This window comes from Pseudomonas sp. FSL W5-0299 (genome assembly GCF_005930655.1).
GTDB classification, from domain to species: domain Bacteria; phylum Pseudomonadota; class Gammaproteobacteria; order Pseudomonadales; family Pseudomonadaceae; genus Aquipseudomonas; species Aquipseudomonas mandelii.
Genome location: NZ_RXHX01000023.1, coordinates 1 through 57671 on the forward strand (window position 1 = coordinate 1; position 57671 = coordinate 57671).

The window sequence follows — 57671 nt, forward strand, 5'->3', positions numbered from 1 at the left end:
GGTCGGGGTAAGGGGATTCGAACTCCTGACATCCTGCTCCCAAAGCAGGCGCGCTACCGGACTGCGCTATACCCCGGTTTGAAATTGGCTCCGTGACCAGGACTCGAACCTGGGACCCAATGATTAACAGTCATTTGCTCTACCGACTGAGCTATCACGGAACTACATATTTCAATTACAACGTTTGACGCAATGTTGCACTCTCTTCGACCCGTTCGCATCGCTGCGTTCGTGTGTCTGAGGCGCGCTATTCTACAATCTTAAGCACCTCTGTCAACCCCTTAAATTGCATTCAAGTTAATGATTTGCAACTTATTTCAGATTTCTGCTTGGGGAGCAGAAACCCTTACGGGCGACTTACTGCGGGGCGCACTTTACAAGCCTTTTCCTTTCAGTTCAACAACCTGACGAAAAAAAGGCCTCGCAATGCGAGGCCTTGTTTATTTCACCGCCGTGACGGGTCAGGCAAATACGATCTCGTCGTTCTCCACCTTGCCGACAGCCGTGTCGCCAGGCATGAATCGACCGGACAGAATCAGCTGTGCCAGCGGGTTCTCGATCCAGCGCTGAATCGCTCGTTTGAGCGGTCGTGCGCCGTACACCGGGTCGTAACCCACCGCGATCAGCTTGTCCATGGCCTCTGGACTCAGCTCCAGTTTCAACTCGCGCTCAGTCAGGCGACTGCGCAGACGACCCAACTGGATCTCGGTAATGCCCGCGATCTGATCCCGCGCCAACGGCTCGAAGATCACCACTTCGTCGACCCGGTTGATGAACTCCGGCCGGAAGTGCGTGGAAATCGCATCCATCACCGCCGCGCGTTGCGCCTCCCGATCACCGACCAGTTCCTGGATCTGCACCGAGCCCAGGTTGGAGGTCATGACGATCACGGTGTTCTTGAAATCTACCGTGCGGCCATGGCTATCGGTCAAGCGGCCATCTTCCAGCACTTGCAGCAAGATGTTGAACACATCCGGGTGGGCCTTCTCGACCTCGTCCAGGAGGATCACCGAGTAAGGCTTGCGACGCACCGCCTCAGTCAGGTAACCGCCCTCTTCATAGCCCACGTAGCCCGGTGGCGCACCGATCAGCCGGGCCACGGAATGTTTCTCCATGAACTCGGACATGTCGATCCGCACCATCGCCTCTTCCGTATCAAAGAGGAACTCGGCCAGCGCCTTGCACAGCTCGGTTTTACCGACACCGGTCGGGCCGAGGAACATGAACGAACCGCTCGGACGATTCGGGTCGGACAACCCGGCCCGGGAACGCCGCACCGCGTTGGAAACGGCGATCACCGCTTCGTCCTGACCAATCACACGCTGGTGCAACAGGCTTTCCATCTTCATCAGCTTGTCGCGCTCGCCTTCGAGCATTTTCGACACCGGAATGCCGGTCCACTTCGAGACGACTTCAGCGATTTCTTCTTCAGTCACCTTGCTGCGAAGCAACTGGTTTTCGCTTTTGCCATGCTGGTCGACCATTTGCAGGCTGCGCTCCAGGTCCGGGATCACCCCGTATTGCAGCTCGGCCATGCGGTTCAGATCACCTTTACGGCGCGCGGCTTCCAGTTCCTGACGGGACTGTTCGATTTTCTGCTGGATCTGCGCAGAACCCTGTACTTCGGCTTTTTCCGAGTTCCAGATTTCTTCGAGGTCCGAATACTCACGTTCGAGTCGAACGATTTCTTCCTGCAACTTCTCCAGACGTTTCTTCGCCGCGTCGTCGCTTTCTTTCTTCAGCGCCTGGGATTCCACCTTCAGCTGAATCAGACGGCGCTCCAGACGGTCGAGGACCTCCGGCTTGGAGTCGATCTCCATGCGGATACGGCTGGCCGCTTCGTCGATCAGGTCGATGGCCTTGTCCGGCAATTGACGGTCGGTAATGTAGCGATGGCTGAGCTTGGCCGCGGCAATGATGGCACCGTCGGTGATCGCGACTTTGTGGTGAACCTCATAACGCTCTTTGAGGCCCCGCAGAATCGCGATGGTGTCCTCTTCGCTCGGCTCGTCCACCAGGACTTTCTGGAAGCGCCGTTCGAGTGCCGCATCCTTCTCTATATATTGGCGGTACTCGTTCAGCGTGGTCGCACCAACGCAATGCAATTCGCCGCGTGCCAATGCAGGCTTGAGCATGTTGCCCGCGTCCATCGAGCCTTCGCCCTTACCGGCGCCGACCATGGTGTGCAGTTCGTCGATGAACAGAATGATCTGCCCTTCCTGCTTCGACAGCTCGTTGAGCAGCGATTTCAGGCGTTCTTCGAACTCGCCGCGGTACTTGGCACCGGCAATCAGCGACCCCATGTCCAGGGACAGCAGGCGCTTGCCCTTCAGACCATCCGGCACTTCACCGTTGATGATGCGCTGGGCCAGGCCTTCGGCAATGGCGGTTTTACCCACGCCAGGCTCACCGATCAGCACCGGGTTGTTCTTGGTGCGACGTTGCAGGACCTGGATCGTCCGGCGAATTTCGTCGTCACGGCCGATCACCGGGTCGAGCTTGCCTTCTTCGGCACGCTTGGTCAGGTCGACGGTGTATTTATCCAGCGCCTGGCGCGACTCTTCGTGATTGGCGTCATTGACCGCTTCGCCACCACGCAGGTTAGTGATCGCGTTTTCGAGGGCTTTTTTGCTGACGCCCTGACCGAGCAACAATTTGCCGAGCTTGCTGTTCTCGTCCATCGCGGCGAGCAATACCAACTCACTGGAGATGAACTGATCGCCCTTCTGCTGGGCCAGGCGATCGGCCTGGTTAAGCAGGCGCGCCAAATCCTGCGACATGTTCACGTCGCCGGTCGGGTTCTGGATTTTCGGGAGCTGGTCGAGCTCTTTGGTCAGCTCTTTACGCAAGCTGTTGACGTCAAAACCGACCTGCATCAGCAGGGGCTTGATCGAACCACCCTGCTGTTCAAGCATGGCCTGCATCAAGTGCGCCGGCTCGATGCCGGGATGGTCAAGGCCGACGGCCAGCGATTGGGCGTCGGATAGAGCTAACTGCAATTTGCTGGTTAAACGATCTATGCGCATGGGTCACCTTCCTTTTGAGCAGGCCGGACCTATAAAACATCCTGAATGAAGAAACCTGCCAGATACCTCATTAGATGTGGTCGATTCTGGGAGATTCAAGCGTCTTGGAATTGATGTAGATCAGAGAAGTCTAGCGTTCGTACCCCAGATAGGGCACTACAGCCAGATAAGAGAGGCAAACCGACCCGTGCGTGGATTGCGGCGGTAAGAAAAGAAGCGAGGATCGGTCACGGTGCAGAAACCGCCACCATAAACAGCGGTGACACCGCGCACAGCAAGGCGCAAACGCGCCAGTTCGTAGATGTCGGCCATGAACTTGCCAGCGTTTTGGCTGGGCACAAAGGCTTTGGCCGCTTCGGGCAGTTGCTGGACGAAGGTCTCGCGCACTTCCGGGCCGACTTCAAAGGCTTGCGGGCCAATGGCCGGGCCCAGCCAGACCAGCACGTCTTCTGGAGGCACCGCCAGGCTGTCGAGCGTCGCTTCGAGCACACCTGCCGCCAATCCACGCCAACCGGCATGGGCCGCCGCGACGCGAGTACCGGCACGGTCACAAAATAGCGCTGGCAGGCAATCGGCGGTCATTGCCGCGCAGGCAATGCCGGGGGTTGTCGTCCAACTGGCATCAGCGGTTGCCGTGATATTGGGGTCGGCATGGGCCACGGCAATGCCGTGAACCTGCTTTAACCAGGCCGGCTGAATAGAGAAATGATCGGTGAGGCGTCGGCGATTTTCGGCAACCGCTTCCGGGTTGTCGCCGACGTGATCGCCAAGGTTGAGGCTGTCGAACGGCGCCAGACTGACGCCGCCCGCACGGGTGGTAACGCAGGCTTTCACCCCGGCAGGCGCAGGCCAGTCGGGAATCAGCCAGTCACTCATCCGATGAACGCCTCGCGGTCTTGCTTGAGCAGCGTGAGCAACCAGACGAAATCATCCGGCAATGGCGATTCCCAGCTCATGCGTTTACCGGTGGTCGGGTGATCCAGCTCCAGGAACCGCGCATGCAGTGCCTGACGCGGGAACGCCTTCAACGATTCGACCATGGTCACACTGGCGGCCGGTGGAATGCGGAAGCGACCGCCGTAGGCAGGATCTCCGACCAACGGGTAGTTGATGTGGGCCATGTGCACGCGAATCTGGTGTGTACGACCGGTTTCCAGCTTCACCCGCACGTGCGTGTGAGAGCGGAAACGCTCAAGTACGCGGTAATGGCTGACGGCTTGCTTGCCCCCTTCCATCACGGCCATGCGCTGGCGTTGCTGGCCGTGACGACCGATCGGCGCATTGATCTTGCCGCCGGCCGTCACCACACCGATCACGATGCATTCGTAGATCCGGCTTACGCTACGGCTCTGCAATTGCGTGACAAGCTGTGTCTGCGCCTGAATGGTCTTGGCCACCACCATCAGACCGGTGGTGTCCTTGTCCAGGCGATGCACGATACCGGCGCGGGGCACATTGATAATGTCCGGCACGTGGTGCAGCAAGGCGTTGAGCAAGGTGCCATCCGCGTGACCGGCGGCAGGATGCACCACCAGGCCCGCAGGTTTGTTGATCACCAGGATGTCATCGTCTTCATAGACGATGTCCAGCTCGATGTCTTGAGCGATCCATTCGCCCTGAGCTTCCTGCTCGGCAGTCAGTTCAAGAATGGCGCCACCATGAACGATGTCTCGCGGGCGGATAACCGCCCCATCCACAGTCAGGCGGCCGTCTTTGATCCAGGCGGAAAGGCGCGAGCGCGAGTGCTCAGCGAATAATTGTGCGGCGACTTGATCGAGGCGTTGGCCGCCCAATTCGGACGGCACCTCTGCGCGAAGTTCAATTTTATCGGACATGCTCAGACTAGGCGTCGGCACAGCCTTTGGTTTCGGCTGCGCGCTTGTGGTTAAATACGGCGTCTTTTGCCCCGAGGCTATTCAACGGGGCGCTCATCATAACAGGACGGCCCCGCCCAAGACAGCGGCCGTCATAGGGACGCAAGCCGCCATGCAAGTGAAACACCTGCTGCTGATCGCCATCCTCGCATTGACCGCTGCTTGCTCATCGAAGGAAGTCGTAGACGAAAACCTTAGCGAAGTCGAGCTGTACCAGCAGGCTCAGACCGACCTGGACAACAATAGCTACACTGCCGCCACAGCCAAGCTGAAGGCACTGGAGTCGCGTTATCCGTTCGGGCGCTACGCCGATCAGGCTCAACTCGAGCTGATCTACGCCAACTACAAGAACGCCGAGCCTGAGGCTGCGAAGTCTGCTGCCGAGCGTTTCATTCGTTTGCACCCACAGCATCCGAACGTGGATTACGCGTATTACCTCAAGGGCCTGACCTCCTTCGACCAGGACGTCGGCCTGTTGTCGCGCTTCCTGCCGCTGGACATGACCAAGCGTGACCCGGGTGCGGCCCGCGACTCGTACAACGAGTTCGCCCAGCTGACCAGCCGTTTCCCGAACAGCCGCTACTCGCCGGACGCCAAGCAGCGCATGATCTACCTGCGCAACCTGCTGGCGGCCTACGAGATTCACGTTGCCGACTACTACCTGACCCGTCAGGCCTATGTCGCCGCTGCAAACCGTGGCCGTTACGTAGTGGAAAACTTCCAGGAAACCCCTTCGGTCGGTGACGGCCTGGCGGTGATGACTGAAGCCTACCAACGTCTGCACCTGGACGACCTGGCAGCCACCAGCCTTGAAACCCTGAAGCTCAACTACCCGAACCACCCAAGCCTGGTAGACGGTCAGTTCAAGCCTTCGGTCGACGAAGCCGACAACCGTTCGTGGCTGAGCAAGGCCACCTTGGGCCTGATCGAATCCCGTCCTCCTCTGCCGCCGGGCGAAACCCGCGCCAACCAGGACGTGCAGAAGCAGTTCCAGGATGCCAAGGACGCGATTCCGAACGATCTGAAGCCTAAAGATGCAGATGGCGACGTGATCGAAGAAGAGGAACACGAGTCCGAAGCCAACAGCGAAGACCGCTCGTGGTTCAGCTACATGACCTTCGGCGTGTTCGACTGACACATCGGGTTATGCAAAAAGGGAGACTCTTGAGTCTCCCTTTTTTATTGCGCTGTGCGCAGGTCAGGTCCTTGGCTAAACTGCCTGCTCATTAGCCAATAAAGCAGCTCACCATGCTTCGTTTACTGTTCTGGATCGCCCTGATTGCCGCTGCGGTATGGTTCTGGCGCAAGTTCAAGGCTTCGAATTCCACGCCCAGGTCCTCCGCCGAGCTGGATGCCGCACCGATGGTCCGCTGCGCGCATTGCGGCGTACACCTGCCCCGCGATCGCGCGCTGAGCCTTCAACAACAGTGGTATTGCAGCCAGGCTCACCTAGAGCAAGGCCCGGGCCCAAGTGGTCGCTGAGACGTCCACTCCCGGCGGCAAACAGGCACAGCGACTGCTGCGTCTTTACCATCTCTACCGTTTAAGCGTCGGCATCACCCTCGTACTGTTGATTTCCAGCAACATGGACAACCAGCTGCTGGCCTTCGCCCAGGATGACCTGCTGCGCAGTGGCAGTTGGTTGTACCTGGTGCTGAACATCCTGCTGGTGGTCTTTTGGCAGAACACCCGACGGCCGGCACAGCTTTTCAGCCTTGCATTGGTCGATGTCCTGCTGCTGTGCGGCCTGTTCTATGCCGCGGGCGGTGTGGCCAGCGCCATCGGCAACCTGCTCATTGTCTCGGTGGCCATCAGCAACACCCTGTTGCGCGGACGTATCGGCTTGTTGATCGCGGCGGTCGCCGCCCTTGGCATCGTCGGCCTTGGCTTCCTCCTGAGTTTCAGTCACCCGATCAGTCCCGGCGAGTACCTGCAAGTCGGCACTCTCGGCGCGCTGTGTTTTGCCGCGGCGTTGCTCGTGCAAGGTCTGATCAGGCGACTGGAAGTCAGCGAAAACCTCGCCGAACAGCGAGCCAGTGAAGTGCTTGGCCTGGAAGCGCTCAATGCGCTGATCCTGCACCGCATGCGCACGGGCATTCTGGTGCTGGACGACCAGCGGCGGGTGCGACTGGCCAATCAAAGCGCCTTGACCTTACTGGGGCAGAACGACCTCGATGGTCAGCTGATCGACGACTATTCGCCGGCCTTGGTCGAACGCCTTCAGCTGTGGTTCAACAATCCATCGCTGCGACCGCAAAGCCTGAAAATCGCCAGCAGTGGCATAGAACTGCAACCCAGCTTCATTGCGTTGGACCAAAGCCCGAACCACCACACCCTGGTATTTCTGGAGGACCTTGCCCAGATCGCTCAACAAGCGCAGCAACTGAAGCTCGCCGCACTCGGGCGCCTGACGGCGGGTATCGCCCATGAAATCCGCAATCCACTGGGCGCCGTTAGTCATGCCGCGCAGCTATTGCAGGAATCCGAGGAACTGAACGGCGCGGATCGGCGTCTGACGCAGATTATTCAAGACCACTCTCAGCGAATGAATCGGGTTATCGAAAACGTCCTGCAACTGTCCCGCCGCCAGCAAACCGTACCGCAACGGCTCGATCTGAAGCCGTGGCTGGAGCATTTCGTCGCCGAAACCCGTGAAGGCGCGACCGATCGCCAGTTGATTCACCTGCACATCGGCCCGGGCGACTTCAAAACCCTGATGGACCCTAATCAGCTGACTCAGATTCTCGACAATCTGTTGCGCAATGCCTGGCGCCATAGCGCCCTGAATCACGACCTGGCGCAGGCCTGGCTCGAGTTGTTTGTCGAGCCCGACAGCCAGTTGCCGACGCTCGAAGTCCGGGACAACGGCCCCGGCGTGGCGCCGGACCAACAAACGCATTTGTTCGAACCGTTCTTCACCACCAGTAGCCAGGGCACAGGCCTGGGGCTTTATCTGTCCCGTGAGCTGTGCGAAAGCAACCAGGCCCGCCTAGACTTCAAACCACGCCAAGGCGGCGGCTGCTTTCGCATCACTTTTGCTCACGGACGGAAACAAAGTTGAACATGAGCCCACGGCCAAAAGTCCTGATCGTCGACGACGAACCGGATATCCGCGAACTACTGGAAATCACCCTGGGACGGATGAAACTCGATACCTACAGTGCCCGCAACCTTGGCGAAGCCCAAGCCTTGTTGATGCGCGAGACATTCGACCTGTGCCTGACCGACATGCGCCTGCCCGACGGCACCGGCCTTGAGTTGGTGCAGTACATCCAGCAGCGTTACCCACACGTGCCGGTGGCGATGATCACCGCTTACGGCAGCCTCGAAACAGCAATCAACGCCCTCAAGGCAGGGGCTTTCGACTTCCTGACCAAGCCGGTTGACCTGACGCGCCTGCGCGAACTGGTCACCAGCGCCCTGCGCTTGCCGGCACCGGGTGGCGCCAGTACCGCCATCGATCGCCGGTTGCTGGGCGATTCACTGCCCATGCGCAACCTGCGCAAACAAATCGACAAACTCGCACGCAGTCAGGCCCCGGTGTACATCAGCGGCGAATCCGGCAGTGGCAAGGAATTGGTCGCCCGACTGATCCACGAGCAGGGCCCGCGGGCTAATCAACCGTTCGTCCCGGTCAATTGCGGGGCAATTCCGTCAGAGTTGATGGAGAGTGAATTCTTCGGCCATCGCAAAGGCAGTTTCAGCGGCGCCATCGAAGACAAACCAGGGCTGTTCCAGGCCGCCCACGGCGGCACACTGTTTCTCGACGAAGTGGCCGATCTGCCCTTGGCGATGCAGGTCAAACTGCTCCGAGCCATTCAGGAGAAAGCCATTCGCAGTGTCGGCGGTCAGCAAGAAATGGTGGTTGATGTCCGCATCCTTTGTGCCACCCACAAAGACCTCGATGCCGAAGTCACCGCCGAACGCTTTCGCCAGGATTTGTACTACCGGTTGAACGTGATCGAACTGCGCGTTCCCCCTTTGCGCGAGCGCCGCGACGACATCGAACCGCTGGCCAGCCATGTGCTCAAGCGCCTGGCGGCCGGCAGCGGTCAACCCGCCGCAAAACTCCATCCACTCGCCCTGGATGCGCTGAAAAGTTACCGTTTTCCGGGCAACGTACGGGAGCTGGAGAACGTGCTGGAGCGGGCTTACACCCTGTGCGAGAACAAACAGATTGAAGCCAGCGACCTGCGACTGGCCGAAGGTAACTGCACGGCAGAGAGCGGCGTGCCGGACCTGACGCAAATCGATAACCTGGAAGATTATCTGGAAAACGTCGAACGCAAACTCATCCTCCAGGCACTGGAGGAAACCCGCTGGAACCGCACGGCGGCGGCTCAGCGGTTGAATCTTTCATTCAGATCGATGCGATATCGGCTCAAGAAATTGGGTCTGGATTGAGGGCTCCTTCGCGGGCAAGCCTCGCTCCTACAGGGGGTGTGTCGTTCACAAGTGTATTGAACGACTCAAACCTGTAGGAGCGAGGCTTGCCCGCGAAAGCGATCTGGCAGGCAATAAAGAATCTTGCTGTCAGATCCGCCCGGTCGGCGCATACGGCGCAGGATCAATAATCGGCGCCCTGCCCAACATCACATCCGCAAACAACTGACACGACGCCGGCGCCAGCACCAGCCCGTTACGGTAATGCCCGCAGTTGAGCCAAAGTCCATCGAACCCCGGCACTCGGCCAATGTAGGGAATGCCTTCCGGCGAACCCGGGCGCAATCCGGCCCAATGCCCCACCACTTCGGCCTCTGCCAGCGCAGGAATCAACTCTACCGCTGATGCCTTCAGACTCTCCAGCGCCGAGTCGGTCGGCGTCTTGTCGTAGCCTTCATGCTCCAGCGTACTGCCTATCAGAATGTGTCCGTCGCGCCGGGGAATCGCATAACGCCCCTTGGCCAGCACCATGCTCGGCAGGAAGTCCGCCGCGCACTTGTAAAGAATCATCTGCCCTTTGACCGGCTCGACCGGCAACTCAAGGTCCAGACTCTTGAGCAAGTCACCACTCCAGGCGCCAGCCGTCAGGACCACCTGATCACCGTGGACGGGGCCCACCGAAGTCTGCACGCCGACAACCCTGTCGCCTTCGCGAATAAACCCGCTGACTTCGCACTGCTCACGAATCGTCACGTTCGGCAGCGCCAACAATGCAGCCTTCAGGGACTTTACCAGCCGTGGATTACGCACGTTGGCCACATCAGCCATATAGATCGCCCGGGAAAACCCGGGGCCCAGCACTGGTACGGCATCGTGTGCCGCCGAGATATCCACAGCCCGCAACGGACGGTTTTCCCGCTCGGCCCAGGCCAACGCCTCGGCCTCGTCATCCAGATCCAGCCAGTACAGGCCGGTGGTATGCACTTCGGGATCAACCCCGGTTGCGGCGAACAGTCGCTCACCGAGCTGCGGATAAAAATCCTGGGACCAATGCGCCAACGCGGTGACTGCCGGACTGTAGCGCCATGGATAGAGCGGGGAAACAATCCCGCCACCGGCCCATGACGATTCCTGCCCCACGCTCGAACGATCCAGCAACACAACACTTTGCACTTCGGATGCGAGATTGAACGCCGTCAGCAGCCCAATCACGCCGCCGCCGACAATCACCACTTGCTGTTGCCTGCTCATGTTCTGATCCAACCGGTAAATAGACAGAGGGCGCAAAAAAGTCGCCCGAAAAAGGAACTCAGCGACCCCAGCAATCTTTGGTCGCCAACCCGGACGTCGCATTGACCATGCTTCTGACGCCGGTGTTGGTGAGGGTGAAATCCCCGCACTTGTCAGTCGCCATTGCAGCGCCGGTCTTGCGCGTTGCCGTCAGCAAAAAGGTTTGATCGGTCAGGGTCGGGGTGATGGTGTAAAAATCGTTGCCGGCGCTCAGTCCGGTGGCAGCGGTATAGACATTGTTCTTCGAGTAGAACCGCTCAAGGATCTGTGCCTGCTCGGAGAGCAGCCCGGCCACTTCGGTGCGGCGGCCCTTTTTCACGTACTCGGTGAGGCTCGGAGCACCAATGGTGATGACGATCCCGATGATCGCAATCACGATCATGATTTCGATCAGGGTGAAACCTCGGTTGGATCTACGCATTCCTTCACTCTCACTTACTGTATTTGTCGCCACATGATGCGACGGCTGCCGCCGCCGGATTTTTCCACCAGGGTGCTGATGCCGCCACTGGAATCGTTCACGACCTTGCGGGTCGCGCCGTTGACGATGGCGTTCAGGGTCGGGATGCCACCGGTAAAAATCACTCCGCTGGACACCGTGTCCGTGCTGTCGACCGTCCCGTCGTTATTAGTGTCGAGCACCGCATAATTGAGCATCTTACCGCTGAACGCATCCAGTTCGACCAGTTTGCCGGTACCAAAGCTGGCACACGGGTCAGTGGTGTCCACACTCGCCGTGGTAAAGACGATCCGTCCCAGCACCAGGCTGGCCTGATTGATCACCCGCTCCCCCGTCAACACGCTGTTGTACACCAGCGGCAAGTACCAGCCCTTCTCCCCCGGATAGGTCACGTCGTTTTGGCTGGTGGTGATGAACTGTCCGGTGCTGCCCGAGAACACACCGGTCACCGCTTGTGCCTGCAAACTGGACACGGTGATCTGACCCGCGCCGCCCTCCGCATCCCACACGGCGTAGAACGCCTGCAAATCCTTGTTGGTCTTGTCGGCAGTCTCGTTGAATTTGCCGGTGCCGAAAAACACTTCCTTGCCGCCCAATGAATTGTCCGCCAGTAACGGCTGCACAGTAATGGGCTGAGTGGCACCGCCCGCCGTGGTAAACAGCGGCTTGCCGGAGAATGCCACGCCCCAGGAGTCGGGGGCGGTAGCGCTCAAATCGAACTTCCATAACCGCCCTTTCAGGTCGCCACCATAGGCGGCCTGCACCACATTCTGCGAGTTGACCCTGAGCTTCACCGACGACAGGCCATTGTTGGTGTCGGCGCTGTCGACCACGATTTTCTTGATCAACGAGCCGTCACGAACGTCCACCACGTACAACGCCGCCACTCCGGAGTTACTGCCATAACCGTTTGAAATGAACGCGGCCCAGCGACCGTCGGCCAAGCGTGCCACTTCCGGCCGTGCATAGGCATAACCCAGATCATTGAAAGCGTTCGCAGTATTGGCCGTGGCCGGCGCACTGATTTCCCACAGCGCCTTGAACACGTTGCCCGCTGACGCATCGAACAGCTGCAACGCATAAAAAGTCCTGCCGCCAGCCCCGGTTCCGCCAATGGCCAGGGTTTTCCAGACGCTGCTGAACTGGGCATCGAACACCCCGACCTGACCGTCGACCAGAAACTTGTGGCTCACACCGTTGATGTAGGTCGGGTCGGCGATGTAGCGCAGTGATGGCAACACGCTGGACGGCATGTAGGCATAACGCCGGGTGCCATTGGCCGAGTTGATGACATTCACAAACCCGTCGTTGGCATTCACCACCAGGCTGGGACTCATGGTGGAGGCTTTGGTGGTCAGGTAGGTGCTGTAAGTGGTGTCCCCCACCAGATCAGAGGCGGTCTTGTCCGTGGGTGACGCCAGTACGAGGGGTGAATTGATGATGTCGCCGAGCAGCACGCTACGCACCTTGAGCCCGGTTTTGTTGGTGCCCTTGCTCCACTCCACCAGATCGCTGCCGGTAATGCCGGTGGGCAGGCTTTGGCTGAGGGAGGTCTGTTGTGCCGGGGAAAAACTGGCATACGCCAAGGTGACTGCGGCGTTGGTCAGGGTGTTCCAGGACTGGTAAGTCGGCGCTGTGGCACCTGGGACGATCGTGGTGTCGGTGGTCCAGAGTGTCGCAGAGGTATTCACGATACCCGCCGAGGTGAAGCCAAAGGACTTGATCGTGCCGCGCCAGTCCTTGGGGTCATAAATGGTCTGAAAGTAACTCGAATTGCTGGCCAGGGTGGTGCCGCTGGTGACGCCGCTGCCACCGGAACCGGCCTTGGAGGTGATGTCGCTCAGCGCCGAGGACAGCGCACTGCTGAGTCCTGCGCTGTCGGTCGCCTGGTAGTACTTGCCCTGTCCGTAGTTGGCGGCATCCGACAGCATTTGGTTCGCGGCGGTGAAGCCCACGGTATAGGTGTTGATGTTCTGCTTGGGAAAATCCCCAGCGTTCCAGCTTTTGCCTGCCAGATCGGTTCCCGTGGAACGCATGTCGATGTCGAAGCCAAACTTGGCGATGTCGTCCAGATACAGCGTGTCGCCTTCTCCATCACCATTGAGGTTGTCGCCATCGTTATTCACGCCATCCCAGTTTGGAAGGCGAGCGCCCGCCAGTGGGTCGGTGCCGGGAAAAGTCCGGTCAAAGGTCGGCAAGCCATCGGTGATCACCACGCCATAGTTTTTCTGGCAGCGATACTGGATCGGGCTGCTGTAAGTCGCCGGTGTCGAGTTGTAGACCGGCGCCAGGCCTCGAAAATAACGGTTTATTTCATAGTAGGTTTCCGCCAGCGGTGTATTGGCCACGGCACTCAAGCCGTTGATGGCAGAGATCAGGTTGTTGTAGTTGGTATCCGCCTGGGATTGGGTGACGCTGCCGCTCACCGCAGAGAGATCGCTGATCGATCGGGCGATGAAGCCACCACCACCGGAGTTGCTGGTTGTAGGCGGATTGAACGTCGCAAGACCGATACGCAGCGAGCGATTGCTGGAGACCAGGCTTGTGGAGACATCCTGGGCCACGCTGATCCGGTATTCATTGGGGATCGCGCTGGTGCCCGTGGTGAAATCCTTGCTCGAACCGTTGGCCAACCCCAGCAGATAAGCCAGGTAGTCGGCGGTGTAGCGCGTATTTTCATTGCCCACCGGGTCCGGCAGCTTCAGGCAGATGGGTGTCAAACCGAGAAAGCCGCGATAAAAACCGTACCAGTTGCCGTTGGTCGAGCAACCGCCGCGATTGAGGCTCGACAGCAAAATATTGGTATCACTCATGTTCAGGTTCTGACCGCTTAAACAGGAGGTGTTGGAACTGCAAATCGCGATCTGCCCATAGTTGGCCGCCGGATTGAACCCCGACGCCCAAATGATATTGTTCATGCTCCCCGAGTCGTCGATCAGCAGCATGACGTTCGGAGGGACGGCTGCGCCGCTCAACAGCGGTGAATCCGACGGCGTGAAGGCATACGCCGGTGCGGACAGGTAAAGCCCCAGTACCACGCCGTAAAGCAGCTGCCACACGCCACGGCGCCCTTCAGTACTTCGCATAAATACTCTCCACGACGCTGCGCGAGTTGCCCGCGATGCCGACAGCGGTCACCCGGTAAAGCGTCGCCGAGGTGTTGCTCGGCACATTCACGGCGTTGACCGTAGTACCGATATTCTGCACCCCGTAAAAGCCCTTGCCCGAGGCGATCCAGGTCACGCCGGGGGTCGAACCGGGGCCGGCGGCAGTGACCGTCAACGCGTCCGACGGTGGCGCGCACTGGCTGCAGACCGGCAATGAATAGCTGTCCAGTTGCACCGCGCTTTCTCCCACGCGTAATGCAGCTTCGGCGCCCTGGAACGACTGGTTGCGCAAGCTCACGCTGCCGGCCATTTTTTCCTGCAGCGTGGCGTTCTGCATCGATGAAAGACCGATCAAGGTCAGCAACAGCAGAAACACCAGGCTGACCAGCAGCGCCATACCCCGCTGGGCATGAAACGTCATGGAGGCCTCCCTCATGGCAACCTGTTGCGCAAGGCGGCAACCACGGTGAAGGTTTGATTTTTAACCCGACTGTTCGGGTCGTAGAGAGTCATCGTCAGGCGCACACTGCGAATTCGCGCGGGGTCGGACGGGTTGGCGCTGTAGCTGGAAGCGGCTACATCGGTGGCCGAATTGGCGAGGCCGAAGAGCACGCTGAAGGCACTGACGTTATCGACCAGTACAAACTGGGCCGGCGTGCCGGGACCGGAGCCCATCATGATTTTGTTATTGCTGAAGCTGTAGATCAGCCGCCGTATGGGAAACGCCAACTGCCCCGATGTCAGAGCCGGTGGATTCGTATACGCCGTCGCCGTATTTCGACAGTCGGAAACCACTGTCCAGGCTGGCGCCCCGCCACCCGCTCCCACATCGGCGGCCACCAGGGTCAATTTCTGGTTGGCATTATCCCAGCTGATCGGCGTTATCTGACTGGCAGCGAAGCTCCCCCCTGTACTTGAATCGGTGATCGTCCCCAGGCAGCCAAACATGCCGACCATGCGGATTTCCTGAATCATCTTGCTGAGCACAAAACGCGCATCTTCCTGCATGGCGGCGGCGGCGTTCTGGCTGATGTAGGTGTTCTTGGCGGCGATGAAGATCTGCGCCACGCCCAGCACCACAATCAAACTCAACGCGAGGGCAATCAACAACTCGATCAGCCCGAAACCTCTGCTGGACCGCCTCATGGGGTTGCCACCGGGTCGACCGTGGCGCGACTGGTCAAGACAAAGCTGCGGCGCGAGTTGGCGATATTGGCGGCGCGCGAGTCATCCCAGGTGATGGTGATGGTGTACACGCGCTGATTCAGCGTAATGGTGCCAGTGGCCGTCGCACCGCCGAAATTGACGATATTGGTGGTGAAGTCGTAGAGGTCCTGATCGCGGGCGACGTTCAGGTTGCCCGACGTCGGAGGCGTCACAGTGTAGTCGGCGCCGGAATTGGCGCGGATACGGTCCATCATGTCGTAGGCGATAAAACTCGCCTGGCTGGTCATCCGCGAGCTGTCGGTGTATTTCAGCGCATTGAGCTGAATCGCCGCCGCGCCCAGCAGCCCCACGGTCAGAATCACCAACGCGACCAGCACTTCGATCAGCGTCATGCCCTCCTGTGCATGTTTGCCCCGTTCCCTCATCCGCAACTTCCACCCAATAGAATTCGTCCGTTCAAACACACATTCAGCGTCCTGGTTTGCGCCCCCAATACATAGCTGATCACCACGGGTGTGGCTGGCGCTGACAAACCACCCAGATTGTTGAAATCGATGGCGGTCACTCCTGAGGGTAGCGTCAGACTCGCGCCGCTGCTCAGTGCTGGAACAACCCGCAATACATTGGCCGGGGTGTTCGTACTGTCATATACCGCCAAGTCACCGGTCCAGGCGCCACCAACAGCGATCGGACGAACCCGAATGGAGACGCCCCGGTCGATGGCCTCAAGTCGTGCGAAATTGAGTCCGCGTTGCAGGTCGCCGATTTCGGTGTCTGCCTTGGTGCCTTGCACCGACCGGGTGAACGCCGGTACGGCCAGGGTGATCAGGATCAAAAAGACCGCGAGCGAGACCAGCAGCTCGATCAGCGTGAAACCTTTTGTACGATGATCCATCGGTGCCCTCCGTTGCCGTCGGCTATACCTGCTTCTACACGCTAGAACATTCGACTGCCCGGCGTGCGGTTGATTTGCCATTACTCGCGCACGGAATGCGCGGGCCGCAGCACTCCACGGAGGGAGATGACATGCATCAGCGAGGTTTCAGCCTGATCGAACTGCTCATGGGACTGACAATTGCCGGGATTGTTCTGCTGTTGGTCAGTCCGGCGTTCGCGGCCCTTACAGAATCGAATCATCGCGAGGCGGCAGCAAAGTCTCTTGCCAGTGGTATTCGCAGCGCCAGAAGCGAAGCTCTCGCGCGAAATCAGACCATCGTCATTCATGGCATCAACGACGACTGGGGTCAGGGCTGGCGCATCATTCTGGATATCAGCGGCAAAGGGCCGGAGGACAGCAGCAATCCGCTGCTGATTGAGCGCGTGAGTGGCGCTCGGGTGCCGATTGTTGGCAATTGGCCGGTCAGACGATACATCCGTTTCAGCCGTATCGGCGAGCCACAGATGCCTGGCCGGGCGTTTCAAGCGGGGACGCTGCACGTTTGCACAGTCCGCGAACCGGTTAGCCAGCTTCAGGTGGTGCTGGCCGCGACCGGTCGCGTCAGCCTGCGCAGCGATAAGGCTGAGCAGGCGCTATGTCCGGGAGGAAAAAAAGTTAAAGCAGGGAGCGCACGCGCAACTCTTTAGGCATGGAGAATGTGATGTTCTCCTCGCGACCCGCCAATTCATCGGCCCCGGTAGCACCCCAGGCCTGCAACTGCTGGATCACGCCACGCACCAGCACTTCCGGTGCGGAGGCGCCAGCGGTGATGCCGATACGCTCGACACCGTCGAACCAGCTTTTTTGCAGGTCTTCGGCGCCATCGATCAGATAAGCCGGGGTGGCCATGCGCTCGGCGAGTTCACGCAAGCGGTTGGAGTTGGAGCTGTTCGGGCTGCCCACCACCAAGACCACGTCACATTCGTCGGCCAGTTGTTTGACGGCGTCCTGACGGTTTTGCGTGGCGTAGCAGATGTCGTCCTTGCGCGGACCACCGATCGCCGGGAAGCGTGCACGCAGAGCATCGATCACGCGGCTGGTGTCGTCCATGGACAGTGTGGTCTGGGTGACGAACGCCAGTTTGTCGGGATTGACCACCTGCAGCGCGGCGACGTCTTTCTCGTCTTCAACCAGATAGATGGCACCACCGTTGCTGCCATCGTACTGGCCCATGGTGCCTTCGACTTCCGGGTGACCGGCGTGGCCGATGAGAATGCATTCACGGCCGTCACGACTGTAACGCGCGACTTCGATGTGCACCTTGGTCACCAGCGGGCAGGTCGCGTCGAACACTTTCAGGCCACGGCCAGCGGCTTCGGTACGCACAGCCTGGGAAACCCCGTGGGCACTGAAGATCACGATGACATCGTCCGGCACCTGATCCAGTTCTTCGACGAAGATCGCCCCGCGAGCACGCAGGTCCTCGACGACGAATTTGTTGTGGACCACTTCGTGGCGCACATAGATAGGCGGCCCGAAGACTTCCAGGGCGCGGTTGACGATTTCGATCGCCCGGTCCACGCCGGCGCAGAAGCCACGGGGGTTGGCGAGTTTGATTTGCATGCTGTGCCTCGTGTCTTGCGCGCAAGAAATTAGAACATTACATCCCTGTAGCAGCGAAGTTTGCTCGCGAAAGCGGTGTGTCAGTCGACATTAATGGTGAATGTGATGACGCCTTCGCGAGCAAGCTCTGCCCCTACATTGGACCGCATTCGGTCAGTTACAGCGATTTGACGCTGATGATTTCTACGTCAAAGGTCAATGTCTTGCCGGCCAGCGGGTGGTTGAAGTCGATGGTCACTTGCTCGTCATCGAATTCCTTCACCACGCCAGGCAGCTCAGTATTGGCCGCATCGTTGAAGATCACCAGCAAACCCGGCGACAGTTCCATGTCCTTGAACTGCGAACGCGGGATGATCTGCACGTTTTGCGGGTTCGGCTGGCCAAACGCGTTTTCCGGCTGAATCGTCAGCGTGCGCTTGTCGCCTGCCTTGAAGCCGAACAGCGCTGCTTCGAAACCTGGCAACAGGTTGCCATCGCCGACCTGGAAGGTCGCCGGGGCTTTGTCGAAGGTGCTGTCGACGGTGTCGCCGTTCTCCAGGTGCAGTGCAAAGTGCAAAGTGACTTCCGTGTTCTGGCGGATGCGTTGCTCAGCCAATACCTGTTCAGTCATGAACGGCTTCTCCGGTCTTTTTACTTTTGAACATGTCCAGTGCGAGCATCACGGCCCCGACGCTGATGGCGCTGTCGGCAAAGTTGAACGCCGGGAAATACCAGCGGTTCTGCCAATGCACCAGAATGAAGTCGATCACATGGCCCAGGGCGATGCGGTCGTACAGATTGCCCAGCGCCCCGCCCAGCACCAGCGCCAAAGCGACGGCCAGCCAGGTTTCGTTGCGCCCCAGACGCTTGAGCCACACCACCAGCACCGCACTGACCACCACGGCGATCAGGGCAAACAACCAGCGCTGCCAGCCGGAGCTGTCGGCCAGGAAGCTGAATGCCGCGCCAGTGTTGTAGGCCAGGGTCCAGCTGAAATAATCGGGAATCACCACGATTTGCTGGTACATCTTCAACGAGCCTTCGAAGTAGAACTTGCTGGCCTGGTCGATGACCAGGACCAGCAAGCTCAACCAGAGCCAGCTCAGCCGTCCGAAACGGCCAGCAGCGTTAGGCATAATGACGAACCTCGCCCGCACCGCTGATATTGTCGACGCAACGACCGCAGATTTCCGGATGCTCCGGGTTCACGCCGACGTCTTCACGGCAGTGCCAGCAACGGGCGCACTTGGCGAAGGCCGACTTGACGATTTTCAGCTTCAGGCCGCTGACTTCGGTGACTACCGCGTCCGCAGGTGCCTGAACAAAAGGCGCCACGCTGGCGGTCGAGGTGATCAGCACGAAGCGCAGTTCGTTGCTCAGCTTGGCCAGGTCGGCGCTCAGCGCCTCTTCGGCGAACAGCGTCACTTCGGCTTGCAGGTTGCCACCGACGGCCTTGGCCGCGCGCTGGATTTCCATTTCCTTGTTGACCGCGACCTTCACAGCCATGATCCGCTCCCAGTAGGCGCGGCCCAGTTCGACGTTGTCCGGCAGTTCGGTCAGGCCTTCGTACCAAGTGTTGAGCATCACCGATTCGTTGCGCTCGCCCGGCAGGTATTCCCACAGCTCGTCGGCGGTGAAGGCGAGGATCGGCGCGATCCATCGCACCAGCGCTTCGGAGATGTGGTACAGCGCGGTTTGCGCCGAACGGCGCGCCTTGCTGTTGGCGCCAGTGGTGTACTGACGGTCCTTGATGATGTCGAGGTAGAAACCACCCAGCTCTTGCACGCAGAAGTTGTGGATCTTGGAGTAGACGTTCCAGAAGCGGTATTCGCCGTAGTGCTCTTGCAACTCGCGTTGCAGCAGCAGGGTGCGGTCCACGGCCCAACGGTCCAGGGCGAGCATTTCCTCGGCCGGCAGGATGTCGGTGGCCGGATTGAACCCGGTCAGGTTGGAGAGCAGGAAGCGCGCGGTGTTACGGATACGCCGGTAGGCGTCCGCACTGCGTTGCAGAATCTGCTCGGAAACCGCCATTTCACCCGAGTAATCGGTGGAAGCCACCCACAGCCGCATGATGTCGGCGCCCAGGGTGTCGTTGACCTTTTGCGGCGCGATCACGTTGCCCAGCGACTTGGACATCTTGCGACCGGACTCATCGACGGTGAAACCGTGGGTCAGCAGCTCGCGGTACGGCGCATGGTTGTCGATGGCGCAACCAGTCAGCAAGGACGAGTGGAACCAGCCACGGTGTTGGTCCGAACCTTCCAGGTACAAGTCGGCGCGCGGGCCGGTCTCGTGGCCCATCGGGTGCGAACCGCGCAGGACGTGCCAGTGCGTGGTGCCCGAATCGAACCAGACGTCCAAGGTGTCGCTGATCTTGTCGTACAGGGGCGCCTCGTCACCCAGCAGTTCGGCAGCGTCCATCTTGAACCACGCTTCGATGCCTTCGACTTCAACACGCTTGGCGACTTCTTCCATCAGCTCGGCAGTGCGCGGGTGCAGCTCGCCGCTTTCCTTGTTCAGGAAGAACGGGATCGGCACGCCCCAGTTGCGCTGACGGGAGATGCACCAGTCTGGACGGTTGGCGATCATCGAGTGCAGACGTGCCTGGCCCCAGGCCGGGACGAACTGAGTCTCTTCGATGGCTTTCAGTGCGCGCTTGCGCAGGGTGTCGCCGCTGACAGGCTCTTTATCCATGCCGATGAACCACTGCGCGGTGGCGCGGTAGATCAGCGGGGTCTTGTGACGCCAGCAGTGCATGTAGCTGTGTTCGATGATGGTGGTGTGCAGCAGCGCACCGACTTCGGTCAGTTTGTCGACGATGGCCGGGTTGGCTTTCCAGATGAACTGGCCGCCGAAGAACTCCAGCGATGTCACGTAGACGCCGTTGCTCTGTACCGGGTTGAGGATGTCGTCGTTGACCATGCCGTACTTCTTGCAGGTCACGAAGTCGTCCACGCCATAGGCCGGGGCGGAGTGAACCACGCCGGTGCCAGCGCCCAGCTCAACGTAGTCGGCCAAGTAAACCGGCGACAGGCGATCGTAGAACGGGTGACGGAAGTTGATCAGTTCCAGTTCTTTACCGGTGGTGGTCGCGATGACCGAGCCTTCAAGGCTGTAGCGGGCCAGGCACGACTCGACCAGCTCTTCCGCCAGCACCAGCAGTTTGTCGCCAACGTCGACCAGGGCGTAGTTGAATTCAGGGTGAACGTTCAGCGCCTGGTTGGCCGGGATGGTCCACGGGGTGGTGGTCCAGATCACGATCGAGGCAGGTTTGGCCAGGGACGCCAGACCGAAAGCGGCAGCCAGCTTGGCTTCGTCGGCAATCGGGAAGGCCACGTCGATAGTCGAGGACTTTTTGTTTTCGTACTCGACTTCCGCTTCAGCCAGGGCTGAACCGCAGTCAAAGCACCAGTTCACGGGCTTCAGGCCCTTGAACACGAAACCGCCCTTGACGATTTCGGCGAGCGCGCGGATTTCACCGGCCTCGTTCTTGAAGTCCATGGTCTTGTACGGGTTGGCGAAGTCGCCCAACACGCCCAGACGGATGAATTCGGATTTCTGGCCTTCGATCTGCTCGGTGGCGTAGGCGCGGCACAGTTCGCGGGTTTTGTCCGCGCCCAGGTTTTTGCCGTGGGTCACTTCGACTTTGTGTTCGATCGGCAGACCGTGGCAATCCCATCCCGGAACATAAGGCGCGTCGAAACCCGACAGGGTTTTCGAGCGGATGATCATGTCCTTGAGAATCTTGTTCAGCGCATGACCGATGTGAATCGTGCCGTTGGCGTAAGGAGGACCATCATGAAGTACGAACTTCGGACGATCCTTGCCAATCTCGCGCAACTTACCGTACAGGCCAATGCTGTCCCAGCGCTGCAGAATCTGCGGTTCGCGCTGAGGCAGGCCGGCCTTCATTGGGAAGGCGGTGTCCGGAAGGTTTAGCGTGGCTTTATAGTCGGTCATTTAAGGCTCTTCATTAGCGATTGGCGCTAGGTGCGACAGGGCACGGGCGGCGGCAACATCCGCATTGATCGCCGTCTTAAGCGCCTCCAGAGAGGCGAAACGCTGCTCTTCACGCAGCTTGTGGTGGAAAACCACCGTCAAACGCCGGTCATACAGATCGCCGGCAAAATCTAAAAGGTGCACTTCGAGGTGGGCTTTGCCATCACCTTGTACCGTGGGCCGCACGCCAATGTTGGCGACGCCGGGCCAGGTCTTGCCGTCGATGTCGACGTTGACCAGGTACACCCCGGTCAAGGGCACGCGACGACGCTTGAGTTGAATGTTGGCGGTGGGCGTACCCAGTTGGCGCGCCAGCTTCTGGCCATGCAAGACCCGCCCGGTGATCTGGAACGGACGCCCGAGCAGCCGCTCGGCCAAGGCAAAATCGGCAGCGGCCAAGGCATTGCGGACCTGCGTGCTGCTGACGCGAATGCCGTCCAGCTCGACGGTTTGCGCCGCTTCAACGGTAAAGCCCTGAACGATGCCAGCCTGCTGCAGGAAATCGAAATCCCCTACCCGGTCACAGCCGAACCGGAAGTCGTCACCGACCTCCAGGTGCTGGACGCCGAGACCGTCGACCAGAATGGCATCGACGAATTCACTGGCACTGAGCTTGCTCAGCCGGTGGTTGAAGGCCAGGCACAGGACCCGGTCGACACCTTCATCGGCCAGCAGCTGCAGTTTGTCCCGCAGCCGGGCCAGACGGGCCGGGGCCGTGTCCGGGGCGAAGAACTCTCGCGGCTGTGGTTCGAAAATCACCACGCAGCTGGGCACGCCCAACTCGATAGCGCGCTCACGCAGCCTCGCCAGGATAGCCTGGTGGCCACGGTGAACACCGTCAAAGTTGCCAATAGTGGCGACACAGCCCCGATGCTGGGGGCGCAGGTTGTGGAGGCCTCGAACCAGCTGCATAACGCGCTTCTTGCTCATAAAGTGGTCGATTATAACCACACCCGGCGGCCGACGACAGGCAACACCGTAACCCAAAGTAATCGAGCCGACAAAACTGCCGGTTCGCCCATGTTTATCGAGGCCCAAGCCTCAGCTCAGCGCCTTGCGATTGAAGTCGCGCAAACGGAAGCCCATCAACAGCAGCATGCCGAAATAACTGATCACCCCGGCAGCGACCAACGCGCCCAGGCGCAGGAACCGCTCCAGCATATGCCCCTGATCCCAGGCCGGCATGAAGTGCATCCCGGCCAGCAGCACAGCAGACATCACCAACACCGCAATCACAAGCTTCAGGCCGAATTTGGCCCAACCCGGTTGCGGCTGATACATCTGCTGCTTGCGCAGTTGATAGAACAATAGCCCGGCGTTGATGCAGGCACCGATGCTGATGGCCAGGGCCAGACCGGCGTGAGCCAGCGGGCCGATGAGCACGAGGTTGAACAGCTGAGTAACGATCAGGGTGAAAATCGCGATTTTTACCGGAGTGCGGATGTTTTGTTGCGCATAAAAGCCCGGCGCCAGCACTTTGATCACGATAATTCCGAGTAAACCGACTGAATAAGCGATCAACGCCCGCTGTGTCATGGAGGCATCAAACGCGCTGAATTGGCCGTACTGGAACAGCGAAACGGTCAGCGGCTCGGCCAGAATCCCCAGTGCCAGAGAACACGGCAACACCAGCACGAAGCACAGACGCAGGCCCCAATCGAGGATTCGCGAATATTCGTGGCGATCTTTGCTGGCGTAGGTCTTGGCCAGGGTCGGCAGCAGAATGGTGCCCAACGCTACGCCCAGTACGCCGGACGGCAACTCCATCAAACGGTCGGCGTAATACATCCACGACACGGAGCCGGCGACCAGGAACGAGGCGAAGATGGTGTTGATGATCAGGGAAATCTGGCTCACTGACACGCCGAGAATCGCCGGTAACATCTGCTTCATCACCCGCCAGACGCCGCTGTCACGCAGATTAAGGCGTGGCAGCACGAGCATGCCGATCTTTTTCAGGTGCGGCAGCTGATAAAGCAACTGCGCCAGTCCACCCACCAGTACCGCCCAACCCAAGGCCATGACGGGAGGGTCGAAGTATGGCGTGAGGAATACCGAAAAGACGATCATGCTGACGTTGAGCAACGTCGGCACGAAAGCCGGCACCGAGAATCGGTTGTACGTATTGAGGACCGCACCGGCCAATGAAGACAGGGAGATCAGCAATATATAAGGAAAAGTCACGCGCAACAGATCGGTCGTCAGCTCGAATTTTTCCGGGGTATCGGTAAAACCCGGCGCAGTTGCCCAGATGACCCACGGCGCGGCGAGTATGCCCAGCGCGGTGACCAGGGCCAGTACCAGCGTCAGCAGGCCAGACACGTAAGCGATGAACGTTCGCGTCGCCTCCTCGCCCTTCTGGCTCTTGTATTCAGCAAGAATCGGCACGAATGCCTGGGAAAAGGCACCCTCGGCGAAGATTCTTCGCAGCAGATTGGGCAGTTTGAAGGCGATAAAGAAGGCGTCCGTCGCCATCCCGGCGCCAAATGTGCGTGCGATTAGGGTGTCACGAACGAACCCCAGAATCCGGGAAAGCATCGTGATAGAGCTGACGGCGGCCAACGATTTGAGCAGATTCATTGAAAGAGTTTGTGCCTGTCGATAAACAGCAGGCGAACAAAGCGCCTACTTATGCGATACTCCGCGCCGCAGCAGCACAGAGCCAAAGCTCGCGAGTTTACAGGTCAAGCGCCGGAAATAAATATCCCGCCTCTTTATACCTACCACTTAGCGGAACGTCTCAACCGCCCTTGACAAGACATCAACTCATCGGCATGATTCGCGGCCTATTTTGTTTGCTATTTCCTAAAAAGTCTTTCGAGGAGCTCGACGGTGGCCAACACACCTTCCGCCAAAAAACGTGCAAAACAGGCTGAGAAGCGTCGCAGCCACAACGCCAGCCTGCGTTCCATGGTTCGTACCTACATCAAGAATGTAGTTAAGGCCATCGACGCAAAAGACGCTGAAAAAGCTCAAGCAGCTTACGTTCTGGCTGTGCCAGTTATCGACCGTATGGCCGATAAAGGCATCATCCACAAGAACAAGGCAGCTCGTCATAAGAGCCGCCTGAACGGTCACGTCAAGGCTCTGAACCTTGCTGTAGCCGCATAAGCGATAAGCTTGTTGAAAAACCGACCTCAGGGTCGGTTTTTTATTGCCTGCGATTTGGTAAACGCCGCGCAAAAAAATGTGGGAGTGGGCCTGCTCGTGATAGCGGTGCAACACTCAACATTGATGCCGACTGTTACACCGCTATCGCGAGCAGGCTCACTCCCACATTTCGATTTGCGCCAGCTTATTGGGCGTGCGTCCACGGCAGGATCGGGATCGCCGTCACCGCATTCTGCGGGCTACCTTCGATCAAGCGATCGCTGTAGACCAGATACACCAGCGTATTGCGCTTCTTGTCGAGGAAGCGCACCACCTGCATGGTCTTGAACACCAGCGACGTGCGCTCCTTGAACACCTCATCGCCATCCTTCAGCTCACCCTTGAAGCTGATCGGACCTACCTGACGGCACGCGATAGACGCTTCAGCGCGATCTTCCGCCAAACCCAACCCACCTTTCACACCGCCCGTCTTGGCCCGCGAGAGGTAGCAAGTCACACCCTCGACCTTCGGATCATCAAACGCCTCGACGACGATACGGTCGTTCGGGCCGACGAACTTGAACACCGTCGACACTTGGCCAATCTCCTCAGCCGAAGCCAGCAGCGGCATCGCCAACAGCAGACCCAACAATCCTTTTGCCACACGCATTCAAATATTCCTTCAGACCAGAATCAGGTTATCGCGGTGAACCAGTTCCGGCTCCGCCATGTAACCCAACAGACCGACAATCGCCTCAGACGACTGACCGATGATTTTTTGTGCTTCCAGCGCGCTGTAGTTGGCCAGGCCACGGGCAATTTCACGACCGTCCGGCGCCACGCACACCACCATTTCACCGCGCCGGAAACTGCCTTGAACCAGTTTGACGCCAACCGGCAGCAAACTTTTGTTGCCCTGGGACAGCGCGGTCACTGCACCCGCATCCAGCACCAGGGTGCCACGGGTTTGCAGGTGACCGGCCAGCCATTGCTTGCGCGCCGCCAGCATGCCGCGCTCAGGCGACAACAAGGTGCCGATGCGCTCGCCCGCCTTCAGGCGATCCAGCACACGTTCAATGCGCCCACCGACGATGATGGTGTGCGCACCGGAACGCGCCGCCAGACGTGCGGCACGTAATTTGGTCTGCATGCCGCCCCGACCCAACGCACCACCGGTACCGCCAGCGACGGCATCCAGCGCCGGATCATCGGCGCGCGCCTCGTAAATCAGGTTGGCGTCGGGGTTGTTGCGCGGATCGGCATCGAACATGCCGTCGCGATCGGTGAGGATCACCAGCAAGTCCGCCTCAACCAGGTTGGCCACCAGCGCCGCCAGGGTGTCGTTGTCGCCGAAGCGGATCTCGTCGGTGACCACGGTGTCGTTTTCGTTGATCACCGGGATCACTTTCAGCTCGACCAACGCACGCAGGGTGCTGCGGGCATTCAGGTAACGCTTGCGGTCAGACAAGTCATCGTGCGTCAGGAGAATCTGCGCGGTATGCCGGCCATGCTCGGCAAAGCTCGACTCCCAGGCTTGCACCAGGCCCATCTGACCGATAGCGGCAGCGGCCTGCAGCTCGTGCATTGCACTGGGTCGCACGGTCCAGCCCAGGCGACTCATCCCCGCCGCTACTGCCCCGGAGGACACCAGCACCAGTTCGACGCCCGCCTCATGCAAAGCCACCATCTGCTCGACCCAGACACTCATTGCCGCGCGATCCAGGCCCTTGCCGTCAGCCGTCAGCAAAGCGCTGCCGATCTTCACGACCCAACGCTGCGCACCTGTCACCTTGCTCCGCATCATCTTCAACCTTAGCTTGAGGGCAGCGCGACCCAGCGCCGCCCGTAACGTTATTCGTGACTACCGATTTCCAGATACTAAAACGCCGCTCGATTGAGCGGCGCTTAAGTTTACTGCAACGAATCAGTCACGCACGTAAATGATTTCCGGACCGTCTTCGTCATCCACATCTTCTTCGTCCCAGTCATCGTCGCCGATGTCATGGACCGACTTCACGCCGCTGCGACGCAGGGCACGCTGGTCATCCAGCGCTTGCAACTGGGCACGGGCTTCGTCTTCGATGCGCTGATCGAGCTCGGCCAGCTCTTCCTTGTAAACCGGGTCGTTAGCCAGACGGTCAGCACGATCTTCCATGTAACGCATGATGTCGTGGCACAGACGCTCGGTGCCCAGCTTGGAGATGGCGGAGATCACATAGACCGGACCGGTCCATTCCAGGCGATCAACGATTTCCTTGACGCGAGCGTCATGCTCTTCTTCAAGGATCTGGTCGCACTTGTTCAGCACCAACCAGCGATCACGCTCAGCCAGGGACGGACTGAACTTGGTCAGCTCGCTGACGATCACTTCAGCAGCATCCGGAGCGCTGGCGTCATCCAGCGGCGCCATGTCCACGAGGTGCAACAGCAAACGGGTACGCGACAAGTGCTTGAGGAAGCGAATCCCCAGGCCAGCGCCATCGGAAGCACCTTCGATCAGGCCCGGAATGTCCGCGACCACGAAGCTCTTCCAGCGATCGACGCTGACCACACCCAGGTTCGGCACCAGCGTGGTGAACGGGTAGTCGGCGACTTTCGGCTTGGCGGCCGATACGGAGCGAATGAAGGTACTTTTACCGGCGTTCGGCAAACCCAGCAGACCGACGTCAGCCAATACTTTCATTTCCAGCTTGAGATCACGCGCCTCGCCCGGTTTACCCGGAGTGGTCTGGCGCGGAGCACGGTTGGTACTGGATTTGAAACGGGTGTTACCCAGACCGTGCCAGCCGCCATGAGCCACCAGCAGTTTCTGGCCAGCCTTGGTCAGGTCGCCGATCACTTCCTGAGTGGCGGAGTCGATGACGGTGGTGCCAACCGGAACACGCAGCACCAGCTCTTCACCTTTCTTGCCGGTGCAGTCGGTGCTGCCGCCGTTGGAACCGCGCTCGGCATCGAAATGCCGGGTGTAACGGTAGTCCACCAGGGTGTTGAGGTTTTCGTCGGCGATCATGTAGACCGAGCCGCCATCACCACCGTCACCGCCGTTCGGGCCGCCGTTTTCAATGAATTTCTCGCGACGGAAGCTCATGCAACCGTTGCCGCCGTCACCGGCTTTTACTCGAATCGATACTTCGTCAACAAACTTCATAACAAAACGCCTCTCGTCATACGGACGAGCCGAAAAAATCTAGACATAAGACTCTTGCAAAAATGAGCGCAGCGACCTCAATCAACGACCGCAAATCCAGCGCTGGAGCCCATCACAAACAGCTTTGCAAGAGACTCACCCCACAAACGAAAAAGCCCCGTCGCGAGACAGGGCTTTTCCAGCAACTACGCAATTATGCCGCGACGACTTCAGTCTTCGGGACAATGCTCACGTAACGGCGGTTGAAAGCGCCTTTTACTTCGAACTTGATCACGCCGTCGATTTTAGCGAACAGAGTGTGATCTTTACCCATGCCAACACCGTAACCGGCGTGGAATTGGGTGCCGCGCTGACGCACGATGATGTTGCCCGGAATGATAACCTGGCCGCCATACATCTTCACGCCAAGGCGTTTGGCTTCTGAGTCGCGACCGTTACGGGTACTACCACCAGCTTTTTTGTGTGCCATGAGTCAATTCTCCTAGTGAGGAATTAGGCTGAAATTAAGCCTGAATACCGGTGATTTTGATCTCGGTGTACCACTGGCGGTGGCCCATACGCTTCATGTGGTGCTTACGACGACGGAACTTGATGATGCGGACTTTATCGTGACGACCTTGGGAGATCACTTCAGCCACAACGGTAGCGCCAGCAACAACTGGAGCGCCGATGTTCACGTCATCGCCATTGGCGACCAACAGAACGCGATCAAAAGTAACGGATTCGCCGGTAGCGATTTCCAGTTTTTCGATCTTCAGGTATTCACCTGGGGCGACCTTGTATTGCTTGCCACCAGTAACAATTACTGCGTACGACATGGTATTTCTCCGATAATCCTGCTCACCCAGCTCTTTATAAGAAGAGGTATTGGCTGGCATGGCTGCATAAGGCTGGAAGGCCTGTTTGCAATTGCGTAAGGCAGGTGCTGCCCAGGAAGTTCAGGGTGCGCGATTGTACGCAAGCTGCCGGGGCGATGCAAGAGGCCGTCCATCGTGCCTTGACACCCGCCGACGTGGGTCCTAGCATGCCGCGCAACCCTTCTGGAGCAACTGTCGCTGATGCAACCCCAAGCTTTCTACCGCGCGGTGGCGGACGATTTTAGCGCCGTCGACGGCATCATCAAGAAGCAGCTGACTTCCCGAGTGCCGCTGGTATCGAAAATCGGCGATTACATTACCTCGGCTGGCGGTAAACGCCTGCGTCCCCTATTAGTGTTGCTGTGTGGCAAGGCTCTGGGTCGCGAAGGCGATGACCTGCGCCTGCTGGCCGCGACCATCGAGTTCCTGCACACCGCCACCCTGCTGCACGACGACGTGGTCGACATGTCCGGCATGCGCCGTGGCCGCTCGACCGCCAACGCCATGTGGGGCAACGCGCCAAGCGTGCTGGTGGGCGACTTCCTGTATTCGCGCTCCTTCGAAATGATGGTCGAACTGGGCTCCATGCCGGTGATGAAGATCCTTTCGCAAGCCACGCGCATCATCGCCGAAGGCGAAGTGCTGCAGCTGTCTAAAGTGCGTGATGCCAGCACCACCGAAGAAACCTACATGGAAGTCATCCGCGGCAAAACCGCGATGCTCTTCGAAGCTTCGACCCACAGTGCGGCAGCCCTGGCTGGTGCCACACCGGAACAGAGCGAAGCGCTGCGCACCTTCGGCGATCATCTGGGCGTGGCCTTCCAACTCGTCGACGACCTGCTGGACTACCGTGGCGACGCGGAAACCCTGGGCAAGAACGTCGGTGACGACCTGGCCGAAGGCAAGCCGACCCTGCCGCTGATCTACACCATGCGCGAAGGCACGCCGGAGCAGGCTGCACTGGTGCGCAAGGCGATCCAGAAAGGCGGTATCGAAGACCTGGAAAGCATCCGCGAAGCCGTGGAAGCGTCCGGTTCGCTGGATTACACCGCGCAACTGGCCCGCGATTACGTGGCCCGTGCAATCAAATGCCTCGACGCGCTGCCCGCCAGCGAATACCGCGATGCATTGGTTGAGCTCAGTGAGTTTGCGGTCGCCCGTACGCACTAACTGCACCGTAATACCCTGTGGGAGCGAGCCTGCTCGCGAAAGCAATCTGTCAGTCGAATGCTGACTGGCACACCGCTTTCGCGAGCAGGCTCGCTCCCACAGTTTTTGGCGTCGCCCCCCTCCCAGCTAAAACCCTATATAATGTGCGCTTTTTAGCGATCCTGAATCCAAGGAGCTTTAGTGAGCACGTTGCCACCCTGCCCAAAATGCAATTCCGAATACACCTACGAAGACGGCGCTCAGCTGATCTGCCCCGAGTGCGCCCACGAATGGTCCGCCAGCGGCGAAGCCGAAGCGGCGTCCGATGACACCGTGAAAAAAGATTCGGTCGGCAACGTCCTGCAGGACGGCGACACCATCACCGTGATCAAGGACCTGAAGGTCAAAGGCACGTCGCTGGTGGTCAAGGTCGGCACCAAGGTCAAGAACATCCGCCTGTGCGATGGCGATCACGACATCGACTGCAAGATCGACGGCATCGGCCCGATGAAGCTCAAGTCCGAGTTCGTCAGAAAAGTCTGATTCTGTTGTCTTCCATCCCGCGCCCTGCGTGGGATGGTGCTTCACCCGCCCCGCCTCTCCCCACATATCCTCGCAATAGCCAAACGCCAGCCGTTTTGACCTTACGCAATCTTTACCCGGAATAAATCACAAACCACCAATAGGTCCTTGCTATTTGATGAATAAGAATTATTCTCATTGAAACCCATCAATGGAGATGAGACCCATGACTTATTTGATCGATGCCTGGCTGGACCGCCCACACCCCTACCTCAGGATCCTGCATCGGGAAACCGGGGAAGTCTGTGCAGTGCTTGAAGAAGAAGCCTTGAACGAGCTGCAGGATCAGGGTGATCTGGACGTCAACGGCTTGAGTTCCTGCGAACCGGTGGTGCTCAAGGAACTGGTGCGCAATCTGTTTCTGTTCTGCTACGCCCGGGCGTTGCGCCCGACGAGCGATCTGAACCACAAGATCGAAGTATGAGTAGCACTAAGCCCCGTAGGAGCGAGGCTTGCCCGCGAACCTGACAACTCGGTTCTGACTTGAACCGAGGTGATGCATTCGCGAGCAAGCTTCACTCCTACAGAATCAAGAGCTTACAAAACGTCGAGCAGTTCGACGTCGAATACCAGAACGCTGTGCGGCGGAATGCTGCCAACGCCTTGAGCGCCGTAAGCCAGTTCGCTCGGCACGTACAGGCGCCATTTGCTACCGGCATTCATCAGTTGCAGGGCTTCGGTCCAGCCAGCGATCACGCCGCCAACCGGGAATTCTGCAGGCTGGCCACGATCGTAGGAGCTGTCGAACACAGTGCCGTCGATCAGGGTGCCGTGGTAGTGAGTGCGCACTTGATCTTCACGGGTTGGCTTGGCGCCTTCACCTTGAGTCAGCACTTCGAATTGCAGGCCCGAGGCCAAGGTGGTGATGCCGTCACGCTTGGCGTTTTCAGCCAGGAAAGCCAGGCCTTCGCCAGCGGCCGCTTCGGCTTTTGCAGCTGCTTCGGCCTGCATGATTTCGCGGATCACCTTGAAGCTGGCGGACATTTCTTCCTGACCTACACGGCTAGGCTTACCGGCGAACGCGTCGGTCAGGCCAGCCAGGATCGCGTCCAGGTTAACGCCCGGTGGCGGGTTGTCGCGCAGTTGGTCGCCCAGCTGACGGCCAATACCGTAGCTGACGCGGGTTTCGTCGGTGGACAGATTTACTTCGGACATGACACTGCTCCGCTGTGCGGACGGCCCGGGAACTTGCCGTGCGTGCACAGCGCGTCCCGGAGCGCCCGGAACCAAAAGGGCCAGCAGACTAGCACAGATGCCGTTGCGCTGATCAGGGGGTCATTGCTACCAGCGAGAACTGAAGGCGATCGGCACCTTCAGGCCCTCTTCTGCATTGGCACCAAGTCCGCACATTTCATCATGGACCGACGTGTGCACAAGGTTGAAAGGCAAGGTGGGGAGTCGGTGCAGCACTTGACGCGCATGCTCCACCGAACGCAGGTGGAGCATATGGTCGTGGGCATCACTTAACGGATACGCCGCCCCATGCATGCGCGCCTCCAGCAGGTAGATCCCGCCTTCCATAGAAATCAGGTTCAGCTCATCGACTTTCCCTGCGATGGCATATGCACGTAATTCAACAAGGTTCATGAATGCACCTCATACGGTGTCAAGCCAATATCAATACATGCATAGGCTTCGGCACCTCAAAGTACAAGCCACAAACGACACCGCCCGTCTGTTTGCACCTGACTGTAGGAGCGAGGCTTGCCCGCGAAGGCGGTGTGACGGGCACCAACTGTATCGACTGACACGGCCCCTTCGCGGGCAAGCCTCGCTCCTACAGGGCTTTGTGAGCGTCAGTGCTTGGTCAGCTTATCCAGATAACCCATGGCAAACGCCGACACGACGAACGTCATGTGAATAATCACGTACCACTTCAAATGCTCGGGATCGACGTTCTTGGCGTCCATGAAGATCCGCAGCAGGTGGATCGACGAAATCGCCACGATGGAGGCCGCCACTTTCATCTTCAGCGAAGACGAATCCATGGTGCCCAGCCAGTTGAGCTTTTCCTTGCTGTCGTCGATGTCCAGCTGGGAAACGAAGTTCTCGTAACCGGAGATCATCACCATCACCAGCAAGCCACCCACCAGTGCCATGTCGATCAGCGACAGCAGCACCAGGATCAGGTCCGACTCGGCCATCGAGAATACGTTGGGAATGACGTGGAAAACTTCCTGGAAGAATTTCAGCGCCAGCGCCAGTAGCCCAAGGGACAGACCGAAGTAGATCGGTGCCAGCAGCCAGCGGGAGGCATACATTGCATTTTCGATAAAGCGTTCCATTGAATCTCACACGTGATGTTGAAAATGGCCGCAAGTATACCAGCCCCCTGTCTATACCCTGAAGCAGCCAGAAACCTTCGGCAAATCCGCGACCTGCGCGTGTGCCACAAAGTTTTTCTGCTAGTGTCCAGACTATTGACAGCTCAGCGACATCGGACAGGAAGACTGGAAATGGATGTGCGATTGCCAATAACGAGTGCCGGCATTTGCCTGGCTCTGCTGCTGGGCGGCTGCTCACCCAGCGATGAGAAGCGCCAGACTAGCCTCGAGGAAAAGACCGCGCAGTTCGAGAAGTCTCTGGATGCGATTGAGGATCCAAAGCTCAGGGATGCCGTTGCCGAACTCGGCGGTTCACTGCTGTTGCTCGAGCGTGCGCAACTCAAGCTCGACAGCAAACCCGTGGAAACCGAATACGGCGAAGACGTTCTCGCCGTGCTCAAGCACTACCCCACGCCTCAGGCTTTGGTCGACACCTACATCAACGGCCTGTTCGTGCTGCACAAGGATTCCAGTTCCGACTACCTGACCGACCTGCAACCGGTGTTCCCTTTCAACTTCAACATTCCGGCAGCGTTTCTCTTTCCCCATGGCCTGGAATGGCAATCGGTGACCTTGAGCAACAAGCGCGTCATCGCGTTCCAGCCGGAATGGTCGGAAACCGATCCCGGCATTCAACTGAGCCCCTCCAGTTCCAACCTGACCAACCCGGATGATCTGACGGTGACCTATCCGTTCATCGACGGTCTGGACATGGACAACAAGAACCAGCCCCAACCGGTGAGCCTGCAAGGCAAGGTCGAGGTCATCGCCCCGCGCCGGCTCTACACCTTCGACCTGACGAAAAAAGACGTTGGCCAGACCCGCACCAACGACAACCTCAGCGTCACCTTGCTGAAACTGGGCAACAACTACGCCGAAATCGAATTCAACAACAGCGCACCACTGGCCCCTGAAGTCAGCGAAACACCGTTGAATCCGCTGATCGTCCAGGCCAGGGACATCACCGGGCAATTCCTCTCGCGATCGGGTTCGATCAACGAAACCGCTGCGCAAATTGCCTTCTATCAAAAACAACTGGCGAAAATTCAGCAGCAGAAAGCCTGGAGCGAGACTTTCGAAAAGCAGATCGACGAAGAACAGCGCACCTTCGAGGCGCAGCAGAAGAATCATTACACCAAAGTGTATTTCAACGGTCCGGTCGAAACCGTTGAAGTGAGCGTTCTGGATTTCTCGGCCGTCACGGTGACCCACAAGGACCTGAACCTGCCGGTGCGCCGCTTTGACTCACACACCACGGCAAAAACCATCCAGCCACTGACCCTACCGGTGGTGGTGTATGACGATCAGGCCCCGACCTGGCTCAAGGGCGCGACATTGAGTGAGGAACAGCTGAAGAAGGGCATCATCGTCAGTCAGTCGGTGGATGACCCCAGCGCCGCACGCATCGAGTTCGACCACCCCAGAAGCTTCAATGACGAGATGCTCGGTACATCGTTCAGCGCTGGCGATAGCCCGGTCACGTTCTTTACGGAGGATGGCAGTGGCAAGCGCGATGGGCCGATCGAGCTGCCGCTTGAGGCTTACGAGGTCGATCCGCTACGTGGCGCCATCACCTATGACTTGAACCTGTTTCCGGAAACACCGGCCTATGCAGTGGGCTCCATGCCGCTGTTTCTGGCGACGGTGGCCAAACAAACGCTCGACGCCCATACGTTGCCCAAAGGCCTGGAACTCAAAGGCAATGCCTTGGTGGTTGATTTGAAGCTGTTTCCTGCCCAGGAGTGGCGTTTTTTCGCCAAGGACGACTCTGGAAACTATCTGAAAGAAATCCTTTCGGTCACTCACGACGCGAGCGCAGAAGGCCCGGCGCTATTTGCCGTGCATTACTTCTATGGCCAGCCAACACGTCTGGAAACCTATCAGCGAACCGACCTCACCACGGTGCAATATGGTTTCGAGGTCAAACTGGCCAAGGCGGATTTGAGCCACCTTGATCAATAACCGGTTTCAGTGGCCCCGCCGAACTCAGCCATTGAGGTTGCGGCAACGGCCCCCGTTGATTTCCCGCAGCTGGGCTTGTAGGTGCAGGCACCAGATTTGTGGGTCATCGGCCAGTTCGTAGCCATGCAGCGTCAGGCTTTCAACAATCGTGTCGAGGATGGACTCCGCCACGAAAGGCCCATGAAACGGTCCCTGCGCCTTGATGGCGGAAGGTTGTTCGCCGGCCATTCCGGCGGCGAAGAGCAAGGTCCACATGCCCGTATCCCCCGCCAACGGACGGATGGCACACTCGATACGGGTCACAAGGCCCAGGCATTGACGGGTGAGGCAGAGGTTGCGCGACATGGCGGCGACCCTCGGTAGATCCGGTGTTCAGCCCCCACGGGAAGGCTGTCTCGATCCAGTGATTACTGTCGATATCCTTGAGCTGAGAATAGAAGAAAAGTCTGACTAGCACGTCAAGTCAGACCAGAAGGCGCCGAATGGTCATTGTGTGAATATTGACGTCAGAGTGATGGCACTTTCTTGAAGTGGACACATCCCAAAGGTGGGACTGAGCCTGCCCGCGATAGCGAACTTTCAGCCAACACATGTGTTGGATGAAAGTGCCACATCGCGGGCAGGCTCACTCCCACTGTGGATCGGGGTGATCCTCAGATCGGTCAGGCCGGTTTGGCCTCCACCAGGGCTTCCAGCGCCGCTTCTTTCTCGGCTTCCTTGAGGTCTTCTTCGCTAATCATTTCCGCGATCACGCGCAAGCGTTCCACCACCCGTGCGTTAACGCTGCCTTCGGGGAACTGGCCATCGGCATCCGGTGCACCGGCAGGCTCTCCGACCAACAGGCTCAACGCCTCGTCAGCCTGGCGCACGGCGTAGACATGGAACTGCCCCGCACGCACCGCCGAGAGCACCTTCTCGTCGAGCATCAGCGTGGCGACGTTGGCGTGAGGAATGATCGCCCCCTGCTCCCCGGTCAGCCCACGGGCTTCGCAGAGTCGGAAGAAGCCTTCGATCTTCTCGTTGACCCCGCCTACCGCCTGCACTTCACCGAACTGGTTGATCGAGCCGGTGATCGCAAAGCATTGCTTGAGCGGCGTTTTCGACAGGGCCGAAATCAGCGTGCACGCCTCGCCCAGCGACGCACTGTCGCCATCGACGTAACCGTAGGACTGCTCCAGCGCGATACTCGCGGAAATCGCCAGCGGGAATTCCTGGGCGTAACGACTGCCCAGATACCCGGTGAGGATCATCACACCCTTGGAGTGGATCGGCTGGCCGAGGTTGACCTCGCGCTCGATGTCGACGATGCCGCTGCCGCCCGGGTAGACAGTGGCGGAAATCCGCGCCGGCACACCGAACGCCGAGTCGCCGACTTCCAGCACGGTCAGCCCGTTGCACTTGCCGACGGCGGCGCCGTCCGTGTCGATCAGGATGATCCCGGCGAGCATGTCATCGAGAATCCGCGCAGAGACCCGCCCGGTACGGGTGGCCTTGGCCTTGAGCGCCCGCTCGATATGCCCGGCATCGGTCATCTCGTCCCCCGCCAGGTGACGAATGAAGTCCGCCTCGCTGACCAGCTGGAACAGATCACCGATGCGCGCCGACAAACGCCCCTGGTGTTCGGCCAGGCGCGCGCTGTAAGTCGCCAGGCGCGCCACGGCATCGGCCGTCAGCGGCGCCATGCCTTCTTCCGAGGTGCGGGTTTTGAGCAACTGGGCGAACTGCTCCAGGCTCTCGTCGACCATCGGGATGTCTTCGTCGAAATCCACCAGGACGCGGAACATCTCCTGGAAGTCCGGATCGAGGTCTTGCAGCGTGTAATACAGCTGACGCGCACCGATGATGACGACTTTGACCTGCAACGGAATGTGTTGCGGCGTCAGGGTCACGGTGGCCAGGCGGCCCAGCTCACCAAGCGGCGACTCCATTTTCAGCTTGCGCGATTGCAGGGCGCGCTTGAGCGCATCCCACACGAACGGCTCGCTGAGCATTTTTTCCGCTTCAAGGATCAGAAAACCGCCGTTGGCCCGGTGTAATGCGCCCGGCCGCAGTTGCCGATAGGTCGTGTACATCGCACCCTGATCGGTGCTGTATTCAATGCGGCCAAACAGGTTTTCGTAAGTCGGGTGCGGCTCGAAGACCACCGGCGCACCGCCGCTGGACGAATGACCGACCACCAGGCTCGGGGCGTATTGCTCTTCCAGCAATTTGCGGGCGACGGCGTCGGTCTTGCTGTCGTCCACCAGTTGCTCGACCACGGTCTTGAGCAGGTAGACCTGCATGGCTTGCAGGTAACCGCAAACGGCGGCGTTCTCGGCGTATTTCTCCGACAACGGCGACAGCAACGGCTGCAAGGCCAACGTGATGGTTTCTTCGTTGAGGTGGCGCAGCTGATTGCTCGACTCGCGCTTCCATTGCGGCAGGCTGGCGAGCTCTTCGTTCAGTCGCTCCTCCAGACCGGAAATATCGTCGTGGAAACGCTCGCGATCGGCTTCCGGCAACTGGGCGAATTCCGCTTCGTCCAGGGCCTTGCCTTCGCTCATGGGCGTGAACGCGATGTTGCTGGCGTCGCGGTAAAGCGCGACCTCCTTCTCCAGCGCCAGGCGCTCGATCACGTCCAGTGCCTTGTCGTAGCGCTGGTTGAAGGCGCGGTCGATGGCGCTTTTTTTCTGCTGGTAGGACGGGTGCTCGAACACTGCCGGAAAAGTCGCCAGCAGGTTGTCGATCAAGCCGTTGATGTCACCGATGAAGGCGCCAGCAGTGCCCGATGGCAATTCCAGTGCACGAGGCTCGCGAGGCTCATCGAAATTATTGACGTAGACCCAGTCGGCCGGGGTCTGCAGGCGCTTGCCTTCGGCTTTCAGGTAGCGTTTGACGAACGAAAACCGGCCGGTGCCGGGCTCACCCATGACAAATACGTTGTAACCGGGGCGTGGCATGGCCACGCCGAACTGCAAGGCTTCGACCGCACGTTCCTGGCCAAGCACACCGCGAAAGGGCTCCAAATCATTGGTGGTAGAGAAGCTGAACTGTTCAGCGGAAAACGGACGGGTCAGCGCTTCAGGCGCTAGACGCAAGCTGGCAGCAACAGGATCAGGCATCGGGCTTCCTTACATCAGGCGGGGCAGATAGCGGCATTCTGGCGCTGCCCATACCTCACTTGCAAGGCGCGCCTCCAGCCAAAGCATAGACAAACCGTCATCTCCAGGCCGGCCGGGGACAAATCAATGATTTCAACGAATGTTTTGCAAAAAATCACGGAACCCCAGGAACGTGCCTAAACTCCAAACTGCGCGGCTGGATTAATAACTGGCCCACTGGCGCCGGATTGGGCCAGACCCCTTGTCCATTGGTATGCACATAAAGAGAACAAAGCTATGAAACGGATTCTTCTCGGTACTCTCTTCACCGCTGTATCCATCAACGCCATGGCCCAAGCGCCAGGCGGCCCGGATTGCGGTTGGGGCAACATGCTGTTCGAAGGTCAGCGTGGCACCCCGGCTCACTTCCTGGCATCCACCACCAACGGCACTTCCGGTAACGCAACGTTCGGTATGACTTCTGGTACCAACGGTTGCTCGACTAATGCGTCGCTGACTTATGGCGGCAAATCCTGGTTTGCCATGAATGGCATGATGAACGAGCTGTCCGAAGACATGGCTAAAGGTAACGGCGAAGCGCTGACGACCTACGCCGTGGTACTGGGCGTGGCGCCGGAAGACCGTGCGCACTTCGCCGCTGTGACTCACCAGCACTTCCAGCAGATCTTCAGCAAGGCTGACGTGACCGCTGACGACGTGCATACCAACACCCTGGCCGTTCTGAAGAACGATCCGCGTCTGGCCAAGTACGCTACTCAAGCTTAAGCTCGACCCACCCGCTCCTTTCGGGGGGCGGGTTTTATTTTTTGGACCTGTCCCCCTTGGGTCTTTATTTTTTTTCGACTTAAGTTGCTCACTATGCTCAAACGCCTTGCCTGGCTGGCGCTCTGTGTCTGCGCCCCGCTGTCCGCCGCGCCACATGTCGACAATCAACGTTTGCAGCAACTGGCCAACGACCCTTTCTGGATTTCCCTGGGCCATTACGAAACCGCCAAGCTGGGCGGCTGGCGCAGCTATGTCAGCGACAAAAAGTTCTTTCTCGCACCCGACGGTAACGAACACCCCGACCGCGAACTGGCGGCCACCGTGCAGGCGCTGTACGCCCCGGCCAGTGCGGGCGAACAACATGCCCAATGTGTGTACCCGGCGCGCACCCGCTGGTTGAAAGCGCAGCTCAACCTGACTGATTTGCCGGCGCTCGATTGCACTGAGTTCAAGCAATGGTTCAAGGATGTCTCGCCCCATAGCGCGGTGATGATTTTCCCGGCGGCTTACCTGAACAGTCCGTCATCGATGTTCGGCCATACCTTGCTGCGCATCGACCAGGCCGATGTGCAGAGTGATCACACCGCGCTGCTCAGTTACGCGATCAACTTCGGCGCCTACATCGAAGGTTCGGATAACAGCATCCTCTACGCCTGGAAAGGCTTGATGGGCGGCTATCCGGGGCTGTTCGCGCTGGTGCCGTATCAGGAAAAACTCTCGGAATACCGCAGCCTCGAAAACCGGGACCTGTGGGAGTACCGGCTGAACCTGACGCAGGCAGAAACCGAGCGCATGGTCGAGCACGTCTGGGAGTTGAAGCAGATCCAGTTCGACTATTTCTTTTTCGACGAAAACTGCTCCTATCGCCTGCTTGAGCTGCTGCAGGTGGCGCGGCCAAGCCTGCGCCTGACCGAACAGTTCCCACTGACGGCCATTCCGACCGATACCGTCAAAGCGGTGAAAGAAGCCGGGCTGGTGGAATCCATTCAGTATCGTCCGTCCCGTGAACGGGAACTGCTGAGCCGCGCCGAGCCGTTGACTGACGAAGAACAGGAGTGGGTGCTGAAAGTCAGCGCCGACCAAAAGCAATTGCAGACACCGGCGTTCAAGGCTCAACCGCGCGACCGCCAGGCGCTGATCATCGATGCGTCTTACCGCCTCGAACGCTATCGCGCCAACGGTCAGGAGCGCGACCCTGAGAGGGCGCAACGCAGTTTCGAACTGCTGCGGGCGATCAACCAGAACCCCGCCCCTGAGCTGGACATCCGGAGGCCCGGCCTGCCCGAGGACGGTCATGAATCCCGCACCTGGCAGGCCGGCATCGGCACCCGGGGCGACAAGGCCTTTGGCGAATATGGCCTGCGCATGGCGTATCACGACCTCAACGATAACGCCGAGAGCTTCCCGCTCGGTGCGCAGATCGAAATCCTGCAGATGAAACTGCGCCAGTACGAAGGCAATGACTGGCAGTTCCAGCAACTGGACCTGGCGACCATTCGCTCCCTGACGCCGCGCAATGAGTTGTTGAAGCCATTATCGTGGCAAGTCACGGGCGGCCTGGAACGCGTGCCAGGCAAGCATGACGATGAAACGCTGGTCAGCCACGTCAACGGTGGTGGTGGCGGCACCTGGCAGTTGGGTGAAGACATGCTCGGCTTTGCACTGGGCACCGTGCGTGTCGAACACAACAACGACTTCGCGGGCTTTATCGCACCGGCGGCAGGTTTCAATAGCGGTCTGCTGTGGAAAAACCCACTGGGCAACTTCAGCCTGGAAACCAAGGGCGATTTCTTCACCAACGGCGAGGTGCGCCGCAGTGTGAGTCTCAACCAGCAGTGGGAACTGTCGCGCAACCTGGGCCTGCGCCTGAGTGCCCAGCGCGAATTCAGCCACCTCGCCTCGCCCGAGAACGAAGTGATGCTTGAGGTGAAGTGGTACCACTATTGACCTGACACCCCACCGTCCCTGTGGGAGCGAGCAGGCTCGATCCCACAGCGGATGTGTGGTGGCCAACAGATTAATCACACACCTTTCACAACTGCCTCACGAATCCACTCCTAGACTTCACCCATAGGCCGTCCAACGGCACGGGAGTCGGAGATGTGGCGTTGCGCAGGTGTGCTGGGATTGTTGATGTTGATCGCGGGTTGCCAGACGACCCACGAGGATTTGATCGCCAAGGGTTATCCACCGGCGTTCGCCGATGGTTTCGATGACGGTTGCAGCAGTGGCCGGCAAGCTGCCGGGGCAATCACCGGGGAATTTCGCAAGAACGTTCCGCGTTATCTCAAGGACAAGCAGTACGCCGAAGGCTGGAGCGACGGTTTTCGCCAGTGCCAGGCCATGCGCGAAAGCGAGGATCGCGAGGACTATCGCAGCCACCACTGGGACGACCGCGACAAAGCCTGGCAGCAACAAAAGGACCAGGACGCCGCCCGTGCCTATCGCTCGCAATGAGTCGCGGACAGACATCCATCGAAACTAAAAGCCTGCAACCATGGCCCAAACCCTATAACGGGAGAAAACCATGAGTCGCGCTTTCGTCAATGAAGATAACGCCGCCGCGCAAGCCGATCAGCCGGTCGAACGGCAAGTCAGCACACAGCCCAATTACGTCACGCCCGCCGGGCTGGCGCAGCTTCAGGCGAAAGTCGCCGAAGTGCAAAACCTGCTCAATGGACAGAGTGCGAAAGGCGAACTCGCAGACAAACAGCGCCAGGCCGATCTGGAACGTGACTGGCGATATTTCAATCAACGCCTGCAAAGCGCTCAGTTAGTCGTACCGGCCTCCTCGACCGATAAAGTCCAGATTGGCGCGTGGGTAACGTTTGCCGATGAACAGGGCCACGAACAGCGTGTGCAGTTGGTGGGTGAGGATCAGGCGGATGCGGCGAGTGGGCTGATCAACTGGGGCTCGCCGCTGGGGCGGGCGTTGTTGGGCGCGCAGGTCGGGGATGAAGTGGTGTGGAAGCGGCCGGTGGGGGATTTGATGATTGAGGTGTTGAGCATAGAGATCGAGTGATCGTCAGGCCGTCATCGCTAGCAGGCTGGCTGCCACAGTGGATTTGTGCCGCTCACATATCCCCTGTGGGAGCCAGCCTGCTGGCGATGGCCGCGCCGCGGTGTCACTGAAACCCATAAAAAAACGGAGCCCCGAAGGCTCCGTTTTTTCATGCAACCCGCCCGATATCAGGCCAGTTTCTTGTGCCGTACACGATGCGGCTGGGAAGCCGCTTCGCCGAGGCGTTTCTTGCGATCGGCTTCGTACTCGGTGTAGTTACCTTCGAAGAACACCGCTTGCGAGTCGTCTTCGTAAGCCAGGATGTGCGTCGCGACGCGGTCAAGGAACCACCGATCGTGAGAGATCACAATGGCGGCGCCCGGGAAGTCCAGCAGGGCTTCTTCCAGGGAACGCAGGGTTTCAACGTCGAGGTCGTTGGACGGTTCGTCGAGCAACAAGACGTTGCCGCCCTCTTTCAAGGTCAGGGCCAGGTGCAAGCGACCGCGCTCACCACCGGACAGGTCCTTGACGAACTTCTGCTGGTCGCCGCCCTTGAAGTTGAAGCGACCGACGTAGGTGCGCGACGGGATCTCGTAGTTGCCGATGCGGATCTGATCGGAACCGTCGGAGATTTGCTGGAACACCGTCTTGCTGCCGTCCAGGTCTTCGCGGCTCTGATCGACGCACGCCAGTTGCACGGTTTCGCCGACTTCGATGCTGCCCGAATCCGGCGTTTCCTTGCCCATCAGCATGCGGAACAGGGTCGACTTACCGGCACCGTTACCGCCGATCACGCCAACGATGGCGCCTTTTGGCATGGAGAACGACAGGTTGTCGATCAACACGCGATCGCCGTAACCCTTGGAAACGTTCTTGAACTCGATAACCTTGTCACCCAGGCGCGGACCGGCCGGGATGTAGATCTCGTTGGTTTCGCTGCGCTTCTGGAATTCCTGCGACTGCATTTCTTCGAAGCGTTGCAGACGAGCCTTGGATTTGGACTGGCGGGCCTTGGCGCCTTTGCGCACCCACTCCAGTTCTTCCTTCATGGCTTTTTCGTGGGCCGACTGCTGCTTGGATTCGGCAGCCAGACGGTCGGACTTGGCTTCCAGCCAACCCGAATAGTTGCCCTCGTAAGGGATACCGGCGCCGCGGTCGAGCTCGAGGATCCAGCCGGCGACGTTGTCCAGGAAGTACCGGTCGTGCGTGATCGCGACTACGGTGCCCGGGAAGTCGTGCAGGAAGTGCTCCAGCCAGGCGACGGAATCGGCGTCCAGGTGGTTGGTCGGTTCGTCGAGCAGCAGCATGTCCGGAGCAGACAGCAGCAGGCGGCACAGGGCCACGCGACGCTTCTCACCACCGGAGAGGAATTCGATCTTGGCATCCCAGGCCGGCAGACGCAGCGCATCGGCGGCGACTTCCAGCTGGCGATCCAGGTTGTGACCGTCGCTGGCTTGCAGGATGGCTTCGAGCTTGGCCTGTTCGGCGGCCAGTTTGTCGAAGTCGGCATCTTCATCAGCGTAAGCGGCGTAGACCTCGTCCAGGCGAGCCTGGGCGTTCTTGATCACGCTGACCGCTTCCTCGACCACTTCACGAACGGTTTTAGTCGGATCCAGGATCGGTTCTTGCGGCAGGTAGCCAATGTTCAGGTCCGGCATCGGACGCGCTTCGCCCTCGAACTCGGTGTCGACGCCCGCCATGATTTTCAACAGCGTGGACTTACCCGAACCGTTGAGGCCGAGCACGCCGATCTTGGCGCCGGGGAAGAAGGACAGCGAAATATTTTTCAGGATTTCCCGCTTCGGCGGAACAACTTTGCCCAGCCGATGCATGGTGAAGACGTATTGAGCCATGGAGAACCTTGGGTCAGTGACAGATGAATGATTGGAGCGCAGGCGATGCCTGGCCAGACTGTGCGCGTCGTCAGATTGATAATGTATCAATGCATGAGCGCTGAAAAAGTCTGAGTCTAGGAGCTGGAACGCTCCCGCGTAACCGGCAAAGCTACCTGAATGACAGATGGCAGTCCAGCCGGTAGGGGCTGGCACTTCGCCACAACACAAGGCATGCTAGCCGCCCTCCGGGCGTCCGGCTTATAGTGCACGTCGCGCCAGTCCAGCCAAACCGCAGGATTACAGTTTGTCCAATGTCTCTCCGCCTTCGTCCGTGAGCGCACCTCATCCTGCGCCCGGCGCGCCCCTGCGCGGATCCTTGAAGGGTGCGCTGGCGATACTCGTGCTGTTGTTGCTCGCCTTGCTGTTCTGGCAGCTGCTGGATCAGCTGCGCGAAACACAGAAGCACCAGCGGCAATACACCATCGACTACACCGCCGATCTGGCCGCGCAAGTCAGCCTGAACATGGCGCTCAACGCCCAGATTGCACTGAACCTGCTACCGATCGTCGAACAACCGCAAAGTGCCGACGAACAGCAGGCGCTACTGCGCAAACTGCAACAATCGCTGCCTGACCTGCGCAGCCTGGCGCTACTCAGTCCTTCCGGCAAAGTCCTCAGTGACAGCGCCGCCGACGCCCAGGATGCCGATTACCTGGGTGAACTGGTCCGGCGCAGCCGCGCCCAGGCCCACTATTTCAGCAATGCCGATGACGGTTCAGTGGTGCATCTGCTGTTGCATCAAGCCAGCGGCAGCACTCGTGGCTACTGGGCCCTGCGCCTGACACCGACGTTTTTCTCGTCACTGACCAAACAAAACGAAGCCGGTATTCGTCCGCTGTGGCTGGTGGAAAACCGGGTCAATCACCAGATCATCAGCCGCGATGAAGCGTCGCCTTCGGTCAAACCGAGCGCGTTATCCCCCGACGATCTGGCCAAAAGTGTGCTGACAGTGCCCCTGAGCAGCAGCGACTGGCAACTGCGCGGACTGTTCGATCGCCAGCAAGTGCTCGAACAACTGTTGCCAGCATTCATCGGCAAATGCCTGCTGGGCCTGGCCTTCTCCCTGCTGCCGTTCATCGTGTTGCTGAACATTCGCCGCCGTCAGCGCCAGTTGCATGAAGGCCGCCGCCGCTATCACGATATTTTCGAAGGCACGGGCGTTGCCCTGTGCGTACTGGACGTCTCCGGGCTCAAGACCTTCTTCGACAAAGCCCAACTGCACAGCAGCGAGCAACTCAAGGCGTGGCTCGACGTACCGGAGCAACGCGAGCAACTGCTCCAGGAACTGCGCGTCACCGAGGTCAACCAGGTCGCCCTGCAACTGCTCAACGTCGACTCCTGCGCTCAGGCCTGGAAACTGTTGATTGACGGCTGCCCGCTGGACGGCACCGCCATCGGCCACCAAGTGATCGAAACGGTGTTCAACCAGCAGAGACAGCTCGAGCTGGAAATCAAACTCCAGGACCTCAATGGCCGCGACCAGCACCTGTGGCTGGTGCTGCGCCTGCCGGAAGATTACGCCGACTTTAAAGCGGTGATCCTGAGCATCACCGACATTACCAGCCGTAAACTCATCGAGCTGTCGCTGCTGGAACGCGAAGGGTTCTGGTCCGATGTGGTGCGCACTGTGCCGGACCACCTGTACGTGCAGGACGTGATCAGCCAGCGGATGATTTTCAGTAACCACCACTTGGGCCAGACCCTCGGTTACAACCGTACCGAGTTGCACCAGATGGGCGAGTACTTCTGGGAAATCCTCCTGCACCCCGAAGATGCCGATGACTACCACCGCTCGCGCCAGGCCCAGCGCCACGGGGGTTACACCCAATTGCTGCAGTGCCAGTTGCGGTTCCGTCATCGCGACGGCAAGTGGCGGCGTTTCGACATTCGCGAACAGGCACTGGCGCGGGACAAACACGATCAAGTCACGCGGATCATCGGCGTGGCCAAGGACATCACCGAACAGATCGAAGCCAGTGAATCCCTGCGTGACAGCGAGCAGCGCTACCGGATGCTCGCCGAAAGCATCAGCGACGTGATTTTCTCCACCGACAGCAAAATGGCACTCAATTACGTCAGCCCGTCGGTGCATGCCGTGCTGGGCTACGACGCCGAGTGGATCTTCCAGAACGGCTGGCAATCGACCATCGCCAACCCGCAGCAACTGACCGGCATTTACGGCCTGATGGATCGGGTCAGCAAAGCGCTGGATAAACCCGAGCAACTGGCGCTGCTGCGCACTCAGGTGCAGACCCAACTGTTCCTGTTCGATTGCCTGCGGGCCGACGGGCGCAAGATCCCGATCGAGCTACGGCTGGTGCTGGTCTGGGACGAACACGGGGCCTTCGAAGGCGTACTCGGCGTCGGACGCGACATCAGCCAGCAGCGCAGGGCCGAAAAAGACCTGCGCATGGCGGCCACGGTTTTCGAACATTCGACGTCGGCGATCCTGATCACCGACCCGGCCGGCTACATCGTCCAGGCCAACGAAGCGTTCAGTCGCGTCAGCGGTTATGCCGTGGAGCAGGTGCTGGACCAGTTGCCAAACATGCTGACCGTCGACGAGCAGCAGGAAGCCCATCTGCGTTATGTGCTCAAACAACTGCATCAGAACAGCACCTGGGAAGGCGAAGTCTGGCTCAAGCGGCGCAACGGCGAGCATTACCCGGCCTGGGTCGGCATCACGGCGGTGCTCGACGATGAAGGTGACCTGGCCAGTTACGTGTGCTTCTTCAGCGACATCAGCGAGCGCAAGGCCAGTGAGCAGCGGATTCACCGCCTCGCCTACTACGACGCCCTGACCCACCTGCCCAACCGCACGCTGTTCCAGGACCGCCTGCACACCGCGCTGCAATCGGCCGAGCGGCAGAAGTCCTGGGTCGTGCTGATGTTCCTCGACCTCGACCGTTTCAAGCCGATCAACGACTCTCTCGGTCACGCCGCCGGCGACCGCATGCTCAAGGAAATGGCCACGCGCCTGCTCGGTTGCGTCGATGATGACGACACCGTGGCGCGCATGGGCGGCGATGAATTCACCTTGTTGCTGCAACCGCGGGCCAACCGTGAGGTCGCCTTGAACCGGGCGATCCATGTCGCCGAGCAGATCCTCGCCAGCCTGGTGAAACCGTTCGTGCTGGAAGGCCGCGAGTTCTTCGTCACCGCCAGTATCGGCATCGCCCTGAGCCCGCAGGATGGCAACGAACTCAGTCAGCTGATGAAAAACGCCGACACCGCGATGTACCACGCCAAGGAGCGCGGCAAGAACAACTTCCAGTTCTATCAGGCGGACATGAACGCCAGCGCCCTGGAGCGCCTGGAGCTGGAAAGCGACTTGCGCCATGCCCTGGAACAAGACGAATTCGTTCTGTATTACCAGCCGCAGTTCAGCGGCGACGGCAAACGCCTGACCGGCGCCGAAGCGCTGCTGCGCTGGCGTCATCCACGTCGCGGCCTGGTGCCGCCGGGGGATTTCATTCCGGTGCTCGAAGAGCTTGGGCTGGTGGTGGATGTCGGTGACTGGGTGATCAGCGAAGCCTGCCGTCAGCTCAAGACCTGGCATCAGGCCAAGGTGCGGGTGCCTAAGGTGTCGGTGAACATTTCGGCCCGGCAATTCTCCGACGGCCAACTCGGGACGCGGATTGCCACCATCCTAAAGGAGACCGGCCTGCCGCCGGCGTGCCTGGAGCTGGAGCTGACCGAGAGTATCCTGATGCGCGAAGTCAGCGAAGCGATGCAGATCCTCGCCGGATTGAAAAACCTCGGCCTGAGTATTGCGGTCGATGACTTCGGCACCGGGTATTCCTCGCTCAACTACCTCAAGCAATTCCCGATCGACGTGCTGAAAATCGACCGCACCTTCGTAGATGGCCTGCCGTCGGGTGAACAGGATGCGCAGATTGCCCGGGCGATCATTGCGATGGCACACAGCCTGAATCTGGCGGTGATCGCCGAAGGCGTGGAAACCCACGAGCAGCTCGATTTCCTGCGTGAGCATGGTTGCGATGAGGTTCAGGGGTATCTGTTCGGCCGGCCGATGCCGGCGAGCCGGTTTGAGGCGCAGTTCAGCAATGATGCGCTCTTCATGTTTGATTGATTGGAGCCAACAGCTCCAATCAATCAAACATGAAGAAAGCTGGAAGCTTCAAGTGGCAAGCTTCAAGCAGTGGCCGGTCCGCTTTTGACTTGCCGCTTGAGGCTTACAGCCAGAAGCTGAATTCCTTTCGTCTGCGACATGATGTCCTTTCATATGCCATCTAAAAGCGGTTGAGTTAGAATGCCCCCCTTTTCTGCCCCGATCCTTGAGGACCGCCATGTTCAGCCGTGATTTGACTATTGCCAAGTACGACGCCGATCTTTTTGCCGCCATGGAGCAAGAAGCTCAGCGCCAGGAAGAACACATCGAGCTGATCGCTTCGGAAAACTACACCAGCCCAGCGGTGATGGAAGCTCAAGGCTCGGTACTGACCAACAAGTACGCCGAAGGCTACCCGGGCAAGCGCTACTACGGTGGTTGCGAGTTCGTCGACGTGGTTGAGCAACTGGCCATCGACCGCGCCAAAGAACTGTTCGGCGCCGATTACGCCAACGTTCAGCCACACGCCGGTTCCCAAGCCAACAGCGCCGTGTACCTGGCACTGCTGCAAGCGGGCGACACCATCCTGGGCATGAGCCTGGCCCACGGCGGTCACCTGACCCACGGCGCCAGCGTTTCCTCCTCCGGCAAGCTGTACAACGCCGTTCAATACGGCATCGACGCCAACGGCCTGATCGACTACGACGAAGTCGAGCGTCTGGCGGTTGAGCACAAGCCAAAAATGATCGTGGCCGGTTTCTCTGCCTACTCGCAGATTCTGGACTTCCCGCGTTTCCGCGAAATCGCTGACAAGGTCGGTGCCTACCTGTTCGTCGACATGGCCCACGTGGCCGGTCTGGTCGCCGCTGGCGTCTACCCGAACCCGGTTCCGTTCGCTGACGTCGTGACCACCACCACGCACAAGACCCTGCGCGGTCCACGTGGCGGCCTGATCCTGGCTCGCGCCAACGCCGACATCGAGAAGAAGCTGAACTCCGCGGTATTCCCGGGCGCCCAGGGTGGCCCACTGGAGCACGTGATCGCCGCCAAAGCGATCTGCTTCAAAGAAGCGCTGCAGCCTGAATTCAAGGCCTACCAGCAACAAGTGGTGAAAAACGCCCAGGCCATGGCCGAAGTGTTCATCGAACGTGGTTTCGATGTGGTTTCCGGCGGGACCAAGAACCACCTGTTCCTGCTGTCGCTGATCAAGCAGGAAATCTCCGGTAAAGACGCCGACGCCGCTCTGGGCAAAGCGTTCATCACCGTGAACAAGAACTCCGTGCCAAACGACCCACGCTCCCCGTTCGTCACCTCCGGCCTGCGCTTCGGTACTCCGGCTGTGACCACTCGCGGCTTCAAGGAAGCAGAGTGCAAAGAACTGGCCGGCTGGATCTGCGACATCCTGGCTGACCTGAACAACGAAGCGGTGATCGACGCCGTTCGTGAGAAGGTCAAGGCCATCTGCAAGAAGCTGCCGGTGTACGGCGCTTAATTGCGGCGCTAAACCGCAGCCATAAAAAACCGGCCACGTGATGGCCGGTTTTTTTTCGCCCTGGATTTGTAGGAGCCGGCACCACTGGTCAGACCGGTCATGCCAATTATGCAATTTCCGCTTGCGATCACCCAAAAACAGCGCCTAGACTGCGCCTGCACTGGACATACCGGTAAGACCACAATAATTAAGTCCTGAATCTGATGCGCCCACTCAAGCGCACGGCAGCCAGGACACCGACCAGGATTCCTCCCATGCTCAGATGGTGCTCGCGTTCAATCTTCCTCCAAGTGGTTCTCGGACTGGTGCTCGGCATCGTCTGCGGGCTGACCCTTCCTGAATACTCCGCCCAGCTCAAACCGCTCGGCGATGGCTTCATCAAACTGATCAAGATGCTCATCGGCCTGATTGTGTTCTGCGTAGTGGTCAGCGGCATCAGCGGTGCCGGCGACTTGAAGAAGGTCGGGCGCATCGGCCTGAAATCGGTGATCTACTTCGAAATCCTGACCACCATCGCCCTGGTGATTGGTCTGGTGTTCGCATTCACCACCGGCATCGGCAGCGGCGCGAACATTCATCTGGATCAGCTTTCCGCTGCCGACATGGGCGACATCGCCCAGCGCGGCCAGCACATGCAAACCACCTCCCAGTTCTTGATGAACCTGATCCCCACCTCGGTCATCGGCGCCTTCGCGGAGAACAACATCCTGCAAGTCCTGCTGTTTTCAGTGCTGTTCGGCAGTGCGCTGAACCTGGTGGGCGAAGCAGCATCGGGTATTTCCCGGCTGATCAATGAGCTGAGCCACGTAATCTTCCGCATCATGGGCATGATCGTGCGCCTGGCGCCGATCGGCGTGTTCGGCGCCATCGCCTTCACCACCAGCAAATATGGCCTGGATTCCCTGCAACACCTGGGCAGCCTGGTCGGCCTGTTTTACCTGACCTGCGTGGCGTTTGTGACATTGATTCTCGGCCTGGTGATGCGCCTTTCGGGCCTGAAGATGTGGCCGTTGCTCAAGTACCTGCGCGAAGAACTGCTGATCGTCATGGGCACCGCTTCGTCCGACGCCGTGCTGCCACAAATCATGCGCAAGCTTGAGCACCTGGGCATCGGCAGTTCGACGGTGGGGTTGGTGATTCCGACGGGTTACTCGTTCAACCTCGACGGGTTCTCGATCTACCTGACCCTCGCCATCGTCTTCATCGCCAACGCCACCGGCACGCCGCTGGCCATGACCGACTTGCTGACGATTCTGCTGGTCTCGCTGATTACCTCAAAAGGGGCCCACGGGATTCCCGGTTCGGCGCTGGTGATTCTGGCAGCGACACTCACGGCGATCCCGGCGATTCCGGTGGTCGGCCTGGTATTGGTGCTGGCGGTGGACTGGTTCATGGGCATCGGCCGGGCGCTGACCAACCTGATCGGCAACTGCGTCGCCACCGTGGCCATCGCCCGCTGGGAGAAGGATATCGATATTCAACGGGCGAACAAAGTGCTTTCCGGCCAGGTGGGGTATACCTTCCAGCCGAGAAAACCCGTCGCCCCGGCACATCAGCAGGAATTCTGAATAAACGCCGTGCCTGTCTTCGGGCAGGCACGGTCAACAACCGTTTTGGATGCTCATGGAGCGAACAGTGATTACCTCGTCGACCGTTGTGAACTCAGTCGTAGAAAAACTCCGGGCCGCTTTGGCCCGTGGTCAGTGGCGCTCCGGCGAAATGCTGCCTGGGCAGCGTGAGCTGGCCGAACAACTGGGCATCAGCCGCCCGAGCCTGCGTGAAGCGGTGATCGTGCTGGAAACCCTTGGCCTGGTGCGCTCGATGCCCGGCAAAGGCGTGGTGGTGCTGGACGCCCATCTCAGCGACAGCCAAAGCCACGACAGCGCGGTCGCCGGCGCCAGCCTGGAAGATGTCTTGCAACTGCGCTACACCCTCGAGCCGTTCATCGTCGGCCTGGTCGCGCAGTCGATCAGCAGCAAGGAGGTCGGGCAACTGCGCCTGACCTTGATGGACATGCGCGAAGCGCTGGAGGCCAACGACAGCGAGGCCGGGGTGAACGCCTACATCGCATTCCACGAAGAACTGTTCACGCTGACCTCGAACCCGATTTTCCAGAGCGTGGTGCAGCAGACCAGCAATGCCCTCAAGCAAAGCGCCGAGGTGCTGCGCAACTCCCCCGAGCATCTGGCTGAGCGCCTTGAGGAGAACGAAGCCGTGGTGCGCGCGATTCGCAGCAAAAACAGCGCCCAGGCCAGTGCCGAGATGCGTCGGCACATCCTTCGGGAAGGCCAGCGGATGGGCATTGAACTGAATATTCCAGACGACAACTTCGGCAGTTAAAACTTCTTCGAACCGGAGACAGGCCATGAACAGCTTCGCTTCACCGCAAACACTCACTGCCCTGCCCCTTCCACCGCGGGCGGAAGATCTCTATTCGCGGATCTTCGACGCCATTCTCGAACAGCGCCTCAATGCGTCCAGCCGCTTTACCGAAGAAAGCCTGGCGCAGATGTTCAGCGTTCGACGCAGTGACATTCGTGGCGTGCTGACGCGTCTGTCTCATCAGCAAATCATCGTCCTTCGGGCGAACCATCGGCCTCGCGTTGCCACGCTCGATGCAGAACAGACTCGGCAGACGCTGCATGCCCGACGACTGACCGAGACCACCTTGGTGCGGCTGGCCTGCCGACAACCTCGTGCGCAACCCTTGAACCGCCTGCATGCCCTGCTTGAACGCGAACGCCACTGTACAGAGCGCGGCCCGGCGATCCGGTTGTCTGGGGAGTTTCATTTGCTGTTGGCGGAAATGGCGGGAAATGCACCATTGGCGCATTTTCTTGGCAGCCTGGTGCCGCTGACTTCATTGGCGATTGCGCAGTTTGATGCGCAGATGGAGGCCCCTTGCGCGTGGCATAAGGACATAATCAATGCGCTGGAGCGTGGGGATGCGGTGACTGCCGAGGCTTTGCTAAACCGCCACCTCGATATTCTTGAACAGATGTTGCTGGATCCGGTACCCATCCCTGGCAAAAATCGTGTTGCCGGTTAGATCGCCTTCACGGGCAAGCCTCGCGCCTACAAGGGCTACGCAGAACCTGTAGGAACGAGGCTTGCCCGCGAAGGCGTCATCACCGATGAACACACTCTTTCAATCCGCCGCCACCCGCGCAAACCCCTCACGGATTTTCTCTTCCGGCAAATCATCGGCAATGAACACGATCACGCTTTCGCGGGCCTCGTCCTCTGCCCAATCCGTGTCCCAGTCGAATCCGTAAAGCTTCAACACGCCCTGAAACACCATGCGACGCGGCTCGCCAACGATGTTCAATACACCTTTGTAGCGCAGTAATTGCTTGCCATGGTCTTCCAGCAGCTCGTTCATGAACTCGCTGAGCTTGTCGATATCCAGCGGCTTGTCGGTGCGCAGCACCAGGCTGGAGATCCGGTCGATGGAGGGCGCCTTGGTCACCGGACGCAGGCTGACGCCGCCGAGGTCGGCATTCAGGTTGAAACCGCGCACGTCGAGCAATTCGGCCAGGTCGATCTTGCCGTGTTCGACCACTCGAATCGGCGCGCGACGGTTGATGCGGGTCAGGCGCTCGCTCAACGCGGTAAACGTCGCTTCGTCCACCAGATCGCGCTTGCTCACCAGCAAGCGGTCGGCAAAACCGATTTGCGCCTGGGCGATGGTTTGCGTCAGGTGAGTGTCGGCGTGCGCCGCGTCTACCAGGGTGATGATGCCGTCGAGGATGTAACGCTCGCGCAGCTCTTCATCGATGAAAAAGGTTTGCGCCACTGGCGCCGGGTCGGCCAGGCCGGTGCATTCGATCACCAGACGGTCAAAGGCGATTTCGCCGCTGTCCAGGCGTTCGAGCAGCAGGTACAAGGCCTTGGTCAGGTCGGTGTGGATGGTGCAGCAGACGCAGCCGTTGGACAGCGTCATCACTTGCACCGGTTCATCGCCCAACAGCTGGGTGTCGATACCGGCGTCACTGAATTCGTTCTCGATCACCGCGATTTTCAGGCCGTGCTCGGCTTTGAGCAGGTGGCGCAGCAGCGTGGTTTTACCGGCGCCGAGGAAGCCGCTGAGGATGGTTACCGGGATGGGAGAGGACAACTGGAATCTCCTGTTTCACAAAATTAAAAAGCAACACAAAACAAATGTGGGAGCTAGCCTGCCAGCGATGGCGGACTGTCAATCAACAGTGATGTTGAATGTTCAGCCGCCATCGCTAGCAGGCTAGCTCCCACAAGGATTGCTGTTAACCCGACAACCGGGTCAACAGCACTTCGGCCCACCCTTGCCACCGTAACGAGCCTCTTGGCGTTCCCGGAAGAACATCTCGTAGCTCATCATCGGTTTGTCCGGGTGTTTGGTTTGCATATGCTCGACGTAGTTGTCGTAGTCGGGCATGCCGACCATCAGGCGCGCGGCCTGACCGAGGTATTTACCGAGGCGACTCAGGTCATTGAACATGGTGCAATCCTCGATTACGCATCTGGCACCGCCTGGAACGGTGCTTCTTTATCCGTGCGTCCTTTGCTGCCCCAGGCGGAGATACCGACCTTGAGCGCATAGAACAGGATGCTGAAGACCACGAACAGGAACAGCGCGGTCAGCGTTGCGTTGGTGTAAGCGTTGAAGATCACGTGCTGCATCTGAGTGATGTCCTTGGCCGGGGCGAGGATCTGACCGTTGGCCAGCGCATCGCTGTATTTTTTCGCCAGCGACAGGAAGCCGATCGCCGGGTTGGCGTCGAACAGCTTGATGAAACCGGCGGTGGTGGTACAGATCAGCAGCCACACGGCTGGCAGCATGGTGACCCAGACGTAACGTTGGCGTTTCATTTTGATCAGCACAACGGTGCCGAGCATCAGCGCGATACCGGCCAGCATCTGGTTGGAGATACCGAACAACGGCCACAAGGTGTTGATGCCGCCCAGTGGATCGATGACGCCCTGGTACAACAACCAGCCCCACATCGCCACGCAACCAGCGGTCGCGATCAGGTTGGCGGTCCAGGACTCGGTGCGTTTCAGCGCCGGCACGAAGGAACCGAGCAAATCCTGCAGCATGAAACGCCCGGCACGGGTGCCGGCATCAACGGCCGTCAGGATGAACAGCGCTTCAAACAGAATTGCGAAGTGGTACCAGAACGCCATGGTGTTTTCACCCGGCAGGACACTGTGCAGGATCTGTGCGATACCGACCGCCAGGGTCGGCGCACCGCCGGCACGGGCCAGGATCGTGGTTTCACCGATGTCCTTGGCCACCGCTTGCAGCGCTTCCGGGGTGATTGCAAAGCCCCAGCTGCTGACGGTTTGGGCCACGGTCACCACATCGCTGCCGACGACTGCCGCCGGGCTGTTCATGGCGAAATACACACCTGGCTCGATCACCGAAGCCGCCACCATCGCCATGATGGCGACGAAGGATTCCATCAGCATGCCGCCGTAACCGATGTAACGGGCATTGACTTCGTTATCCAGCAATTTCGGCGTGGTGCCGGAGGAGATCAGCGCGTGAAAACCCGAGACCGCGCCACAGGCGATGGTAATAAACAGGAACGGAAACAGACCGCCCTTCCACACAGGGCCAGTACCGTCGATGAACTGGGTCAGCGCCGGCATCTTCAGCTCAGGCATGGTGATCAGGATGCCGATCGCCAAGGCCACGATGGTGCCGATTTTCAGGAAGGTCGAGAGGTAGTCGCGCGGCGCCAGAATCAGCCAGACCGGCAGCGAGGCGGCTACAAAACCATAACCGACCAGCATCCACGTAATCTGTACGCCAGTGAAGGTAAAGGCTTTGGCCCAGACCGGATCGGCGGCAATCTGCCCACCGAGCCAGATCGAGCCCAGCAGCAACAGCACCCCGACCACGGAGATTTCGCCAATGCGGCCCGGGCGGATGTAGCGCATGTAAATGCCCATGAACATCGCGATCGGGATGGTCGCCATCACCGTGAATATGCCCCAAGGACTTTCGGCCAGAGCTTTCACGACAATCAATGCCAGCACCGCGAGGATGATGATCATGATCAGGAAGCAGCCGAACAGCGCAATGGTCCCGGGGATGCGGCCCATTTCTTCACGGACCATGTCGCCCAAGGAACGGCCGTTGCGGCGAGTGGACATGAACAGGACCATAAAGTCCTGAACCGCACCGGCCAGCACCACGCCGGCAATCAGCCACAGCGTACCGGGCAAATAGCCCATCTGTGCAGCCAATACCGGACCGACCAGCGGCCCCGCGCCAGCGATGGCGGCGAAGTGGTGACCAAAAAGAATGTGTTTGTTGGTGGGGACGTAGTCCAGACCATCATTGTTGAGCACGGCGGGGGTGGCCCGTCGCGGGTCGAGTTGCATCACATTGTTGGCGATGAACAGACTGTAGTAACGGTAGGCAACCAGATAAATGGCCACGGCTGCGACCACAATCCACAAGGCGTTGATCGCCTCGCCTCGACGCAATGCCACGACACCAAGGGCGCACGCTCCCACGATTGCCAGCAGCAGCCAGGGTAGATGGCGTAGCAGGCTATTATTATTTTTCATTTTATGATTCCAGCCAGGGTGGACAAGAAAGACAGCCACCCCGAGTTTAGCTCGCCTGACGGCAAAGGCCATACCCCGACATTGGTCTAGAGGACTGTCCTCACTGGCAGGCTTTGACCGTGGCGGTCTATAGTCAGCGAACATCAAGAGGATTGCGCCATGAGTGAGCTCCCCGCCGATCGCCGCCGCTTCAAACGTATTGCGTTCGATGCCAGAACAGAGCTGAGCCAGGGAGAGTTCATCTGGCCGGTAAAGTTGATCGACCTGTCACTCAAGGGACTGCTGATCGAGAAGCCCGAGCCGTGGCTGGGTAATCCGAACTGGCATTTCCTGGTGGATATTCATCTTAACGAAGACGTCGAGATCAAGATGGATGTGATGTTGACCCACGATGATCATGGTCAACTCGGGTTCGTCTGCAAACACATCAGCCTGGAATCGATTGAACGCCTGCGGCGGTTGATCGAGTTCAACGTGGGGGATCCCAAGGAACTGGAGCGCGAATTGGGCGCGCTCATAGAAGTCTGAAGGCTCAACACTGATCCAATGTGAAGCGAGCCTGCTCGCGATAGCGGAATGCCAGTCGACATAAATGTTGAATGTCAGATCGCTATCGCGAGCAGGCTCGCTCCCACAGGATTGTGTGCTGCCTGCGACTAATCGAACAATGCGTCGAGGGCCTGCTCCAGACGGGTCACGGCAATAATCTGCAACCCCGGCGGCGCTTCCTTGGGCGCATTGCCCTTGGGCACGATGGCGCGTTTGAAGCCGTGCTTGGCGGCTTCCTTCAAGCGTTCCTGGCCACTCGGCACCGGGCGCACTTCGCCCGACAGCCCGACTTCACCGAACACCAGCAAATCATGGGGCAGCGGGCGGTTGCGCAAACTGGACATGACCGCGGCCATCAACGCCAGGTCGGAGGCCGTTTCCAGCACCTTCACCCCGCCGACCACGTTGAGGAAGACGTCCTGATCGTGGGTCGGAATTCCGCCGTGACGATGCAGTACCGCAAGCAACATCGCCAGACGATTCTGATCCAGCCCCAGCGTGACCCGGCGCGGGTTCGCCAAATGGCTGTCATCCACCAGCGCCTGGACTTCCACCAGCATCGGCCGCGTTCCTTCCCACGTCGCCATGACCACGCTGCCGGGAACTTCTTCTTGCGCACGAGTGAGAAAAATCGCTGACGGGTTGGAGACTTCTTTCAGGCCCTTGTCGGTCATGCCGAAAACGCCCAACTCGTTGACAGCGCCGAAACGGTTTTTCACCGCGCGCAACAGACGCAGCCGTCCATCGGATTCGCCTTCGAAATACAGCACCGTATCGACCATGTGCTCCAGCACGCGCGGCCCGGCCAAGGCGCCTTCTTTTGTCACGTGGCCGACCAGGAAAATCGCCGTGCCGCTCTGCTTGGCATACCGCACCAGCAACGCGGCACTTTCCCTCACCTGCGACACGCCGCCCGGTGCCGATTGCAGTTGTTCGGTGAAGATGGTCTGAATGGAGTCGATCACCATGACCTTGGGCTTTTCGACCCGGGCGGTGGCAATGATGGTTTCGATGCAGGTTTCGGTCATCACCCGCAGCTGATCCTGCGGCAGGCCCAGACGTCGGGCGCGCATGGCCACCTGCTGCTGGGATTCTTCACCGGTGACGTACAGCGCCGGCATGACTTTGGCGAGGTTGCACAAGGTTTGCAGGAGAATGGTCGACTTGCCGATGCCCGGATCACCGCCGATCAGCACCACCGAACCATCCACCAGGCCACCGCCCAACACCCGATCGAGTTCACTGGACGCGGTGGAGAAGCGCGGAATCTCTTCGACGCTGACTTCGGCCAGGGTCTTGATCTGAGCCTGCTGGCCGGTCCAACCGGTGCGACCGCTGGGT

At 59.4% G+C, this 57671-nt stretch carries 51 protein-coding genes and 2 tRNA genes (1 of these 53 running past the window's edge); 20 read left to right on the plus strand and 33 right to left on the minus strand.

Annotation, left to right across the window (positions count from 1 at the left end; all coding sequences use genetic code 11):
• Window positions 1-2: 2 nt before the first annotated feature.
• The 5 genes from FHL16_RS23065 to rluD form a co-directional block, all read right to left on the minus strand.
• Window positions 3-76: transfer RNA gene (locus tag FHL16_RS23065), tRNA-Pro, on the minus strand.
• A gap of 9 nt (window positions 77-85) precedes the next feature.
• A tRNA-Asn gene (locus tag FHL16_RS23070) sits at window positions 86-161 on the minus strand.
• Window positions 162-461: 300 nt separating this feature from the next.
• On the minus strand, window positions 462-3026 hold the full coding sequence (gene clpB / locus FHL16_RS23075; RefSeq protein ID WP_010467561.1) for an ATP-dependent chaperone ClpB: 2565 nt from the start codon (window positions 3024-3026) through the stop codon (window positions 462-464).
• A 156-nt stretch (window positions 3027-3182) separates the two neighbouring features.
• A complete protein-coding gene (gene pgeF, locus FHL16_RS23080; RefSeq protein ID WP_077749385.1) occupies window positions 3183-3902 on the minus strand; it encodes a peptidoglycan editing factor PgeF in 720 nt (239 codons plus the stop codon).
• Window positions 3899-4861, minus strand: a complete 963-nt coding sequence (gene rluD / locus FHL16_RS23085) for a 23S rRNA pseudouridine(1911/1915/1917) synthase RluD (RefSeq protein WP_007942311.1) — start codon at window positions 4859-4861, stop codon at window positions 3899-3901. Before rluD ends, pgeF begins: the two co-directional genes overlap by 4 nt.
• Window positions 4862-5012: 151 nt before the next feature.
• On the opposite strand from rluD, the gene FHL16_RS23090 reads away from it, so the two are divergent.
• The 4 genes from FHL16_RS23090 (at window position 5013) to FHL16_RS23105 (ending at window position 9304) form a co-directional block, all read left to right on the plus strand.
• Window positions 5013-6035: an outer membrane protein assembly factor BamD gene (locus FHL16_RS23090; protein WP_010467556.1), complete on the plus strand. Its 1023-nt coding sequence runs from the start codon at window positions 5013-5015 to the stop codon at window positions 6033-6035.
• Between the two features lie 113 nt (window positions 6036-6148).
• Entirely contained in the window at window positions 6149-6382 is a 234-nt protein-coding gene (locus FHL16_RS23095; protein ID WP_077749386.1) for a PP0621 family protein, read from the plus strand.
• A complete protein-coding gene (locus FHL16_RS23100; protein ID WP_010467553.1) occupies window positions 6372-7961 on the plus strand; it encodes a sensor histidine kinase in 1590 nt (529 codons plus the stop codon). Before FHL16_RS23095 ends, FHL16_RS23100 begins: the two co-directional genes overlap by 11 nt.
• 2 nt (window positions 7962-7963) lie before the next feature.
• Window positions 7964-9304, plus strand: a complete 1341-nt coding sequence (locus tag FHL16_RS23105) for a sigma-54-dependent transcriptional regulator (protein ID WP_077749387.1) — start codon at window positions 7964-7966, stop codon at window positions 9302-9304.
• Between the two features lie 129 nt (window positions 9305-9433).
• Here FHL16_RS23105 and thiO read toward each other — a convergent pair whose 3' ends face one another.
• Genes thiO through FHL16_RS23140 form a run of 7 tightly spaced genes read right to left on the minus strand, consistent with a single transcriptional unit; the run spans window position 9434 to window position 16202 of the window.
• On the minus strand, window positions 9434-10534 hold the full coding sequence (gene thiO, locus FHL16_RS23110) for a glycine oxidase ThiO (protein ID WP_077749388.1): 1101 nt from the start codon (window positions 10532-10534) through the stop codon (window positions 9434-9436).
• A gap of 58 nt (window positions 10535-10592) precedes the next feature.
• Window positions 10593-10994, minus strand: coding sequence for a type IV pilin protein (locus tag FHL16_RS23115; protein ID WP_077749389.1), 402 nt, complete (start codon window positions 10992-10994; stop codon window positions 10593-10595).
• 14 nt (window positions 10995-11008) lie between these two features.
• Window positions 11009-14119: a pilus assembly protein gene (locus FHL16_RS23120; RefSeq protein ID WP_077749390.1), complete on the minus strand. Its 3111-nt coding sequence runs from the start codon at window positions 14117-14119 to the stop codon at window positions 11009-11011.
• The gene (locus tag FHL16_RS23125) at window positions 14106-14576 is read right to left on the minus strand and encodes a pilus assembly PilX family protein (RefSeq protein ID WP_042932549.1); all 471 of its coding nucleotides are present in this window, start codon (window positions 14574-14576) and stop codon (window positions 14106-14108) included. The genes FHL16_RS23120 and FHL16_RS23125 overlap by 14 nt, the downstream gene beginning before the upstream one ends.
• On the minus strand, window positions 14573-15286 hold the full coding sequence (locus FHL16_RS23130; protein WP_077749391.1) for a PilW family protein: 714 nt from the start codon (window positions 15284-15286) through the stop codon (window positions 14573-14575). The genes FHL16_RS23125 and FHL16_RS23130 overlap by 4 nt, the downstream gene beginning before the upstream one ends.
• A complete protein-coding gene (gene pilV, locus FHL16_RS23135; RefSeq protein WP_077749392.1) occupies window positions 15283-15732 on the minus strand; it encodes a type IV pilus modification protein PilV in 450 nt (149 codons plus the stop codon). The genes FHL16_RS23130 and pilV overlap by 4 nt, the downstream gene beginning before the upstream one ends.
• Window positions 15729-16202, minus strand: a complete 474-nt coding sequence (locus FHL16_RS23140) for a GspH/FimT family pseudopilin (protein ID WP_077749393.1) — start codon at window positions 16200-16202, stop codon at window positions 15729-15731. Before FHL16_RS23140 ends, pilV begins: the two co-directional genes overlap by 4 nt.
• Window positions 16203-16333: 131 nt before the next feature.
• Here FHL16_RS23140 and FHL16_RS23145 point away from each other — a divergent pair, with 131 nt between their 5' ends.
• Window positions 16334-16891 (plus strand): GspH/FimT family pseudopilin, encoded by a 558-nt coding sequence (locus FHL16_RS23145; RefSeq protein WP_077749394.1) that lies wholly within the window; start codon window positions 16334-16336, stop codon window positions 16889-16891.
• Here the strand turns inward: FHL16_RS23145 and ispH are convergent.
• The 6 genes from ispH to murJ all read right to left on the minus strand — a co-directional run bounded on the left by ispH (window position 16860) and on the right by murJ (window position 24365).
• The gene (gene ispH / locus FHL16_RS23150) at window positions 16860-17807 is read right to left on the minus strand and encodes a 4-hydroxy-3-methylbut-2-enyl diphosphate reductase (RefSeq protein WP_010467539.1); all 948 of its coding nucleotides are present in this window, start codon (window positions 17805-17807) and stop codon (window positions 16860-16862) included. The two genes, FHL16_RS23145 and ispH, sit on opposite strands and share 32 nt — an antisense overlap.
• Before the next feature lie 157 nt (window positions 17808-17964).
• Entirely contained in the window at window positions 17965-18402 is a 438-nt protein-coding gene (fkpB, locus tag FHL16_RS23155; RefSeq protein ID WP_177346250.1) for an FKBP-type peptidyl-prolyl cis-trans isomerase, read from the minus strand.
• 7 nt (window positions 18403-18409) lie between these two features.
• On the minus strand, window positions 18410-18922 hold the full coding sequence (lspA, locus tag FHL16_RS23160) for a signal peptidase II (RefSeq protein ID WP_010467537.1): 513 nt from the start codon (window positions 18920-18922) through the stop codon (window positions 18410-18412).
• Window positions 18915-21746, minus strand: a complete 2832-nt coding sequence (gene ileS / locus FHL16_RS23165; RefSeq protein ID WP_010467536.1) for an isoleucine--tRNA ligase — start codon at window positions 21744-21746, stop codon at window positions 18915-18917. The genes lspA and ileS overlap by 8 nt, the downstream gene beginning before the upstream one ends.
• Window positions 21747-22697, minus strand: a complete 951-nt coding sequence (ribF, locus tag FHL16_RS23170) for a bifunctional riboflavin kinase/FAD synthetase (RefSeq protein ID WP_010467535.1) — start codon at window positions 22695-22697, stop codon at window positions 21747-21749.
• A 129-nt stretch (window positions 22698-22826) separates the two neighbouring features.
• Window positions 22827-24365: a murein biosynthesis integral membrane protein MurJ gene (murJ, locus tag FHL16_RS23175; RefSeq protein ID WP_010467534.1), complete on the minus strand. Its 1539-nt coding sequence runs from the start codon at window positions 24363-24365 to the stop codon at window positions 22827-22829.
• Window positions 24366-24617: 252 nt separating this feature from the next.
• Between murJ and rpsT the strand changes: the two genes are divergently transcribed.
• Window positions 24618-24896: a 30S ribosomal protein S20 gene (gene rpsT, locus FHL16_RS23185; protein ID WP_008154937.1), complete on the plus strand. Its 279-nt coding sequence runs from the start codon at window positions 24618-24620 to the stop codon at window positions 24894-24896.
• Between the two features lie 184 nt (window positions 24897-25080).
• Here the strand turns inward: rpsT and FHL16_RS23190 are convergent, their stop codons facing one another.
• The 5 genes from FHL16_RS23190 to rplU form a co-directional block, all read right to left on the minus strand.
• A complete protein-coding gene (locus FHL16_RS23190) occupies window positions 25081-25545 on the minus strand; it encodes a CreA family protein (RefSeq protein ID WP_010467533.1) in 465 nt (154 codons plus the stop codon).
• 12 nt (window positions 25546-25557) lie between these two features.
• Window positions 25558-26676, minus strand: a complete 1119-nt coding sequence (gene proB, locus FHL16_RS23195) for a glutamate 5-kinase (protein ID WP_010467532.1) — start codon at window positions 26674-26676, stop codon at window positions 25558-25560.
• 123 nt (window positions 26677-26799) lie between these two features.
• Window positions 26800-28023, minus strand: coding sequence for an Obg family GTPase CgtA (gene cgtA / locus FHL16_RS23200; protein WP_010467530.1), 1224 nt, complete (start codon window positions 28021-28023; stop codon window positions 26800-26802).
• Between the two features lie 193 nt (window positions 28024-28216).
• Window positions 28217-28492 carry a 50S ribosomal protein L27 gene (gene rpmA / locus FHL16_RS23205; protein WP_003215862.1) on the minus strand — a complete coding sequence of 92 codons (276 nt, stop codon included), beginning with the start codon at window positions 28490-28492 and terminating at the stop codon, window positions 28217-28219.
• A 34-nt stretch (window positions 28493-28526) separates the two neighbouring features.
• Entirely contained in the window at window positions 28527-28841 is a 315-nt protein-coding gene (gene rplU / locus FHL16_RS23210; protein ID WP_003176051.1) for a 50S ribosomal protein L21, read from the minus strand.
• Between the two features lie 240 nt (window positions 28842-29081).
• On the opposite strand from rplU, the gene FHL16_RS23215 reads away from it, so the two are divergent.
• From FHL16_RS23215 to FHL16_RS23225, 3 genes are all read left to right on the plus strand, one after another.
• Window positions 29082-30050: a polyprenyl synthetase family protein gene (locus FHL16_RS23215; RefSeq protein ID WP_010467528.1), complete on the plus strand. Its 969-nt coding sequence runs from the start codon at window positions 29082-29084 to the stop codon at window positions 30048-30050.
• A gap of 180 nt (window positions 30051-30230) precedes the next feature.
• Complete coding sequence (locus FHL16_RS23220) at window positions 30231-30572, plus strand: zinc ribbon domain-containing protein YjdM (RefSeq protein WP_010467527.1); 342 nt, start codon at window positions 30231-30233, stop codon at window positions 30570-30572.
• A gap of 205 nt (window positions 30573-30777) precedes the next feature.
• Complete coding sequence (locus FHL16_RS23225) at window positions 30778-31035, plus strand: PA4570 family protein (RefSeq protein WP_010467526.1); 258 nt, start codon at window positions 30778-30780, stop codon at window positions 31033-31035.
• Window positions 31036-31148: 113 nt separating this feature from the next.
• Here the strand turns inward: FHL16_RS23225 and FHL16_RS23230 are convergent, their stop codons facing one another.
• The 3 genes from FHL16_RS23230 to FHL16_RS23240 all read right to left on the minus strand — a co-directional run bounded on the left by FHL16_RS23230 (window position 31149) and on the right by FHL16_RS23240 (window position 32896).
• Window positions 31149-31766 carry an FKBP-type peptidyl-prolyl cis-trans isomerase gene (locus tag FHL16_RS23230; protein ID WP_010467525.1) on the minus strand — a complete coding sequence of 206 codons (618 nt, stop codon included), beginning with the start codon at window positions 31764-31766 and terminating at the stop codon, window positions 31149-31151.
• A gap of 126 nt (window positions 31767-31892) precedes the next feature.
• Complete coding sequence (locus FHL16_RS23235; RefSeq protein WP_010467524.1) at window positions 31893-32198, minus strand: DUF6482 family protein; 306 nt, start codon at window positions 32196-32198, stop codon at window positions 31893-31895.
• Window positions 32199-32407: 209 nt separating this feature from the next.
• Window positions 32408-32896, minus strand: a complete 489-nt coding sequence (locus tag FHL16_RS23240; RefSeq protein WP_007943976.1) for a TIGR00645 family protein — start codon at window positions 32894-32896, stop codon at window positions 32408-32410.
• A gap of 171 nt (window positions 32897-33067) precedes the next feature.
• Between FHL16_RS23240 and FHL16_RS23245 the strand changes: the two genes are divergently transcribed.
• Window positions 33068-34897, plus strand: coding sequence for a hypothetical protein (locus FHL16_RS23245; RefSeq protein ID WP_077749396.1), 1830 nt, complete (start codon window positions 33068-33070; stop codon window positions 34895-34897).
• A gap of 24 nt (window positions 34898-34921) precedes the next feature.
• On the opposite strand, the gene FHL16_RS23250 is transcribed toward FHL16_RS23245, so the two are convergent.
• The gene (locus FHL16_RS23250) at window positions 34922-35242 is read right to left on the minus strand and encodes a PA4575 family protein (protein WP_010467520.1); all 321 of its coding nucleotides are present in this window, start codon (window positions 35240-35242) and stop codon (window positions 34922-34924) included.
• 317 nt (window positions 35243-35559) lie between these two features.
• The gene (locus FHL16_RS23255; protein WP_010467518.1) at window positions 35560-37998 is read right to left on the minus strand and encodes a Lon protease family protein; all 2439 of its coding nucleotides are present in this window, start codon (window positions 37996-37998) and stop codon (window positions 35560-35562) included.
• A gap of 276 nt (window positions 37999-38274) precedes the next feature.
• Here FHL16_RS23255 and FHL16_RS23260 point away from each other — a divergent pair, with 276 nt between their 5' ends.
• The 4 genes from FHL16_RS23260 (at window position 38275) to FHL16_RS23275 (ending at window position 41785) form a co-directional block, all read left to right on the plus strand.
• Window positions 38275-38763: a DUF3015 domain-containing protein gene (locus FHL16_RS23260; protein WP_010467516.1), complete on the plus strand. Its 489-nt coding sequence runs from the start codon at window positions 38275-38277 to the stop codon at window positions 38761-38763.
• Between the two features lie 93 nt (window positions 38764-38856).
• On the plus strand, window positions 38857-40710 hold the full coding sequence (locus tag FHL16_RS23265; RefSeq protein ID WP_077749397.1) for an Lnb N-terminal periplasmic domain-containing protein: 1854 nt from the start codon (window positions 38857-38859) through the stop codon (window positions 40708-40710).
• 153 nt (window positions 40711-40863) lie between these two features.
• Window positions 40864-41220, plus strand: a complete 357-nt coding sequence (locus FHL16_RS23270; RefSeq protein ID WP_010467512.1) for a hypothetical protein — start codon at window positions 40864-40866, stop codon at window positions 41218-41220.
• Between the two features lie 70 nt (window positions 41221-41290).
• Window positions 41291-41785, plus strand: coding sequence for a GreA/GreB family elongation factor (locus tag FHL16_RS23275; RefSeq protein WP_077749398.1), 495 nt, complete (start codon window positions 41291-41293; stop codon window positions 41783-41785).
• Between the two features lie 167 nt (window positions 41786-41952).
• Here FHL16_RS23275 and ettA read toward each other — a convergent pair whose 3' ends face one another.
• Entirely contained in the window at window positions 41953-43617 is a 1665-nt protein-coding gene (ettA, locus tag FHL16_RS23280; protein WP_077749399.1) for an energy-dependent translational throttle protein EttA, read from the minus strand.
• Window positions 43618-43903: 286 nt separating this feature from the next.
• On the opposite strand from ettA, the gene FHL16_RS23285 reads away from it, so the two are divergent.
• The 5 genes from FHL16_RS23285 (at window position 43904) to FHL16_RS23310 (ending at window position 52272) form a co-directional block, all read left to right on the plus strand.
• On the plus strand, window positions 43904-47752 hold the full coding sequence (locus FHL16_RS23285) for a sensor domain-containing protein (protein ID WP_077749400.1): 3849 nt from the start codon (window positions 43904-43906) through the stop codon (window positions 47750-47752).
• A gap of 217 nt (window positions 47753-47969) precedes the next feature.
• A complete protein-coding gene (gene glyA, locus FHL16_RS23290; protein WP_077749401.1) occupies window positions 47970-49223 on the plus strand; it encodes a serine hydroxymethyltransferase in 1254 nt (417 codons plus the stop codon).
• Window positions 49224-49477: 254 nt separating this feature from the next.
• Entirely contained in the window at window positions 49478-50791 is a 1314-nt protein-coding gene (locus FHL16_RS23300; protein WP_010467502.1) for a C4-dicarboxylate transporter DctA, read from the plus strand.
• Between the two features lie 67 nt (window positions 50792-50858).
• On the plus strand, window positions 50859-51563 hold the full coding sequence (locus tag FHL16_RS23305) for a FadR/GntR family transcriptional regulator (RefSeq protein ID WP_010467500.1): 705 nt from the start codon (window positions 50859-50861) through the stop codon (window positions 51561-51563).
• 25 nt (window positions 51564-51588) lie between these two features.
• Entirely contained in the window at window positions 51589-52272 is a 684-nt protein-coding gene (locus tag FHL16_RS23310) for a GntR family transcriptional regulator (protein WP_077749402.1), read from the plus strand.
• 99 nt (window positions 52273-52371) lie between these two features.
• Here FHL16_RS23310 and yjiA read toward each other — a convergent pair whose 3' ends face one another.
• The 3 genes from yjiA to FHL16_RS23325 form a co-directional block, all read right to left on the minus strand.
• Window positions 52372-53340 carry a GTPase gene (yjiA, locus tag FHL16_RS23315; protein WP_077749403.1) on the minus strand — a complete coding sequence of 323 codons (969 nt, stop codon included), beginning with the start codon at window positions 53338-53340 and terminating at the stop codon, window positions 52372-52374.
• Between the two features lie 162 nt (window positions 53341-53502).
• On the minus strand, window positions 53503-53700 hold the full coding sequence (locus FHL16_RS23320; protein ID WP_010467494.1) for a YbdD/YjiX family protein: 198 nt from the start codon (window positions 53698-53700) through the stop codon (window positions 53503-53505).
• 14 nt (window positions 53701-53714) lie between these two features.
• A complete protein-coding gene (locus FHL16_RS23325; protein ID WP_077749404.1) occupies window positions 53715-55781 on the minus strand; it encodes a carbon starvation CstA family protein in 2067 nt (688 codons plus the stop codon).
• A gap of 159 nt (window positions 55782-55940) precedes the next feature.
• Between FHL16_RS23325 and FHL16_RS23330 the strand changes: the two genes are divergently transcribed.
• Window positions 55941-56309 (plus strand): PilZ domain-containing protein, encoded by a 369-nt coding sequence (locus FHL16_RS23330; protein WP_077749405.1) that lies wholly within the window; start codon window positions 55941-55943, stop codon window positions 56307-56309.
• A 128-nt stretch (window positions 56310-56437) separates the two neighbouring features.
• On the opposite strand, the gene radA is transcribed toward FHL16_RS23330, so the two are convergent.
• Window positions 56438-57671, minus strand: partial view of a DNA repair protein RadA gene (radA, locus tag FHL16_RS23335; protein ID WP_077749406.1) — the 3' portion only. It continues 134 nt past the right edge of the window; the window shows 1234 of its 1368 coding nt (coding positions 135-1368); the start codon falls outside the window, past its right edge — the gene reads right to left on this strand; it ends in the stop codon at window positions 56438-56440.

Excerpts from the sequence above, each read along its gene's own strand:
- clpB (WP_010467561.1), bottom strand. The coding sequence starts at position 3,026 with ATGCGCATAGATCGTTTAACCAGCAAATTGCAGTTAGCTCTATCCGAC.
- pgeF (WP_077749385.1), bottom strand. The coding sequence starts at position 3,902 with ATGAGTGACTGGCTGATTCCCGACTGGCCTGCGCCTGCCGGGGTGAAA.
- rluD (WP_007942311.1), bottom strand. The coding sequence starts at position 4,861 with ATGTCCGATAAAATTGAACTTCGCGCAGAGGTGCCGTCCGAATTGGGC.
- FHL16_RS23090 (WP_010467556.1), top strand. The coding sequence starts at position 5,013 with ATGCAAGTGAAACACCTGCTGCTGATCGCCATCCTCGCATTGACCGCT.
- FHL16_RS23095 (WP_077749386.1), top strand. The coding sequence starts at position 6,149 with ATGCTTCGTTTACTGTTCTGGATCGCCCTGATTGCCGCTGCGGTATGG.
- FHL16_RS23105 (WP_077749387.1), top strand. The coding sequence starts at position 7,964 with ATGAGCCCACGGCCAAAAGTCCTGATCGTCGACGACGAACCGGATATC.
- thiO (WP_077749388.1), bottom strand. The coding sequence starts at position 10,534 with ATGAGCAGGCAACAGCAAGTGGTGATTGTCGGCGGCGGCGTGATTGGG.
- FHL16_RS23115 (WP_077749389.1), bottom strand. The coding sequence starts at position 10,994 with ATGCGTAGATCCAACCGAGGTTTCACCCTGATCGAAATCATGATCGTG.
- FHL16_RS23120 (WP_077749390.1), bottom strand. The coding sequence starts at position 14,119 with ATGCGAAGTACTGAAGGGCGCCGTGGCGTGTGGCAGCTGCTTTACGGC.
- FHL16_RS23125 (WP_042932549.1), bottom strand. The coding sequence starts at position 14,576 with ATGAGGGAGGCCTCCATGACGTTTCATGCCCAGCGGGGTATGGCGCTG.
- FHL16_RS23130 (WP_077749391.1), bottom strand. The coding sequence starts at position 15,286 with ATGAGGCGGTCCAGCAGAGGTTTCGGGCTGATCGAGTTGTTGATTGCC.
- pilV (WP_077749392.1), bottom strand. The coding sequence starts at position 15,732 with ATGAGGGAACGGGGCAAACATGCACAGGAGGGCATGACGCTGATCGAA.
- FHL16_RS23140 (WP_077749393.1), bottom strand. The coding sequence starts at position 16,202 with ATGGATCATCGTACAAAAGGTTTCACGCTGATCGAGCTGCTGGTCTCG.
- FHL16_RS23145 (WP_077749394.1), top strand. The coding sequence starts at position 16,334 with ATGCATCAGCGAGGTTTCAGCCTGATCGAACTGCTCATGGGACTGACA.
- ispH (WP_010467539.1), bottom strand. The coding sequence starts at position 17,807 with ATGCAAATCAAACTCGCCAACCCCCGTGGCTTCTGCGCCGGCGTGGAC.
- lspA (WP_010467537.1), bottom strand. The coding sequence starts at position 18,922 with ATGCCTAACGCTGCTGGCCGTTTCGGACGGCTGAGCTGGCTCTGGTTG.
- ileS (WP_010467536.1), bottom strand. The coding sequence starts at position 21,746 with ATGACCGACTATAAAGCCACGCTAAACCTTCCGGACACCGCCTTCCCA.
- ribF (WP_010467535.1), bottom strand. The coding sequence starts at position 22,697 with ATGCAGCTGGTTCGAGGCCTCCACAACCTGCGCCCCCAGCATCGGGGC.
- murJ (WP_010467534.1), bottom strand. The coding sequence starts at position 24,365 with ATGAATCTGCTCAAATCGTTGGCCGCCGTCAGCTCTATCACGATGCTT.
- FHL16_RS23190 (WP_010467533.1), bottom strand. The coding sequence starts at position 25,545 with ATGCGTGTGGCAAAAGGATTGTTGGGTCTGCTGTTGGCGATGCCGCTG.
- proB (WP_010467532.1), bottom strand. The coding sequence starts at position 26,676 with ATGCGGAGCAAGGTGACAGGTGCGCAGCGTTGGGTCGTGAAGATCGGC.
- cgtA (WP_010467530.1), bottom strand. The coding sequence starts at position 28,023 with ATGAAGTTTGTTGACGAAGTATCGATTCGAGTAAAAGCCGGTGACGGC.
- rpmA (WP_003215862.1), bottom strand. The coding sequence starts at position 28,492 with ATGGCACACAAAAAAGCTGGTGGTAGTACCCGTAACGGTCGCGACTCA.
- rplU (WP_003176051.1), bottom strand. The coding sequence starts at position 28,841 with ATGTCGTACGCAGTAATTGTTACTGGTGGCAAGCAATACAAGGTCGCC.
- FHL16_RS23215 (WP_010467528.1), top strand. The coding sequence starts at position 29,082 with ATGCAACCCCAAGCTTTCTACCGCGCGGTGGCGGACGATTTTAGCGCC.
- FHL16_RS23225 (WP_010467526.1), top strand. The coding sequence starts at position 30,778 with ATGACTTATTTGATCGATGCCTGGCTGGACCGCCCACACCCCTACCTC.
- FHL16_RS23230 (WP_010467525.1), bottom strand. The coding sequence starts at position 31,766 with ATGTCCGAAGTAAATCTGTCCACCGACGAAACCCGCGTCAGCTACGGT.
- FHL16_RS23235 (WP_010467524.1), bottom strand. The coding sequence starts at position 32,198 with ATGAACCTTGTTGAATTACGTGCATATGCCATCGCAGGGAAAGTCGAT.
- FHL16_RS23240 (WP_007943976.1), bottom strand. The coding sequence starts at position 32,896 with ATGGAACGCTTTATCGAAAATGCAATGTATGCCTCCCGCTGGCTGCTG.
- FHL16_RS23245 (WP_077749396.1), top strand. The coding sequence starts at position 33,068 with ATGGATGTGCGATTGCCAATAACGAGTGCCGGCATTTGCCTGGCTCTG.
- FHL16_RS23250 (WP_010467520.1), bottom strand. The coding sequence starts at position 35,242 with ATGTCGCGCAACCTCTGCCTCACCCGTCAATGCCTGGGCCTTGTGACC.
- FHL16_RS23255 (WP_010467518.1), bottom strand. The coding sequence starts at position 37,998 with ATGCCTGATCCTGTTGCTGCCAGCTTGCGTCTAGCGCCTGAAGCGCTG.
- FHL16_RS23260 (WP_010467516.1), top strand. The coding sequence starts at position 38,275 with ATGAAACGGATTCTTCTCGGTACTCTCTTCACCGCTGTATCCATCAAC.
- FHL16_RS23265 (WP_077749397.1), top strand. The coding sequence starts at position 38,857 with ATGCTCAAACGCCTTGCCTGGCTGGCGCTCTGTGTCTGCGCCCCGCTG.
- FHL16_RS23270 (WP_010467512.1), top strand. The coding sequence starts at position 40,864 with ATGTGGCGTTGCGCAGGTGTGCTGGGATTGTTGATGTTGATCGCGGGT.
- FHL16_RS23275 (WP_077749398.1), top strand. The coding sequence starts at position 41,291 with ATGAGTCGCGCTTTCGTCAATGAAGATAACGCCGCCGCGCAAGCCGAT.
- ettA (WP_077749399.1), bottom strand. The coding sequence starts at position 43,617 with ATGGCTCAATACGTCTTCACCATGCATCGGCTGGGCAAAGTTGTTCCG.
- glyA (WP_077749401.1), top strand. The coding sequence starts at position 47,970 with ATGTTCAGCCGTGATTTGACTATTGCCAAGTACGACGCCGATCTTTTT.
- FHL16_RS23300 (WP_010467502.1), top strand. The coding sequence starts at position 49,478 with ATGCTCAGATGGTGCTCGCGTTCAATCTTCCTCCAAGTGGTTCTCGGA.
- FHL16_RS23310 (WP_077749402.1), top strand. The coding sequence starts at position 51,589 with ATGAACAGCTTCGCTTCACCGCAAACACTCACTGCCCTGCCCCTTCCA.
- FHL16_RS23320 (WP_010467494.1), bottom strand. The coding sequence starts at position 53,700 with ATGTTCAATGACCTGAGTCGCCTCGGTAAATACCTCGGTCAGGCCGCG.
- FHL16_RS23325 (WP_077749404.1), bottom strand. The coding sequence starts at position 55,781 with ATGAAAAATAATAATAGCCTGCTACGCCATCTACCCTGGCTGCTGCTG.
- FHL16_RS23330 (WP_077749405.1), top strand. The coding sequence starts at position 55,941 with ATGAGTGAGCTCCCCGCCGATCGCCGCCGCTTCAAACGTATTGCGTTC.